General features: G+C 63.8%; 39 protein-coding genes, 2 tRNA genes and 3 rRNA genes (1 of these 44 running past the window's edge). 19 read left to right on the top strand and 25 right to left on the bottom strand.

Translation table 11 applies throughout. The features are described 5' to 3' along the window. Positions 1-1858, bottom strand: partial view of a BTAD domain-containing putative transcriptional regulator gene (locus AYK61_RS00225; protein WP_121872290.1) — the 5' portion only. Its footprint begins 1367 nt before the window's first position; only the first 1858 of its 3225 coding nucleotides appear in the window; its start codon is at positions 1856-1858; the stop codon falls past the left edge of the window. A 185-nt stretch (positions 1859-2043) separates the two neighbouring features. Here AYK61_RS00225 and AYK61_RS00220 point away from each other — a divergent pair, with 185 nt between their 5' ends. The 4 genes from AYK61_RS00220 (at position 2044) to AYK61_RS00200 (ending at position 8600) form a co-directional block, all read left to right on the top strand. Then, a complete protein-coding gene (locus AYK61_RS00220; RefSeq protein WP_121872289.1) occupies positions 2044-2943 on the top strand; it encodes an NAD(P)-dependent oxidoreductase in 900 nt (299 codons plus the stop codon). A gap of 28 nt (positions 2944-2971) precedes the next feature. Continuing rightward, positions 2972-4513, top strand: coding sequence for an MFS transporter (locus tag AYK61_RS00215; RefSeq protein WP_183130107.1), 1542 nt, complete (start codon positions 2972-2974; stop codon positions 4511-4513). Positions 4514-4618: 105 nt separating this feature from the next. Beyond that, on the top strand, positions 4619-6658 hold the full coding sequence (locus AYK61_RS00210; RefSeq protein WP_121869373.1) for an AfsR/SARP family transcriptional regulator: 2040 nt from the start codon (positions 4619-4621) through the stop codon (positions 6656-6658). Positions 6659-7469: 811 nt separating this feature from the next. After that, positions 7470-8600 carry a tyrosine-type recombinase/integrase gene (locus tag AYK61_RS00200; protein WP_183130106.1) on the top strand — a complete coding sequence of 377 codons (1131 nt, stop codon included), beginning with the start codon at positions 7470-7472 and terminating at the stop codon, positions 8598-8600. Between the two features lie 320 nt (positions 8601-8920). Here the strand turns inward: AYK61_RS00200 and AYK61_RS00195 are convergent. Further along, a tRNA-Lys gene (locus tag AYK61_RS00195) sits at positions 8921-8994 on the bottom strand. A gap of 93 nt (positions 8995-9087) precedes the next feature. Continuing rightward, positions 9088-9309, bottom strand: a complete 222-nt coding sequence (locus tag AYK61_RS00190) for a DUF3618 domain-containing protein (protein WP_032375974.1) — start codon at positions 9307-9309, stop codon at positions 9088-9090. 77 nt (positions 9310-9386) lie between these two features. Between AYK61_RS00190 and bcp the strand changes: the two genes are divergently transcribed. Beyond that, entirely contained in the window at positions 9387-9860 is a 474-nt protein-coding gene (gene bcp / locus AYK61_RS00185; protein ID WP_121869371.1) for a thioredoxin-dependent thiol peroxidase, read from the top strand. Positions 9861-9863: 3 nt separating this feature from the next. Here bcp and AYK61_RS00180 read toward each other — a convergent pair whose 3' ends face one another. Beyond that, positions 9864-11228, bottom strand: coding sequence for a dipeptidase (locus AYK61_RS00180; protein ID WP_121869370.1), 1365 nt, complete (start codon positions 11226-11228; stop codon positions 9864-9866). A 74-nt stretch (positions 11229-11302) separates the two neighbouring features. Next, on the bottom strand, positions 11303-12676 hold the full coding sequence (locus AYK61_RS00175; RefSeq protein ID WP_147458282.1) for a hypothetical protein: 1374 nt from the start codon (positions 12674-12676) through the stop codon (positions 11303-11305). Positions 12677-13056: 380 nt separating this feature from the next. Here AYK61_RS00175 and AYK61_RS00170 point away from each other — a divergent pair, with 380 nt between their 5' ends. Then, on the top strand, positions 13057-13695 hold the full coding sequence (locus tag AYK61_RS00170) for a TetR/AcrR family transcriptional regulator (protein ID WP_374700647.1): 639 nt from the start codon (positions 13057-13059) through the stop codon (positions 13693-13695). Positions 13696-13770: 75 nt separating this feature from the next. Here the strand turns inward: AYK61_RS00170 and AYK61_RS00165 are convergent, their stop codons facing one another. Together AYK61_RS00165 and AYK61_RS00160 are read right to left on the bottom strand one after the other, a co-directional pair. Continuing rightward, entirely contained in the window at positions 13771-14163 is a 393-nt protein-coding gene (locus tag AYK61_RS00165; protein ID WP_008715184.1) for a holo-ACP synthase, read from the bottom strand. Next, positions 14163-23465 (bottom strand): type I polyketide synthase, encoded by a 9303-nt coding sequence (locus tag AYK61_RS00160; RefSeq protein ID WP_121869367.1) that lies wholly within the window; start codon positions 23463-23465, stop codon positions 14163-14165. Before AYK61_RS00160 ends, AYK61_RS00165 begins: the two co-directional genes overlap by 1 nt. Before the next feature lie 435 nt (positions 23466-23900). Here AYK61_RS00160 and AYK61_RS00155 point away from each other — a divergent pair, with 435 nt between their 5' ends. Beyond that, positions 23901-24647 (top strand): hypothetical protein, encoded by a 747-nt coding sequence (locus AYK61_RS00155; protein WP_121869366.1) that lies wholly within the window; start codon positions 23901-23903, stop codon positions 24645-24647. Here AYK61_RS00155 and AYK61_RS00150 read toward each other — a convergent pair. Then, on the bottom strand, positions 24599-25405 hold the full coding sequence (locus AYK61_RS00150; RefSeq protein WP_121869365.1) for a TetR/AcrR family transcriptional regulator: 807 nt from the start codon (positions 25403-25405) through the stop codon (positions 24599-24601). The two genes, AYK61_RS00155 and AYK61_RS00150, sit on opposite strands and share 49 nt — an antisense overlap. 103 nt (positions 25406-25508) lie before the next feature. On the opposite strand from AYK61_RS00150, the gene AYK61_RS00145 reads away from it, so the two are divergent. The 4 genes from AYK61_RS00145 to AYK61_RS00130 all read left to right on the top strand — a co-directional run bounded on the left by AYK61_RS00145 (position 25509) and on the right by AYK61_RS00130 (position 27156). Continuing rightward, positions 25509-25590, top strand: a tRNA-Leu gene (locus AYK61_RS00145). A gap of 65 nt (positions 25591-25655) precedes the next feature. Then, positions 25656-26315: a maleylpyruvate isomerase family mycothiol-dependent enzyme gene (locus AYK61_RS00140; protein ID WP_121869364.1), complete on the top strand. Its 660-nt coding sequence runs from the start codon at positions 25656-25658 to the stop codon at positions 26313-26315. A gap of 89 nt (positions 26316-26404) precedes the next feature. Further along, positions 26405-26806 carry a transcriptional regulator gene (locus AYK61_RS00135; protein WP_121869363.1) on the top strand — a complete coding sequence of 134 codons (402 nt, stop codon included), beginning with the start codon at positions 26405-26407 and terminating at the stop codon, positions 26804-26806. Then, the gene (locus AYK61_RS00130; RefSeq protein ID WP_121869362.1) at positions 26803-27156 is read left to right on the top strand and encodes a DUF3817 domain-containing protein; all 354 of its coding nucleotides are present in this window, start codon (positions 26803-26805) and stop codon (positions 27154-27156) included. Before AYK61_RS00135 ends, AYK61_RS00130 begins: the two co-directional genes overlap by 4 nt. A gap of 2 nt (positions 27157-27158) precedes the next feature. Here the strand turns inward: AYK61_RS00130 and AYK61_RS00125 are convergent, their stop codons facing one another. From AYK61_RS00125 to clpS, 8 genes are all read right to left on the bottom strand, one after another. After that, on the bottom strand, positions 27159-27968 hold the full coding sequence (locus AYK61_RS00125) for a triacylglycerol lipase (protein ID WP_121869361.1): 810 nt from the start codon (positions 27966-27968) through the stop codon (positions 27159-27161). Positions 27969-27971: 3 nt separating this feature from the next. After that, the gene (gene rdgB, locus AYK61_RS00120) at positions 27972-28586 is read right to left on the bottom strand and encodes an RdgB/HAM1 family non-canonical purine NTP pyrophosphatase (protein WP_121869360.1); all 615 of its coding nucleotides are present in this window, start codon (positions 28584-28586) and stop codon (positions 27972-27974) included. Beyond that, positions 28579-29364, bottom strand: coding sequence for a ribonuclease PH (gene rph / locus AYK61_RS00115; protein WP_121869359.1), 786 nt, complete (start codon positions 29362-29364; stop codon positions 28579-28581). The genes rdgB and rph overlap by 8 nt, the downstream gene beginning before the upstream one ends. Positions 29365-29385: 21 nt before the next feature. Then, on the bottom strand, positions 29386-30144 hold the full coding sequence (locus AYK61_RS00110; protein WP_183130105.1) for a cyclic nucleotide-degrading phosphodiesterase: 759 nt from the start codon (positions 30142-30144) through the stop codon (positions 29386-29388). Between the two features lie 112 nt (positions 30145-30256). Then, a complete protein-coding gene (locus AYK61_RS00105; RefSeq protein WP_121869358.1) occupies positions 30257-30886 on the bottom strand; it encodes a rhomboid family intramembrane serine protease in 630 nt (209 codons plus the stop codon). Between the two features lie 59 nt (positions 30887-30945). Beyond that, entirely contained in the window at positions 30946-32031 is a 1086-nt protein-coding gene (locus AYK61_RS00100) for a P1 family peptidase (protein ID WP_121869357.1), read from the bottom strand. Between the two features lie 9 nt (positions 32032-32040). Then, positions 32041-32610 (bottom strand): DUF2017 domain-containing protein, encoded by a 570-nt coding sequence (locus tag AYK61_RS00095; RefSeq protein WP_121869356.1) that lies wholly within the window; start codon positions 32608-32610, stop codon positions 32041-32043. A 37-nt stretch (positions 32611-32647) separates the two neighbouring features. Beyond that, positions 32648-33007: an ATP-dependent Clp protease adapter ClpS gene (gene clpS / locus AYK61_RS00090; RefSeq protein WP_179276142.1), complete on the bottom strand. Its 360-nt coding sequence runs from the start codon at positions 33005-33007 to the stop codon at positions 32648-32650. 58 nt (positions 33008-33065) lie between these two features. On the opposite strand from clpS, the gene AYK61_RS00085 reads away from it, so the two are divergent. Together AYK61_RS00085 and AYK61_RS00080 are read left to right on the top strand one after the other, a co-directional pair. After that, on the top strand, positions 33066-34415 hold the full coding sequence (locus AYK61_RS00085; RefSeq protein WP_121869355.1) for a nicotinate phosphoribosyltransferase: 1350 nt from the start codon (positions 33066-33068) through the stop codon (positions 34413-34415). Between the two features lie 50 nt (positions 34416-34465). Next, complete coding sequence (locus AYK61_RS00080; RefSeq protein WP_121869354.1) at positions 34466-36514, top strand: ATP-dependent DNA helicase; 2049 nt, start codon at positions 34466-34468, stop codon at positions 36512-36514. Between the two features lie 6 nt (positions 36515-36520). Here AYK61_RS00080 and glgP read toward each other — a convergent pair whose 3' ends face one another. After that, positions 36521-39049, bottom strand: a complete 2529-nt coding sequence (glgP, locus tag AYK61_RS00075) for an alpha-glucan family phosphorylase (RefSeq protein WP_121869353.1) — start codon at positions 39047-39049, stop codon at positions 36521-36523. 205 nt (positions 39050-39254) lie between these two features. Here glgP and AYK61_RS00070 point away from each other — a divergent pair, with 205 nt between their 5' ends. From AYK61_RS00070 to AYK61_RS00060, 3 genes are read left to right on the top strand one after another with little or no spacing between them, the layout of a single operon-like run. Continuing rightward, positions 39255-41261 carry an alpha-1,4-glucan--maltose-1-phosphate maltosyltransferase gene (locus tag AYK61_RS00070; protein WP_121869352.1) on the top strand — a complete coding sequence of 669 codons (2007 nt, stop codon included), beginning with the start codon at positions 39255-39257 and terminating at the stop codon, positions 41259-41261. A gap of 11 nt (positions 41262-41272) precedes the next feature. Next, positions 41273-43474, top strand: a complete 2202-nt coding sequence (gene glgB / locus AYK61_RS00065; protein WP_121872286.1) for a 1,4-alpha-glucan branching protein GlgB — start codon at positions 41273-41275, stop codon at positions 43472-43474. Continuing rightward, positions 43475-44932, top strand: a complete 1458-nt coding sequence (locus AYK61_RS00060) for a metallopeptidase (RefSeq protein ID WP_121869351.1) — start codon at positions 43475-43477, stop codon at positions 44930-44932. It begins immediately after the preceding gene. Between the two features lie 9 nt (positions 44933-44941). On the opposite strand, the gene AYK61_RS00055 is transcribed toward AYK61_RS00060, so the two are convergent. The 3 genes from AYK61_RS00055 to AYK61_RS00045 all read right to left on the bottom strand — a co-directional run bounded on the left by AYK61_RS00055 (position 44942) and on the right by AYK61_RS00045 (position 47575). Continuing rightward, a complete protein-coding gene (locus AYK61_RS00055) occupies positions 44942-45829 on the bottom strand; it encodes a tetratricopeptide repeat protein (protein ID WP_121872285.1) in 888 nt (295 codons plus the stop codon). Between the two features lie 114 nt (positions 45830-45943). Continuing rightward, positions 45944-46315, bottom strand: a complete 372-nt coding sequence (locus AYK61_RS00050) for a DUF3817 domain-containing protein (protein WP_183130384.1) — start codon at positions 46313-46315, stop codon at positions 45944-45946. 69 nt (positions 46316-46384) lie between these two features. Further along, complete coding sequence (locus AYK61_RS00045) at positions 46385-47575, bottom strand: acetyl-CoA C-acetyltransferase (protein ID WP_121869349.1); 1191 nt, start codon at positions 47573-47575, stop codon at positions 46385-46387. Between the two features lie 105 nt (positions 47576-47680). Between AYK61_RS00045 and mce the strand changes: the two genes are divergently transcribed. Then, positions 47681-48163, top strand: a complete 483-nt coding sequence (gene mce / locus AYK61_RS00040) for a methylmalonyl-CoA epimerase (RefSeq protein ID WP_397484763.1) — start codon at positions 47681-47683, stop codon at positions 48161-48163. A gap of 59 nt (positions 48164-48222) precedes the next feature. Beyond that, positions 48223-49173: a hypothetical protein gene (locus tag AYK61_RS00035; RefSeq protein WP_094611685.1), complete on the top strand. Its 951-nt coding sequence runs from the start codon at positions 48223-48225 to the stop codon at positions 49171-49173. Between the two features lie 30 nt (positions 49174-49203). On the opposite strand, the gene AYK61_RS27690 is transcribed toward AYK61_RS00035, so the two are convergent. Then, on the bottom strand, positions 49204-49521 hold the full coding sequence (locus AYK61_RS27690) for an ATP/GTP-binding protein (RefSeq protein ID WP_121869348.1): 318 nt from the start codon (positions 49519-49521) through the stop codon (positions 49204-49206). Positions 49522-49562: 41 nt separating this feature from the next. Continuing rightward, on the bottom strand, positions 49563-50234 hold the full coding sequence (gene nucS / locus AYK61_RS00025; protein ID WP_121869347.1) for an endonuclease NucS: 672 nt from the start codon (positions 50232-50234) through the stop codon (positions 49563-49565). 43 nt (positions 50235-50277) lie between these two features. Here nucS and AYK61_RS00020 point away from each other — a divergent pair, with 43 nt between their 5' ends. Further along, positions 50278-51867, top strand: a complete 1590-nt coding sequence (locus AYK61_RS00020) for an adenylate/guanylate cyclase domain-containing protein (RefSeq protein ID WP_121872283.1) — start codon at positions 50278-50280, stop codon at positions 51865-51867. Positions 51868-52392: 525 nt separating this feature from the next. On the opposite strand, the gene rrf is transcribed toward AYK61_RS00020, so the two are convergent. From rrf to AYK61_RS00005, 3 genes are all read right to left on the bottom strand, one after another. Then, positions 52393-52509 (bottom strand): 5S ribosomal RNA (gene rrf, locus AYK61_RS00015). A gap of 158 nt (positions 52510-52667) precedes the next feature. Continuing rightward, positions 52668-55822, bottom strand: a 23S ribosomal RNA gene (locus AYK61_RS00010). Positions 55823-56158: 336 nt separating this feature from the next. Beyond that, a 16S ribosomal RNA gene (locus AYK61_RS00005) occupies positions 56159-57670 on the bottom strand. Together the 16S, 23S and 5S rRNA genes form the textbook arrangement of a ribosomal RNA operon. Position 57671: the final 1 nt, after the last annotated feature.

The raw sequence follows: 57671 nt of genomic DNA, 5'->3' as shown, positions 1-57671 counted from the left end.
TTATGCGTATGTCTGGCTCTTCACCGGAATCGCTGAGGCGCTCTTCAGCGTATGCGTGGACAGACTCCAACAATCGGAATCTTCGCACCCCCGCGACATCTATAACACTAACCAAGGAGCGGTCGACCAGACGGGAAATGAGATCGGGTACATCCTGTCGCTCAATCACTCCTCCAGAACAGACATCTTCCGCGGCGGTCAGCAGACACCCGCCGCTGAAGACTGCTAGACGTTCCAGAACAATCTGTTCGTGGTTTGTCAGAAGATCCCACGACCAATCGATCGCTGCACGCAAGGTTTGCTGGCGGACGGGCGCACCGCGTGACCCCATCGTCAACAATGAAAATCGGTGCCCAAGGCGTGCGGCCACCTCATTCACCCCCAGCGTTCGGACGCGGGTGGCCGCTAACTCAAGCGCGAACGGGAGTCCGTCCAGACGTCGGCAGATTTCGGCAACCGAAGTCCGAGTGTGCTCGTCAAGGACGAATCCTGGTGCGACCTCCGAAGTACGGGCTACGAACAATTCGGCTGCGCTGGAACCTTCGATAGATCGCGTGTTGGCTGGGATGGTGAGTGCGGGAACCGTCCATAGTCGTTCACCAGGGACGCCCAGCGGTTCTCGACTCGTTGCCAGGATACGTAAACCAGGCGCAGCCCTCAGCAAGAGGTCACTTACATAGGCCACCTGCTCAACAACGTGTTCACAATTGTCGAAAATCAGCAGGGTATGTTTGGTGCGTAACGACTCGGCCAAACGCTCGACCTGCGTGACCCTCCCTTCTCCCGCAGCCACCCCATCGCGTACGCCCAGTACAGATGCAATCGAATTTGCAACGATCGAGTATCCGCCCAGCTTCGGCTGGTTGCTCAATGTAGATAACTCAACCAGCCAGACACCGTCCGGATAGTCCTCGTCGATGGAGGAACCGACTTCGAGCGCCAGTCGAGTCTTACCTACTCCACCGACGCCATGCAGCGTAACCAAGCGGCTGGCCTCGATGAGGGCCTTTACTTGCACAGTCGCCGAGTCCCGACCAATCAGTGCGCCTACGGATGCAGGCAAGTTCGTGACTTGACGCGCCGCTGTAGTAATTGGGCTGTGACGTGGCGAGAGATCCGGGTCGCGTGACAGGACCGCCTGACGTAACGAGATCAGTTCCGCGCTCGGCTCAAGGCCTAGCTCCTCATCAAGCCGACCACGTAATCCGTCGAAGGCAGCGAGTGCTTCGCTTTGTCTTCCAGACGCGTAAAGAGCCCGTATGTACGCGGCGCACAGCCGCTCTCGAAAGGGATGCCGAGCCAGCAAGTCGCCGAGCTCACCCACCAGGAGCTGATGCTCACCCAAAGAAAGCATCGCGTCTGCCTTGTCTTCGAGGGCCGTGAGGCGCCTCTCCTCGAGCCGTGTGATGATCGGACCCGCAAAGTCTGTGTGGGCGAAGTCAGCCAAAGCCGGACCCCGCCACTCCGCGAGAGCGTCCCCGAGAATCCGCACCTGGAGTCGAACATTATTGCTCGACTGAGCCTTGATTAGTTGCTCCTCAAACCTGCGAAAATCGACATCGCCGTCGTCGACCTCTAGGGAGTAGCCGTGAGAATTAGACAGGATCAAGCTTCCCGCCGTTGGTTCGGCCTCGTCCAGCACCTTCCGCAACTGCCAAATTTTGGTGTGTAGTGCACCGAGCGGGTTGCCAGGAGGAGACTCCCCCCACAGCGTGTCGATGAGCCGATCCGACGAGACCGTACGGCCTTCTCCCGTGAGCATCACCGCCAGCAACATCCGGACCTTCTTCCCCGGCAGCGCCACAGCTTGATCGTCGCGCGTTTGAATTACGAGAGGTCCAAGCACGCCGAATCGCACAAATCTCACCTTATTCTTGGCGACCCAGGTGCGAATCGCATGCACCACTGACTTGAGCCAAGGTGCCGAGAGTGTTTTGAGAGGAGTCCAAGAGGTCTACCGACGAGACTAACAGTGGTAGCAGAAATGTCGGTGGGTCGACAGAACGACCCCTCCGGCGAAACAACGGGATGGAGATTAAGACAATGGGTCAGGAACACCGCGCACCTGTGACGGTTATCGGCTTGGGATCGATGGGTTCAGCGATCGCACAGTCATTTTTGGACAAGGGACATTCGACGACAGTTTGGAACCGTTCGCCCCAACGAGCCGATCAGCTCGTCGCACAAGGTGCCGTTCTTGCCACCACGGTTTCCGAGGCCGTCGCGGCCAGCGATCTGGTCATCATCTGCGTGCTCGACTACCGCGCCATGCACGAGATCCTCAGTTCGACGGGACCAGCATCACCCGGTCGTGCGATCGTCAACTTGACGTCCGGCACACCGGACGAGGCGAGAGAGACTGCCCGCTGGGCCCGGGAACGAGGCAGCGACTACCTCGATGGCGCAATCATGGCAACACCGTCCATGATCGGCTCAGAACACACACTCATTTTCTACGGCGGACCGAAGTCGATCTACGACACTCACGGTGCCACCCTTTCTTCGATCGCAGGTGCGAGCACCTACCTGAGCGAAGACGCTGGCTTGCCGTCGTTGTACGACGTGTCCTTGCTGGGGATGATGTGGACCACCTGGACCGGCTTCATGCACTCGGTTGCCCTGATCGGAACAGAGAATGTAACCGCATCCGCGTTCCTGCCCTACGCAGAGATGTGGTTTGAGCATGTGATCTCACCAGAGGTAGCAAACATTGCACGCCAAGTCGACGAAGGACAGTACACCGACGATGACTCGACCTTGGGCATGCAAATCGCAGCGATCGACCACCTGGTTGATGCGAGCCAGGCGCAGGGTGTGGATAGCGCACTACCTGAGCTCCTTAAGCGTCGTGCGGCCGAAGCCATTGAACGCGGTTACGCAGGTGATGGCTTCACGGCCCTTTACGAGGTGCTTCGGAAACCCACCGCCGATCGGTCGATCTAGAAACCAGCCACCGACCAGAGGAGTAGGAATGGCCGACACAGCTGACCGAGCAGGGATCAAAGAATGGCTCGGACTTGCAGTACTAGCGTTGCCAACGCTGGTACTGGCGATCGACGCGACCGTCCTGTACCTCGCATTACCGCAATTGGGCGCGGACTTGCGCCCCTCGGGTGCCGAGACTCTCTGGATTGTTGACATCTACGGCTTCATGATTGCCGGCTTTCTCATAACGATGGGTAGCGTCGGTGACCGAGTTGGACGACGAAAACTCCTAATGACCGGCGCAGTCGCATTCGGCGCGGCATCAGTCTTGGCTGCCTACGCCAGCGAACCAGCTGTACTCATTGCAGCCCGAGCCCTTCTAGGCATCGCTGGAGCTACTTTGATGCCTTCTACACTGTCGCTCATTAGCAACATGTTCCACGATCCCACGCAACGAGGATTTGCGATCGCCATCTGGGCTTCCTGCTTCTCCGCAGGGGTTGCATTAGGACCATTAATTGGCGGTCTTCTACTGCAATACTTCTGGTGGGGTTCGGTCTTTCTACTTGCGGTTCCTGTGATGCTACTGCTACTGGTGTCCTCGCCGTTCTTATTGCCCGACTCGCGAGATCCGCAGCCTGGCGAGATAGACTTCCTCAGCGTGTTGCTATCCCTAGCGGCCATTCTCCCGATCGTTTTCGGTTTTAAATTGATTGCCGCTGAGGGATTCGGAACCGTCAGTTCGGCCTCTATCATCGGCGGCCTGATATGTGGCGCAGTTTTTATACATCGGCAGCTAACACTCGCGAACCCACTGCTCGATGTCAGACTTTTCAGTCGACCAGCCTTCTTAGGAACTCTGCTTGCCTTACTTATCGGGCTTGCAGCGGTGGGGGTGACCTACATGTTCGTCACCCAGTATTTACAAATGGTCGAGAACAACTCTCCGCTGAGGTCAGGACTATGGCTTCTTCCCTCTGCGGTTGCAATGATCGCATCCTCGATGATTGCCCAGCGCTTGGTCCAAAGATTTGAGGCCGGACAGCTCGTCGCCGGCGCCCTTATCGTATCGGCCGCCGGTTATGCGCTGCTTGGATTCGTAGATGGCCCGGGAGATCTCACGCTCGTCGTCATCAGCCTCGTCGTCGTTTACACCGGCATCGGACCGCTCATGGCTCTAGGCACAAATCTCGTGGTCAGCGCTGCTCCCCCACGACGCGCAGGCTCCGCTGCCGCCATGTCCGAGACTGCAATGGAGTTGGGCCTGGCGCTCGGAATCGCTGTGCTTGGCAGCGTCGGAATGGCTGTCTACAGATCGCAGCTCCCCAGCGGTATACCAGCCGAATCCTCCGCCTCTCTCGCAAACGCCTTGGCAGTATTGGGAGACAACGAAGCGTTACTCCAGGCGTCGAAATATGCGTTCACGTCAGGTCTGAGCATAGTCGGTTGGATAAGCGCAGCCGCTACCGCGGCAATCTCTCTAGCGCTACTTGCACTCTCCCGCCGATCGGGCAGTAGCCCCAATCCTGAATTGAAGGCTGCCATGGACTCCAGTAGCGCAAGAAAGAGCCCCGAGCCATCAAACTGATCTAAAACTTCTGACCTTATTCACACGGGGACGCGCTTTCAATTTTCTTTCGTAGCCAGAAGCACTACCGACTTACAGTCATAATCAAAACTGAGGGAAGTCAAAGTGGAATTTCGACTACTCGGACCATTGGAAGTAATATGCAACGGTCGGCCGATAGCACTAGGCGGAATCAAGCAGCGAGCGACGCTGGGATTCCTTCTGCTGAATGCCAATCAAGTGGTCCCTACCAGCCAGCTGGTGGCAGCGCTATGGCCGACCGAAGACCCCCCTGCTTCGGCCCGAAAGATGCTACAAAACGCTGTCTGGAGTCTAAGACGATCACTAGCGACAATGAAGGAAGGAGACGATATTCAACTAACCACACAAGAACCAGGATACGTGCTGAGAGTGGACCCCGAACTATTGGATCTCACTCAGTTTCAGGACCGAATAGAACGGGCTCGTGCCGCAGACTCGACACCCGAAGTGGCCGCTGGCGAACTCAGAGCCGCGCTTAGATTGTGGCGTGGAAACGCTCTGTCCGATCTGGTAGAAAGCGGAATTTCATGGCCCGAGTTATCAAGTGTCGAAAATCTCAAACTAAGTGCACTCGAAGACTATTTCGATGCTGAACTTGCTTGTGGTCGCCACCAAACAGTGTTGATCGAGCTGTCTTCGCTCGTAGAAGCTGAACCACTGCGAGAGAGATTGTGCAGTCAGTTGATGCTCGCGCTATACAGGAGCGGGCGACATGCGGACGCGTTAGCCGCTTATGGGAGGCTCCGGGTCTCCCTCGTCGACAACCTGGGATTGGAACCGGGACCGGCTTTGCAAGAGCTTCAGCAGTCAATTCTTAACCACGAGCCTACACTGGCCGCCAACAACTTGACATCCGTCAGCGCACTTCACCACACGCTCGAACACGACGCTTTGAACGCTCCGGTTCCGCCTTCGAAACATCCTTCGTCCCGGCGTGCACGTCTGACTATCGCAACTGTTCAAGTCCGTCTACCCACGGGTCCAATCAATGCCGACCCTGCCAAGAAGGACTCAACACTAGCAACGGTGAGCGAAGTGATACAGACTTGCTTCGAAGACTTCGGTGGCACGTTGGCTGCATGTGTTGGCTCAGTTTCCGTGGTGATGTTTCCCGACTGCGACCGCCAGGTCGAAAAGGCAGTGTCCGCCGCACTCACAGTGCGTGACTGGTTTGCCAACGACGTTGACTTGAAGATCTCCCTTGCTCATGGAAGCGTTCTTGTCAAATCTGATTATCGTTCTGTTTTTCCAGTTTTGCACGGCACCTTGATTGACGAGGGTCAAAAAATCTTATCTGAAGCGACAGACAACTCCGTCTTTGTTTCTGCCGGAATACGTGAAATTCTCGGCCAATCCTATAACTTTGCTGCAGACCCCACCGCCGATAGTTACGAAGTCAACAGTATCAACGCGCACATCGAAGCAGAGTATCTCGAGGAATTAAGTCTGATACAGACCCTGATGGATCGAGCCGTGAAATGGAGCAAGCCCCACATCGTTACACTACTGGGCGAGACCGAAAAGTTCGTGGAGACCTTCATTGGATCTGTAACCACCCCTCGAATCATACAAAGCAGGGTTTTGCCAGATGATGACGGCCTGGAACTGTTGGTGAGAACTATTGCCCAGCATTGCAATATTGAACCGGAGATGCTTCTGAATAACAGAGGAACCGTTGATCATTTGGGAAAAGCGAACATCTCTACAACCGATTTGAACGATGCCCTTACCTCTTGGTGCGGATATATCAGAGCAGCCGCTGCTGTTAGGCCGTTAGTTTTGGTATTACGTGACTTACATCTAGCCAAACCTGAGGTGAGGAACGCCGTCCAGTCGCTGGCAGACCCGAACTACCCATTACCATTGGTGGTTGTTGTATCTGCACACCACGACCTGCTACGGTTTAGCCCAAACTGGGGAATCGGCAACCCGCACTCGACGTCAATTAAAATCGACGACACGCCAGAGAATACCAGCAACTACTTGCGCAAAAAGGTTACCTCCACGATATCGGAATACATCAGCGATGTTCCATCAATGGGAGTACATCGTCCGGAACTTCCTCAAAGTAGCTTCTATTCCGATTTTATTGACAACCCTGACTCCATGAACGTGTCGGCCTAGCACGAGAGCGTCGCTCTGTAGGTCGAGATTCTGTTCGACGGTGGAGACCCTGGCGTACCCGTATTTGTGGCCCACGGGGGCTAACCTTGCCAGAACTCATCGTTTCGGGTGGTTTTGGCGCGCCGGGTTTAGCCTACGTGTCTGGCACGGAATTTCAGCTGGTCGAGTTTCGACGCAATGTGGTGGCCGAGGTTGTGCCAGAAACGATCTTGGTCTCAACCGGTCAGCGCATCACCTAGTTCAGCGATTGTCGCTTGCCGGCAAGTGTTTGCCTATTGCAGGCGAGATTTGTTGTCAGGTCGAGATGTTGATCGGTCATGATGGGTCGATGTTGAAACAGGCTCTCGGGTTCGCTTTGTTGGGTGCCCGAGGTGCCTCTGCTTGCTGCCGTACCCGAAGAAGAAAGACACCATCCCAGCCTAGCGATCTCCCAGCGGACGGCTCGGGACCCCGGTGCACCGTAAAGGATCGACGGCCCCCAACCTCACCCACTGGACGCGAGGGCGTGGGGCTGGCTGGGATCGAGGCTGGAGGCGAAGTGGGCGCGCACGGCGTGGCAACGCTGGTCGAGTTCGGCGGCGTTGCCCGCTTCCGCGAGTTCAACTACGCAACGGTTTGTCGAAGAGCGAATCAGCAGAGCACATCGAAACCATGCAAATGGCCTACGAGGATGCGCGCAGGCGGTCGGAGGACCTCTTTCACAAGATGACCGAACTAGGAATGGCGGTCGGAGACGAACTAGATGACTAGGGACCCCTTCAGACTTGGCGAGTGGGGTCGAATCTCGACCACGACGTCGGGTGGCGTCAGCGTGGCGCGCGTTCGCATCAGAGATCAGGACGGTAAGCGACGACTGGTCGAAGCTCGTGGAAAAACCGCAGCCGAAGCGCGGCGGAGGCTTCAGGAAAAAGTTGTCAACCGCGAACCACCCCATCCTTCTCAGCGTGCTGAACTGAGCAAGACGTCCACGATGTCGGAGCTGTTCACCTACTGGATAGCTCAGAAGGCGAAAACTGTTTCGCCGCAGACAATAACGGGCTACAGGCAAGCATGGAACGCCTACTGCGCGGCAGCTGTAGGCGAGATCTTCATCCGTGAGATGACGGCTGGGAAGGTTGACTCTTTGATCAATTCGATCGGAGAGAGGACCATGAGTGGCGCTCGGATGTCGCGGATCGTGATGTCCGGCATGCTCGGTATCGCCGTACGGTTCGACTTCCTCAGCCACAATCCAGTTCGCGATACGCCGAGACCGACCCCAAAGAAGTCCGCTGTCCGCGCGCTGACTCCCGACGAGCTCGACGAATTACGCGAACGCGTGCAGAACTACTCTCGCCACCAGACCGTCGACGAATATGGGGTCGTACGGCCGAAGCTCGGACAACGACCCGGTGCCGATCTCGAGGACATTCTTATGCTCCTGATCGCCACAGGTGCTCGCATCGGTGAGCTCTTGGCTTTGAAGTGGGACCAAGTCGATCTGGACTCGCCGATCCCGACCGTCACATTCAGCGCAACTCTTGTTGTTCCGCGAGCGGCCGGCGAACGCCTCTTCCGTCAGAACTTCCGAAAGGGTGATGCACCTCCGCTTACCGTGGTGCTTCCGCCGTTCGCAGTCACAGCACTCCGACGTAGGCACGCTATGCCAACGTTTCAGAACCCGGAGAACGCGCTGTTCGTGACGGGCACCGGCAATTGGGTGTCGCCGGCGAACGTTCGGAGATCGTGGCGCGCTGCACGCGGCGACGACTTCGACTGGGTTACTCCTCACACCCTCAGAAAGACCGTAGCCACTCTGGTAAAAGAGACTTACGGGGTCGAAGCAGCTCAGATTCAGCTGGGACACGCCAACACGAGGGTCACCGAGGCGCACTATATCCAGCGAGTGACCTTGGCTCCAGACATGAGCGACGCGCTGAACAAGTTTGCGCCCAAGGCTTAGGCATCAATGTCCGGCTGAGCCGGTCGCGTGGACAGTTGGGCCTGGCCCAATCATCGGCAATTCTGGCCAGATCTCGGCAGGCGGGACCGATCGCGCTCGCCGCCACCTGGAACCGATCTGTCCTTGAACTTTCGAGACCATAAACGGACCGCAGGCGCGAAGACGACCTCCATGGGGCGCGCGGAGCTCCTAGCAGGAACGGAGCGAGCAACTCATCACTTTGCCCTCAAAGTGATGAGTAAGTGATGAGTTGGGGCAAAACCCCGCAAAAGCAAAACACCCCGCCTCCAGCTTTACGCTGGTGACGGGGTGTTTCGGTGTGCGCCATCAGGGATTCGAACCCCGGACCCGCTGATTAAGAGTCAGCTGCTCTAACCAACTGAGCTAATGGCGCCGATCCGCACCGCGTGTTCTCTGCGGTGCGGGAGAAACATTAACAGCAGATGCCGCCAGATGTGAAATCGGCTGGTCGGAGCACCTGCATGCGTCAGTTGAAGATCCGGCGAACCACGAGAACTGCCACCACTGCGCCCACTCCGAGGAGGGTGAACTTCACTGCCGGCTCGTTGAGCTTGGCCACCACGGACTGCTTGGTGTTGGCGACGATGTTCTTGGGGCTGGCACGGACGCTCAGCTCGTCCAGGGTGCTGGCGAGCTGATTGCGAGCGGCCTCGATCTCGCGCTCGATTCGGTCGGTGTCCTTGGCCACGTGTCCTCCAACTTGTTGCAAATAGTCTCGGTCGCAGTCGAGCCTAGAGCACGACGATATTTCGATACTCTCGTGCGGTGACCGAATACAGCAAGCTCGAGCCGGGCGACACCGCTCCGGCGTTCACCCTGCCCGATGCCGACGGCAACGACGTCTCTCTCGCCGACTACGCAGGCAAGAAGGTGATCGTGTACTTCTACCCCGCCGCGAGCACCCCGGGCTGCACCAAGCAGGCCTGCGACTTTCGCGACAGTCTCGCCGAACTCAACGGCGAAGGCCTCGAAGTCATCGGCATCTCCCCCGACAAGCCCGCAAAGCTCGCCAAGTTCCGCGACAAGGAAGAGCTGACGTTCCCCCTGCTCGCCGACGAGGAGAAGACGACGTTGCAGGCGTGGGGCGCATTCGGGGAGAAGAAGAACTACGGCAAGGTCTACGAGGGCGTCATCCGCTCCACGTTCCTCGTCGACGAGGAAGGCAAGATCGAGGTGGCGCAGTACAACGTCCGCGCCACCGGCCACGTCGCCAAGCTCCGCCGCGATCTGGCTGTCTGAGGCCTAACCGTCTGACTTGGCCAATCGCTGCAGGAAAAACGCCTCGGCGACGGCCATCTTCTCGATTTCCGTCGGATCCACGCTCTCGTTGGGAGCGTGGATCCGGCACCGAGGTTCCTCGACGCCCATCAGCACGATCTCGGCCTCCGGCAACGCCTGAGCGAGCGCGTTGCACAGCGGTATCGACCCGCCCTGCCCCGCCGTCCCCATGGGATGCCCGAACGCTTCCTCCAGTGCCTCGGACAGCGCCGCGTAACCCGGCCCATCGGTCCTGGCCCGAAACGGCGACCCGATCGCCTCACGCTCGACGGTGACCCGCGCATTCCATGGCGTACGCGCCTCCAGATGAGCCACCAAAGCATCCTGAGCCCGCTGCGGATCCATCCCCGGCGGCACCCGTAAATTCAGCCGTGCCGACGCACGAGGCGAGATCGCAGCAGCCGAACCCACGACCGGTGGGCAGTCGATCCCCAGAATCGTCAGAGCAGGCCGCGCCCACACCGCCTCGGCCACCGAGCCCGAACCCGCCAGCCCGACGCCATCGAGCACGCCGGCATCGGCACGGAACTGCTCGGCGTCGTACTCGACCCCGTCCCAGGCCTGCGTTCCGTCCAGGCCGTCGACCACGGTGTCGCCCTGCTCGTTGCGCAACGTGGAGAGCACCTGCACCAACGCGGCGAGAGCATCCGGCGCGGGCCCACCGTACATGCCCGAGTGCACTTCTCCGGCAAGGGTTTCCACATGCACCACCACGTTCGCGATACCGCGGAGCGTGGTGGTGACCGTCGGCAAGCCGACCTTCGCGTTGCCGGTGTCTGCAATGACCACCATGTCTGCGAAGAACAGTTCGGGGCGCTGCTCGACAAGCGCTTCCAACCCGCCGGTGCCCATCTCTTCCGAACCCTCGCAGACGATGCGCACGCCGACGTCGAGCGACTCCCCCAGCGCCCGTAGCGCCAGCAGATGCATGATCACGTTGCCCTTGCAGTCCGCCGAACCCCGTCCGTACCAACGGCCGTCCCGTTCGGTCAGCTCGAAAGGTTCACTGTCCCAGAGTGTTCGGTCACCGGGAGGTTGAACGTCGTAGTGCGAGTACAGCAGAACGGTCGGCGCTCCCGCGCGAGCCGGCCGCGAACCGACCACCGCCAGTGAACCGTCGACCGTCTCGATCAGTTGGACGTCGGGAATCCCTGCGTCGACGAAGGCCCGTTGCACCCACTGCGCCGCACCGGTGCACTCCTCGACCGGAAACTGCCGGGGATCGTGCACAGAGGTGAACCGGACCAACTCTGCCAACTCCGATTTCGCTCGGGGCATCTGCGATGCGATTGCAGATCGAACGTCGACGGGTCGCGGATCGGCGGGCATGAATCCTCCAAACGAGAAAATGACAGACGGGCCGTAGCCAGTCTGTCATCACTCGACTCGAGAACGATTCACCGTCAGCCGCCGGAGAACTCCTGATGAATCCACTCACCGGTCTGCTGCCAGTGCCGATCCCACGCTTCCTGCTCGAGCTGTTCGGGCGACTTGCCCGGCTCCGGAACGGGAACAGGAACGGTGAACTGCGGAGGGGCCACCGTGGTCGGTGACGGTGCCGGCTGCGGGGCCGCCACAGCCTGACGCGGCGGATCCTGCGTCACCCAAGGCCGAGTGGTCGGTGCAGGCTCGACAACCGTCGATGGGTCCACCGCCGGGGGAATCGTCTCGGGCGGCGGCGCAATCGCCGGCGCAGGCGGAACCACGGCCGCAACCGGGTCGGACGTCGTCGGATCCGCCTGCCGGGTTGCCCCCACCAGATCCGCACCGGAATCGCGCCGATCGACGCTCTGCTCGGCAGTCGACTCGGAATCACCCGGCAACGTCGCAGCGACCGCGACACCTGCGGAGAGCACTCCGGCCAGCAGCACTGCGGCGAACACCAGCTTGCGCCCGGAGCCTCCCGACCGGGCCGGCTTCGTGCCGACAACCGAGGGCGCTGCAGGCACCGGAAGCGGCACTACCACCGTGTCGAGATCCGTATCCTTCGCTACCTCGACGGTCTCCTCGGGCTCGGAGTCGGCAATGTCGGCGTCGGACTGGTCGGACTCGTCGGCTGCCACGACCTCGGTGTCGGCGGCCGCGACCGGCTCCGAGTCATCGGTCGCCGCCTGCGCAGTGGCAACCACAGCCGGCTCGTCCTGGTATGCCAGCAGCGCAGCTCCTCGGGCTGCGACCTGATCCGCGTCACCCACGCGCACGACGGGAACGCCGAGCCCGAGAGACAGGATGTCCACCAGGTCTCGATTGCTCGAAGAATCGCCGAAGAGGGCCACGAACTCTGGCTTCTTTCCGGACTGATCCACCACTTCCCACGCCAGTGGGATGGTGCTGCCGATGCGCTCGGGCGACATCAATTCCAGCGCAGCGGTCTTGGCCGGGGTGATGGAGGCGTGGGCTGCGTCGGCGAGAGAGATGGAGACGCCCGTGTCGCCCATGTAGTACAGAAGGACGGTGTTCGCGTCGGCGAATTCCTTCGACGTCGCGAGCCAGCCGAGGAATGCCTCGGACGCGGACGACAGCACCGCGGGTTCGTCGCCCAGGGCGGCTGCGAACTCGGCGCGCTCGTCCTCGGTTCGATACACCACGCCCACTGCGTCCACGTGTGCGTCGAGCGTCGCCGCCTCGACGCGCATCGTCTCGATCGCCGTGGTGAGAACCGAGGCGGCGTCGGGGTCGAGCGGGGTCGTCCGATCGGCGAGTACCTCGCCTGCGGTCGGCTCGAACAGCACTGTCTGCATCGAGCCGGATTCGATCGCTATACCAATAGTTGCCATGGCAGTCTCCCTGTGCTCAGGGTGGAGGCTCCCGACCATGAACGTCATTCAGCGGTTCCGAATGACGATCACCCTGCACGGAATTTGATTCTGTTACCTAAACCATACCCGTTGACGGTTAAATTGGTCCAGATCGGTCTTGGAGTTTGTCACAGTATGAGGAACCAGCAATTGTCGTCGACCCCAGGTTTCTTCGAAACCTTCGGCTGGAACCCGCGTGTTCGACCCATAAGCGCAGCCTGCGGGAGTGACGTACCGGACCGTTGTGGATAACGAGCACCCGCGCCCGATAGCCTGACCGGGTGGAATCCTCTGCTCGTGCCCAGTCCTCGCGCCGTCTCGACGCCGCGCTCGAGTCGACGGCACAGACGCAGGAGCTCATGCCGCGACGGCGTCCCACCCAGGAACGCAGCCAGCGCAAGTTCGACGCGCTGCTGCAGGCCTCACGCGAGCTGCTCAGTGACGTGGGTTTCGAGTCGTTCACCTGCGAGGAAGTCGCGTCGCGCGCCGAACTTCCGATCGGCACGCTGTATCAGTTCTTCGCCAACAAGTACGTCATCGTCTGCGAACTCAACCGCCAGGACCTGGTGGGAGTGCAACAGGAACTCGCCGAGTTCGACGGCGAAGTCCCGTCCCTGGACTGGGTGCGGTTCCTCAACAACTTCGTCGACCACATGGCCGGAATGTGGATGACCGATCCGTCGCGCCGTGAAGTGTGGCTCGCCATGCAATCGACACCGTCGACGCGCGCAACCGGGGTGATCCACGAGCGGGAGTTCGCCGAGCAGGTCTCGCGCATGCTCGGACCTCTCACTCCGCGCACGCCTCGGCATCGCCGCAACCTCATGGCTCAGGTGTTGGTGCACATCGTCTACTCGATGCTCAACTTCTCCGTGCAGGACGGCCAGAGCCACGAGGACGCCGTCGCCGAGCTCAAACGCATCATGATGGCGTATCTGCTCGTCGCCGAGAAGGAGAGCAGGCGCTCCGGCGGCTCGGCCATCGACAGCGACGCCTGAGTCTCCCGAGACCACACGAAAGAAGGCCCGCCCGATCTTGGGGATCGGACGGGCCTTTCGTCGTTCAGCGCGGAGTCACTCCTCCAGAATTGCCACCGCGGCGGCGATGTCGCCGTCGTGCGTGAGCGACAGGTGAATCTTCACCGTCGGCAGGAACTCCTGCGCCATCCCGTGCAATTTGATGGACGGCCGGCCCCACGCATCGTTGACGACCTCGATCAACGGATACGGGTTGTCACCGATCTGCGGCGGCCGAGCGAATCGCGATGTCGCCCATGCCTTCAGCACTGCTTCCTTGGCGGCCCACCGTGCTGCGTAATGGCGGGTCGGGTCGGAACTCTTCGTTGCGGCATGACGGCGCTCGCCCGCGGTGAAGCTGTCGCGGATCATCGTCGTGCCGACCTTCTCCATCTGCTCGGCGAAATCGGACACCGTCACCAGGTCGAAACCCACTCCCAGGATCGCCATCAGATGGCACCCGGCAGACCGGAGGAGTAGACATCGTCCTCGCCGAGGCGAGCGGACTCGTTGAGCAACACGTGTGCCTCCAGTTCGCGTGACGCCTTGGCCGGCGTCCCGTCATGTCCGAGCCGTCGATCGTCGGGCCGCTCGTAAAGGGAGTCTCCTCCCACCATCGCGGAGATCAGCCTGCGCTGACCGGCGATGCGCCGCTCGTTCGCCTTCGCGATGTATTCGGCACGGCGGTCCGCCGGAACGGCCTCGACGAATGCCTGCGGGTGCACCAGCGCAATGAGTCCGGACACGTGGCCGAATCCGAGGGAGGTGAGCAGACCTGCCTTGAGCGGCACCGAGTCACCGAAGCGCAGCGGCTCCCGAGCCCACACCAGATGCTCGAACGCGGTCATCTTGTCGTCGACGCAGTCGAGGCTGCGGTTCGGCGGGATGACGCCGTTGGCCAGCACCTGGCACAGGCCGATCAGCTGCCAGGCAGCCGCTCCACCCTTCGAGTGCCCGGTGAGGCTCTTCTGCGAGACGACGAACAGCGGAGCGCCGTCCGAACGGCCAATGGCCTTGGCGAGACGGGTGTGCAGTTCCGCCTCGTTAGGGTCGTTGGCTGCAGTGGAGGTGTCGTGCTTGGAGATCACGGCCACATCGTCTGCACTCACGCCCAGTGCGTTGAGCGAGAGCGCGAGCGCCGAATCCTTGCCGCCGCGACCGGCACTGAGCGCGCCGAGTCCCGGAGCCGGGATGGACGTGTGCACTCCGTCGCCGTACGACTGTGCGTAGGCCACCACTCCGAGGACCGGCAGGCCCATCTCGAGCGCCAGGTCTCCGCGAGCGAGCAGAATCGTTCCGCCGCCGTGAGATTCGACGAATCCACCGCGCCTGCGGTCGTTCGCCCGAGAGAACCGTCGATCGCTGATGCCCTTGGCGGTCATCGCTGCCGAGTCCGCGGTGGCCGACATGTCACCGAAGCCGATGATGCCTTCGTTGCTCAGGTCGTCGAAGCCGCCGGCGACCACGAGCTGCGCCTTGCCCAGCTTGATCTTGTCGACGCCTTCCTCGACGGAGACGGCCGCGGTGGCGCAGGCGGCGACGGGGTGAACCATCGCGCCGTAGCTACCGATGTACGACTGGACCACATGCGCGGCAACGACGTTCGGCAGAGCCTCCTGCAGGATGTCGTTCGCACGCGCGTCACCGAGCAGAGTGTCGATGTACAGCGAGCGCATGGACTCCATGCCGCCCATGCCGGTGCCCTGCGTGTTGGCCACCAGCGTGGGGTGCACCCAGCGCATCAGTTCCGACGGGTTGAAGCCCGAGGAGATGAACGCGTCGACCGTGGTGACGATGTTCCACAGTGCGACACGGTCGACCGAGCTGGCCATGTCGGGCGAGATGCCCCACTTGGTGGGATCGAATCCGGTCGGAATCTGCCCACCGACTGTGCGGGTGAGCTTCATCTTGCGCGGAACGCGAATCTCGGTGCCCGCCTTGCGAGTGACCTGCCAGTCGCTCGATTCTGGGACCGGCGTGATCAGCGTGTGCTCGGGATCCGCTGCTGCGAAGGACCGGGCATCGATCTCGGTTCCGACCACGAATGTCAGGTCGTTGTCGAGGAAGACCGAGGTCATCAGCGGAGCGGTGTTGCCGACCATCGCGCCGTCGTCGCCGTAGGTGCGGATACCGCACTTCTCGACCACGATGTCGTGGTATTTGTCGGCGATGTCCTTCTCGGGCACCAGGTCGCCGGACTCGATGTCGTACCAACCCGGCTTAGGATCGTTCTCCCAGGCGATGAGGCCGGTGTTCCATGCGAGTTCGAGTACGCCTGCGGCAGAGAGCTGCTCGTCGACCTCCATCTCGAAGCGGGTACGCGCCGAACCGTACGGTCCGAGCTCACCTGCACCGACGATGACGACCAGATCCTTCGGGTCGACATCGAGTGTCGGCCACGCCGGAGTGGTGGTCGACGTCGACAGACGCGGCGGAGCGGGCAGTGCCGCGATCACCGAATCGCCGGATGCCTCTTCGGTCTTCTCGGCGGCGGCCGCAGCCGCGTCCCGAGCGAGTTCGACGAGGTTGAGCTTGGTGCTGGCCAGGCCGCCGGTGAGATCGGCGACGATCGGCTCCTGAGCGGCCTGACGGCGAGCGGCAGGCGTGCACAGCTGCAGCAACTCGGTTGCCATCTCGTCGGTCGACCAGGTGCGCACACCCTCGGCTTCGACGGCCTCGACGATGGGGTCGTTGCCGCCCATCAGGCCGGTTCCGCGGACCCAACCGATGTGAGCGTGGGCGATGGACACCCGCTCGGCCCAGTTCTTCTCCGAACCCCACTTGGCGACAACCGCATCGAGTGCAGCCTTGGACTCGCCGTAAGCGCCGTCGCCACCGAACATTCCGCGGTTGGGCGATCCCGGCAGCACCACGTGCAGGTGCGTGTCGATGTCGTTGTCGTAGCCGACCTTGGACAGTCCGCCGATCAGGCGCTCGACCGACCAGAGCAGCACGCGCATCTCCATCTCGGCGCGAGCTCCGGCGTCGGACATCTCGCCCATGACCCGAGGTGCGGCGAACGGGAACAGCATCGTCGGTGTGACGCCGGCCTTGACCAGAGTCTTAGCTCCACCGGCAGTGTCGATGAAGTCGCTGCCGATCCACTCGATGAGCGCATCGACGTCGGTGTACGACGCGATGTTCGCCGGAACCACCCAGAGCGACGCTCCGCTGCGTGCGTTGTCGCGGTAGAGGCTGCGGTAGAAGCCGAGTCGCTCGTCGTCGAGCCTGGAGGTGGTGACGAAGACCGTAGCTCCCCCAGCCAGCAGCTTGGCCGTCACCGCGGCTGCGATGGAGCCCTTGCTGCCGCCGGTGACCACTGCGACCTCGTCGGCCCACTGGCCCTTGTCCTCGGATGCGACCGCGATGTCCGCGATGCGTCCGAAGGTCTCGGCCAGCACAGTCTTGTTCTCGTAGTCGGCCTTGGCCTTCCACCACTGTGCTTGCGAAGCAACGGCATTGCCTGCGCCGGCGAAGGACTCGACGGAGATGTCGCCTGCGGTACCGAGCCACAACCGGGCCAGGTCCTCACGGGCGGTGGCCCACCGGTCGTCGATCAGGACGGCGCGTTTGGCGTCGAACGCCGGGGCGACGAGGCGAGGCCAGTCGGATCCCAACTCTGCCGAGACCAGCTCCACCAGAGCGGCGTCGGGATCGTCGGCCAGCAGTGCGTTGGGCGCATCCGCAAGTCCGAGCTGCTCGAGCACCAGCCGGGCAGCGGAGGCAAGGACGCCGTCGCGGCCGGTGATGTGTTCGGTGAACTCACCGAGAGCAGCAGCGTCGACGGTTCCACCGGCCCCGCCGCCTGCCTGCGGCATCGAGACTGCGACGCCGCGGCGTGCGGCCACCGCGGCCACGGCCGCGTCGACGACGTTGTCGACTGCGTTGCCGTCGGCGAGAGAGCCGTCGGCCAGGCCGCCGAGCGCGCCACCACGAACCGAGGCACCGTCACGGGTACCGAGAGCGACCTCGGCGGTCACGTGGTGCGCCCAGCCGTCGCCCAGTTCCCAGGTCTTCTTGACGCGATCGGCGATCGAGGCCGGGCGTCGACCCGAGGGGCCGAAGACCTTGCGGAGGTGGTCGTTGATGGAGTCGCTGAGCACCGGACCGAACGGCTTGTACGTACGAGCCAGCTTGTTCACCGTGCCCGAGAGCGCACCCATGTCGGCATCGGCAGCACCGTCGATGGCACCGAGCGAGAGCTCGGAACCGAGGTCGACGAGCAGCTGGTTACGGCGCGAGGACACACCGTCGCACAGTGCCTCGATGGTGTCGGCGGGCCCGATCTGATCGAGCTGCAGCTTGGTCCACAGACCGATGAGGATCTTGGTCGCATCGGCCGCGACGAACGCGATGTCGTCCGGACGAGGTCCGCCGGACGGTGCTGCTGCCGGAGCGGGCGCGGGAGCCGAAGCGGGAGCTGCAGCTGGCGGAGCAGCGGCCTCCACGGGTGTCGACTCTTCTTCGTCGGCCGGAGCCGGGTCGGTGTCGGTCCCGTAGATGATGGCAGCCTCGCGCTCGAGGTTGAGTACCTCGACCGGGTGGCCGAAGCGGCCCGGCAGCTTGAGGGTCTGCGACGCGAGGTTCGCCACGGTCGGGGTTGCACCGAGGCCGATCTCGACGAAGCGCTCGACGCCCATGCCGCCGTCGGACTCGTCTGCGAACAGCAGGTCCTGGGTCTCGATCCAGCGCACCGGGCTGGCGAACTGCCATGCGAGCAGCTCGGTCAGGATCACGCGGCACAGATCGCGCGGCCGTGCGGCCCACGAATCGAATTCCGCGAGAACGGTGTTCAGCGGCTCGGACGGAACCAGATCGGCGATCTCCTGGACGAACTCGCGCTCGAGCGAGAACGGCTTGGGCACCAGGTTCGGGATGTAGCGACCCACCAGGATTGCCGGATCGATCTGCTCGGGGAGCAGCGTCTGGAGGCGGTTGCGGAAGTCGTCGACTCCGCCGCGCAGCACCGTGGAGTGGAACGGCACGTCGATGCCGGGAACCATGATGTAGGCGGCCTTGCCACCGAACTCGGCACGGCGGATCGCGATCTTCTTCTCCAGCTCGCCGAGGCCGGCAACCGTGCCTGCGATGGCGTACTGCGAACCGCGCAGGTTGAGGTTGACGATCTCGAGGAACTCACCGGATTCTGCTGCGACACCGGCGACGAAACCGTGCACATCCTCGTCGGCCAGGCCGATCTGAGACGGGCGGATCGCTGCCATGCGGTAGTCGCTGCGGCCGCTGGCGTCACGCGGAACAAGAGCATGCATGGCCGAACCACGCTGGAAGACGACCTCGAGGACGGCTTCGAGCGGGAGCACACCGGCAACGGCTGCGAGGGCGTTGTACTCACCGACGGAGTGGCCGGCGAGAATCGAGTTCTCCACGAACGCACCGGATTCACGCAGTTCGGCAACCTGTGCGACGCCGAGAACGGCCATCGCAACCTGGGTGAACTGCGTCAGGTGCAGCACACCGTCGGGGTGCTTGTGCGTGACGCCCCGCGCCTTGAGCGACGTCGGGTTGTCGCGCACCACAGCGAGAATGGAGAAGCCGAGCGCGCTGCGGGTGTGCTTGTCGGCACGCTCCCACACCTCACGTGCAGCCTTCGAGCGTGCCCGAGCGTCCAAGCCCATGCCCGCACGCTGGATGCCCTGGCCCGGGAAGGCGTAGACGGTCTTCGGCGGCGCGGTGCGAGCGGTGGCCACCATGACCAGTTCGCCTGCGACACGGCAGGAGACCTCGATCAGTTCGGCACCCTGGTCGAATCCGGTGCGGTCGACGCGAACGTCGATCTCGGCTCCGGGGCGAACCATGCCGAGGAAGCGGGCGGTCCAGGCGGTGAGGCGACGCGGCGGAGTCTTGGTGTCCGCGTGGTCGACTGCGGTGACCGTCTGCTGGGCAGCGGCCGAGAGCCACATGCCGTGCACGATCGGGCTGCCGAGACCGGCGAGCAGCGCCGCGGCATCCGAGGTGTGAATCGGGTTGTGGTCACCCGAGACCTGAGCGAACGCGGCCATGTTGCGCGGAGCGACGATGGTTGTCTGACGGCGGCGACGACGCGGGGTGTCCTGTGCGTCGGCGCTCACCGAGCCGCCTGCGCGAGCCGGGTCGACGAGCTCGCCCTTGCCGGTGCGTCCACGAATGGCGAAGCGTTCCACCAGAGTTGCGACGGCGGGAGCATCGAGCCCCTCACCGAGCATGGCACCGATCTCGACGGTGACCTCGACGACGCGGCCGAGGTCGGTGTCGAGCACCTCTCCTGCCGCAGCCTTGACCACCAGAATCGAGGTGTCGGTGGGCAATTTGCCGACCAGATTCACACTGTGATCGAGGTGCACCAGATCGAGCATGCCTTCGATGACGTCGATGCCTTCGGCGTTGCGCGTCGCGCCGAGGACGGCGAAGACGGCGGGCCAGCAGGCACCGACCAGGACGTCGGGAACGGCCTTGCCGCTGACGGTGAGCGAGTCCGGCAGTCCGGATCCGGTGACGCCTGCGTGATCGGCGATCAGATCGGGGATCCACGCGATGTTCAGCCGGGCGACGCCGCCCTTGACGGCCGGAAGCTCTTGGCCTGCAGCAACTCCGAGCAGAGCCGACATGGCCTGCTGAGCGTCCTGAGCGGTGACGACGGGAGCGCCGCCGTCGATCGTGGAGGCCGGAACCGTCAGGCGGATGCGAACTTCCTTGCCCGGAGCAAGCGGAACCAGCAGCTCCACGTGCTCGGAATCGAGCACGGTCAGCGACGAGCCGGTCTGCGGGTGCACCGCGACCGTCTCGGAATCCACGGTCCAGTCGGCCGGATCACCCAGGCGCGCAACGGGGTTCTGCGTCATACGCGAGGCCCAGGTGACATCGGGAGCAGCCAGCACGATGCCCAGCAGTCCGGGTGCGATCTCGGCGTGGCGACGGCTCGCGATGGCCGTGGGCTCGACGCCCTCGGCGAGCAGCTGATCTGCGGTGGCCTTCTCGAAGCGATCGAGCAGATCGCCCACGGGCTCGTCGACGCGAGTGATGCCTGCGACGGCGACGGTTCCGGGGATGATGCAGACCTGATCGGCCGAGTAGCGGGCGTCGTGTGCCTGCCACAGCGAGTCACTGCGCCACCAGCGGCGCACGTCACCGTCGACGACGGGGACGAAGTTGACCGGCTTGCCGGGCATACGGCACAGCGAGGTGAAGAAGGTGATGTCGGCCGGGTGCAGCACCACGTCGGCTGCGTCGGGGAACTGTGCGAGCAGCGACTTCAGTGCTGCGCGTGGGCGTTCGAGAACCTCGGCATCGGCGAACAGGGTGGGGATGGGTCCGCGATCGACCGGGTGCAGGCGAGCCTCGGCGCGCTGCAGCATCTCCAGGAAGCGGGTGCGCCAGGTGACGTCGAGCCACACCGATTCGCGTGCCTCGGACACGGCGTCGGTGAACTCGCCGCCGCAATCGAAGTCGCTGCGCGAGTCGGTTCCGATGGCCAGGTCGAGGTAGCGAACGAGCCACTGCTGGTACGTCATCTCGGCGACGTCACCGAAGAAGGGCTTGGCGGTGCCGTCGAGTGCGGCGATGATCTCCTCGCGACGCTCGGCCACGGCGTCGGCGTTGCCGGCGACCTCGTCGAGCAGTCGGCCGCACCGCGATGCCGCATTGTCGATCTCGTGGATGTCGGCACCGAGTTGGCTTCGGCCCGAGGCCATTCCGCCGTTCGCGGTACCGGCCCCGACCCAGTCGGGGGTTCCGGGTGTGTCGACCAGAAGCTGCTTGACCTCGGGAGCCGTCGTGGCCTCGAGGGTTGCCATAGCTGCGGTGCCGACGAGGATGCCGTCGAGCGGCATCTTCGGGTAGCCGTGCACGGCCGACCAGGTCCCGGTGAGGTACTCCGCTGCCCGCTCGGGTGTGCCGATGCCTCCGCCGACGCAGACGACGAGGTTGGGCCGTGACCGCAGCTCCGCGTAGGTGGTCAGCAGCAGGTCGTCGAGGTCCTCCCACGAGTGGTGTCCGCCTGCGCGGCCGCCCTCGATGTGAACGTTGACCTGGTAGGACGGAACCTCGTTGGCGATGCGGATGACGGCGCGAATCTGCGCGACGGTGCCGGGCTTGAACGAGACGTAGCTGATGCCGGCCTCGGACAGCTCTTCGATGAGAGCCACTGCCTCTTCGAGTTCCGGGATGCCTGCGGTGACGACGACGCCGTCGATGGCTGCACCGGCTGCACGAGCGCGCTGCACGATGCGGCGTCCGCCGAGCTGCAACTTCCACAGGTACGGATCGAGGAAGAGCGAGTTGAACTGGATTGCACGGCCGGGCTCGAGGAGGGTGGAGAGCTCGGCGACACGATCGGTGAAGATGTCCTCGGTGACCTGTCCGCCACCGGCGAGCTCGGCCCAGTGGCCTGCGTTGGCAGCTGCGGCGACGATTTTGGCGTCGACCGTGGTCGGCGTCATGCCGGCGAGCAGGATCGGCGAACGTCCGGTCATCTTGGTGAAGGAGGTCTCGACCACGACGCGGCCGTCGGGCAACGTGACCGGGGTGGGGGCATAGGCGGACCATGCGGGCTGGACCTCGGGAGCAGCTCCCGGGGTGAGCAGATTGCGGTGGCCCCCACGCGAGGAGGCGGCAATGATGCCGACGCCCTGTCCACGCAGCGCCGGAGTGGTCATGCGGGTGAGCAGGTCGCCCGGACCGAGATCGAGAATCCAGTCGGCACCGGCGTCGACGACACCGTCGATGGCGTCGACCCAATCCACGGAGTCCACGAGGATCTTCTGTGCGAGGTCGCGGGCGAGCTCGACATCGAGTCCACAACGCTGCGCCCAGGCACTGACGAGTTCGACAGCATCTGCCAGGGCGGGGTGATGGAAGCCGATCTCGACGGGAAGCTGCTCGAAGACCGGGGCGAATACGGCACCGCCGCGCTTCTTGGCGTCGCGGTCACGCTCTTCCTCGGCAGCGATCTGCTCGCACTTCTCCTGCACGCGGGCCAGCTGGGCCGGCGGTCCCGAGAGTACGACGCGACGACGGCCGTTGCGGATGGCGAGAGCGGCGGATCGCTCCGGCGCTCCATCGATCGCGAGGTCGGCGATGATCGCCTGCAGTCGTGCGGGTTCGACGTTGGCAACCGAGACCATCGGCGCGCGGTCTCCGGCACCGATGATGCCGCGGCGGCGGCCGACGAGACCTGCAGCAGCACCCACGAGCTGGGCGATCGCGAGGAAGCTCGCGTCCTGTGCGCCGTCGGCTGCGACGGATTCGGCAGCGATGAGCCCCTGCGAGTGTCCGACGACCTCGACCGGCGGGGTCTGGGCGGGATCGAGTCCCTGCAGCTTCAGTGCGCGCAGTGCTGCGACCTGAGTGAGGAACACTCCGGGAAGCGACACGGCAGCGGAGGTCAGCGCAGCCTCGGACGGGCCGTACGAACCGACGGTGTCGTCGTCGGCGAGGTCCTGTTCGAGCATCCAGCCGATCGGGTCGAAACCGACCGAGCGCACGACCAGCAGCTCGTCGGCAACGGGCGCGAGAGTGACTGCGGCCTCGTTGACGAGATCGGTCAGTTCGGGTTCGAGCGCGGAGTCGCGAGCCAGTTCTTCGAGGGAGCTGAGCCACGGTGCACCCTGGCCACCGAAGGCCAGTGCGTACGGCTCGCCCGCGGCGAAACGATCTGCCAGAGTCCGAGAGCCGCCATTGCTTCTAGGGGATTTGTCTGCGTTGCCGGTGCTTCGCGAGCCTCGTCCGTGTGATGGTGTGCTCTCGTTGATCGTCAAGGCTGAAGATTCCTCTCGTGGACGCCTCGGGGGTCGGGGCGTTCGCTGTGATGAGTGCCCTGGTGCGTCGTGGGCTACAGGGTCGAAGCGGTGAGCCGGTCGTCGTCGACAGGTCTCCTCCGCGCTGTTCAAGGTTGACACAAAATCATGAGGAAAGCCTCAGGTTTGCTCGGACGTCCGAGTGCTACCAGCGAGTACGTCGATCGAAGAGGCTTTACTTTTTGTTTACCCAACTCGTCGGTAACCCGTATCCACGCTGGCGAGAGCATCGAGCGAGACGTCAGAACATGAGGAAAGCCTCGTATTTTTCGTTATCTTTTCGTGATGTGATCTCGAGCATAGATGAGCGGCCTACGACCTTGTCGGTGCGGTCCTCTACCTTGTGCCGACGACCCGCTCATCGGAAGTGCGGTCGACGAAATCCGGGGGGAATTCATGTATTCATCGGTAACGGACATCTGCACCGAGGAAGAACTCGACGCGATGCTTCTGCACATCGAATCGCATGTGCCACAATCCCGTTCGCCACATTGGACACCGGGATGGCGCGCCGAGAGCGAGGTGGCGTTGCTGGATGCGATCTTCTCGGCGCGCGCTCCCTACGGCGGCCCGACCAGCGGGGTCCGCGCAGTGGTCCAGCGATGGAGATCGCATCGCGGCGATAACCGACTCGACGACTTGACAACCCTCGCCCCACTGACCACCACCCCGGATCTACTGGTGGAGATCCTGTCCAACCGTCAGCTGGTTCCGGGAAACAGTCGAACCAAGGCTGCTGCCGCCGCCGTGGCGGCGCAGACCCTGGTGTCGGTGGGGCTGAGCCGTTCGAGCGACTTCGAGCAGCACACCGAGCAACAATTCGATGCATTCTGCGCGATTCCCGGTCTCGGTGAAACCACGTGGGAATGCATGCTCATGCACCTCGGCGTACGCACCGACAAAGCGGCCGAACACCTGCGCTCGTTCGTCGCCGACGCGCTCGAACCGCTCCACCACAACCTCGCTGCCGGGATCGCCGAGGACCGCGCCCCTGTGATCCTGGAAGCCGCGGCGACTGCACTCGGCGCAGATATCGCCTCGGTCGAGCACGCTGTGTGGCGATATCAGCACAAGTCACGTAGGGCGAAGCAGCGTCACTCCGAAACAGGTCGATCCGAGGCGGCACTTCGACCGACGGGCTGACTTCGCGAGATCAGTGCCTCCACGCCGTCGAGAATGCACTCCAACCCGAACCGGTAGGCGTGCACGGGGTCGCTGGCGGCGTCGTAGGACGTCGCCGCGGCTGTCCCGACCCGAGACGACACCGGAAAACGTTCGCGGTCCATCACCCGTTCGAGGATCGGTGCGGTAGCCGCCCACCACTGGGCGTCGGACATGCCCGACTGCTCCTTGACACGCGTCACGCCGGCGAGGGCGCGCGCGGTACCGGAGACGTGAGTGAGAACCAGCGTGAGAACGGAGTCGATCTCGACGTCACCCAGGCCGATGCCGACAAGGGGACGCAACTCGGCCTCGTACTTGTCGTTGGTGTGCGGACCGAGCACGGGGCGTGCACCCTCCGCTTCGAGCAGCCACGAATGCCGTTGGTACAGAGCCCAATTGCGTTCGGCAACGAAGCCCATCGCGGGACGCCATCCGCCGGCGACGGAGGACGGCTCGTCGACGTGTGAGTAGAGGCCTGCAAGTGCTCGATCGATCATCAGATCGGCCAGTTCCTCCCGGCCCGGCACGTGCGTGTAGAGCGACATCGCGCCGACACCGAGATGCTCGGCCACGTTCCGCATCGACACGAACTCGAGACCGTTCGCATCGGCCAGTTCGATCGCAGCGTCGACGATCGCGTCCACGCTCAGTCCGGTGCGACTCGGCTTGGCACCGACTCGCCACAGCAGCCCGAGCGTGCGGGCCGGGCCGAAGGGGATGTCCTTTTTCGATGCCACTCGCCGAGTGTAGCGGCACCGTACGGTGTACACCTGCAACGTTTGCAGCCCGCCTCCCCGTGCCGGTGACAGAAACCATCCAGGTTGTAGACTTCATCGGCACGCGCGAGTGGCGGAATTGGCAGACGCGCTGGATTTAGGTTCCAGTGTCTCAGGACGTGGGGGTTCAAGTCCCCCCTCGCGCACGACGGTCGTTCGGCCCGGCTTTTCTGGAGACTTCTGCAGGTTCCGACGTGTGAAGGCGGCTCGAATGTCCAGCAACCCCGACAACGACGCGATCTTCGCCGAGATTTCCGACGAACGACGCTCTCTCGCAAGAACTCTCGAAACTCTCACACCCGAACAATGGGACACTCCCTCGCTGTGCGAGGCCTGGACGGTCCGCGACGTCGCCGCGCATCTGGTGGTCCCGCTGATCGTCCCACTCTGGCAGTTCGGACTCGTCATGGTGCGCACCCGAGGCAACTTCGACCGCGCCAATCAATTGATGACCACCCGCGTGCGTCGCGAGCACGGCGACGAATTACCCGCCTTGCTCACCGCACACGCAGACAAGAAGTTCACCCCGCCCGGCCACGGTCCGCTGGCCCCCTTGTCCGACGTCATCGTGCACGGACTGGACGTATGCAGGCCGCTGGGAATCGAGCACCACGTTCCCGACCACCGCATGATCACGATGCTCGACTTCCTGGTGCCCGCGACAGGCGCGGCACCGTCCAAAGGCCCCGAGCTTCGACTGCAGTGGCGCGCAACCGATCTGGACTGGAGCCGCGGCGAGGGCCCGGTCATCGAAGGATCGGCCGGCACCCTGGCACTGGTTCTGACCGGGCGCAGCAGCGCTCTCGCGGACGTCACCGGGCCCGGTGCCGAGCAACTCGCCCATGCACGCGCCGACCGTCGTCGGGCGTGAGTCGCATCCGAGCCGTCCATGGTGAGAATCACCGCCGGGCCGCAGCACGCGACTACCTCCAGTAGTAGTACCTCCGGTACCGTCGAGGGGTGACTTCATCCCGCCCGAACCGTCGGCCAGCACTGATCGCGCTGGTCATCGTGTCCGCGGCGGTGTGCCTGGGTCTCGGCTGGTGGCAATGGGAACGCTTCGAGGCAGTCGGCGGCAACGGTCAGAACCTCGGATACGCGTTCCAGTGGCCTCTGTTCGCGGTGTTCGTGGTCTACGCCTACCGCAAGTTCGTACGCCTCGAGGACGAGGACCCAGAGGAAGCGGCTGCGGCTCGTCCCGACGGACCCACCGAGGTGCCCCTCGACCTGCTGCCCCAGCGACACGCCCCGGCGTCCGACGCCACGGACCTCGACGATCCCGAGGCCAGGCAACTACTCGAATACAACAGCTACCTCGCGGAGCTGAACGAATCCCGCGGGACCGACAGGAGCACCACGTGAGTTCGGCACCGGACAAGACGCAGGCGTCTGCGAACAGGACCAAACAGATCGCATCCGCGTTGCTGCGCTATCGCGTTCTGGCCTATGTGACCGGAGTGTGGCTGTTGGTTCTGGTGGCGGAAATGGTCGCGAAGTACATCCTGAAGATCGAGAATCTGCCGACGTGGATTCCCGTCGTGCACGGTTGGGTCTACATCGTCTACCTTGTGCTGACTGTCGATCTCGCGATCAAGGTGCGGTGGCCTGCTGCCCGCACGATCGGCACACTGCTCGCCGGAACTGTCCCGTTCCTGTCGTTCTACATCGAGCACAAGCGCACCAAGCAGGTCAAAGCCGACTTCGCCGTCTGACGTCAGCAGCCGATCGGCTGCGCGTTCTGCGGATCCAATGCGTTCTGCACCAGCCGCTGAGCGAGCGGGTCGTACGAGATTCCCGTGTGCTCGACGGTGTTGGCCGGGCACACGTCCTGCAACACCACGTTCGTGTTTCCCGCGCCGCTGAGCAGGGAGGCCGTGTACGGAACGACGATCTGGTCGTATCGAGTGACGATCGTGGTGTAGTCGATCCCCGAGACGGTGTCGCTGCCTTCGTTCAGTCGCTCGAGTACGTCGTCCTGTACCGGTGGGCCCGCCGTCGGGTAGTTCGGCGGAGACAACGCCACGATCCGCGCCACAGTGTGGTCTCCACCGAGGAAGCGGGCGTAGTAGCGCGGCACGGTGCCGCCCTTCGAGTGGCCGACGATCGACACCTTCTGCGCACCCGTCGCCTCGAGCACGGAATCGACGAACGTCGACAGTTCCGCAGCGCTCTCGGGAATGGGTTCGAGCGCACCGAACGCCTGAACCGGCCCGGTGTTGCCGTAGTCGATCGCAAATACGCAGTATCCGGCGTCGGCCAGCTTCGGCGACAGCGATGCCCAGTTGGCGTAGGAGTTCTCCAGGAATCCGTGCACCAGCACGACCGGTTCGGGATGCTGCGCACTGGGAACACACGAGAAGTCGTTCGAGCCCGGCGGAGTCACTCCCGGGTGCGCGATCGAGTAGGCGAGGGCCTCGGCGAAGGAGCCTGCAGCCGGTGCCGCGGCGGCCGGGGTGCCCAACAGGCACAGTGCGGCGGCGGCGAACACCACCGCAGTCCGCGTCAGCACGGTTCGCGTCGCCACGAGCTACCGTCCCGCCAACTCACCGAGGGCCGGAACGAGCATGCGAAGCGCGCGACCGCGATGCGAGGCGGCATCCTTTTCCTCCGGGCTCAGCTGCGCAGCGCTGCGGCCGTCGCCCTCGGGCACGAAGATGGGGTCGTAGCCGAAGCCGTTCTCCCCCTGCGGCTCTCGGCCCACTACACCGCGCCACTCACCGCGGACCACGGTGTCGGTGCCGCCGGGAATCACCAGGGCGCACGCCGAGACGAATGCAGCTCCGCGACGCTCGTCGGGGGTGTCACTCAGCTGCGCCAGAACCAGTGCGGTATTGGCCTCGTCCTGCCCGTGCGTACCGGACCAACGCGCCGAGAGCACTCCGGGCATCGCGTTCAGGGCATCGATTTCGATTCCCGAATCGTCTGCCACACAAGGTAATCCAGTGGCCTCCGCGCCATCACGTGCCTTGGCGAGCGCATTTTCCTCGAAGGTCGCTTCGGTCTCGGGAGCCTCCGGGAACGGCGGCACCTCGTCCAGGCCCACCAGTTCGATTCCGGCCACTCCGGCGGCGTCGAGCACCCGCCGAAGTTCGCGCAGCTTCTTCGCGTTCCGGCTCGCGACCAGAAGCTTCGAGTCAGGCACCGAACTTCTTCTTCGATTCCGCGACTGCAGGCTCGGGCAGTTCGCCGGGGTACGGCAATGCCAGGGCTTCCTTCTGCACCTCGAACAACTTCTCGATGCCGACGAATGCGGAGTCGAGCAACTTGTCGAGTGTGGTTCGCGGGAAGGTCGCGCCCTCCCCGGTTCCCTGGATTTCCACGAGCGTGCCGGTGTCGGTGGCGACGACGTTCATGTCGACCTCGGCGCGCGAATCTTCTTCGTAGGGGAGATCGAGGCGCACACGGCCGTCGACGACCCCGACGCTGACTGCGGCGATCATGCACGAGATGGGCTGCGGATCGGCCAGTCGTCCCGCTGCTCGCAGGTAGGTGACCGCGTCGTTGAGAGCGACGAACGCGCCGGTCACGGCGGCGGTACGGGTACCACCGTCGGCCTGGAGTACATCGCAGTCGAGGGCGATGGTGTTCTCGCCGATCGCAGCGAGGTCGATGCATGCCCGCAGTGAGCGTCCGACCAATCGAGAGATTTCCTGGGTGCGTCCACCGACCTTGCCCTTGACGGACTCGCGGCCGTTGCGGGTATGGGTGGCAGCGGGGAGCATCGCGTACTCGGCGGTGAGCCAACCGAGACCGGATCCCTTTCGCCAGCGCGGGACGCCCTCCTCGACGCTGGCCGTACACATCACCCTGGTGTTGCCGAACTCGACCAACACCGACCCTGCCGGGTGGCTGGTGAATCCGCGGGTGATCTTGATGGTGCGGAGCTCGTCGTCCGCCCTGCCGTCTTCTCGTCTGGACACGACTCGAAGCCTAGCGCGTCGTCAGACGGTGAAGACGTCCCCTGGCAGAACCGCGTGCACCGGTCCGCTGAACTCTGCCTTCGCCTCGGCGATTACATCCTCCCGCGAGGTCCACGGCGGAATATGGGTCAGCAACAGCTCCCCTACCCCTGCCTCTCGCGCGATTCGGCCCGCCTCGGTTCCGGACAGGTGCACTCCCTCGGGCCGCTCGGGACTGTCGGTCCAGGACGCCTCGCACAGGAACATGTCGGCTCCGTGCGCCAGATCTCGCACCGCCTGGCACATTCCCGTGTCTCCGCTGTACGCGAACGTGCGGCCTTCCGCTGTGGTGACGCGCATGCCGTACGACTCCGGCGGATGGAACACCTGCCGTGCCAGAATCGACAACTTTCCGAACTCGACGGTGCGCCCGTCCACCCAGCGACGCAGGTCGATGGTGTCGGACATGTCGTCGATCTGCCCTCCGCACTCGGCCGAGGCGACGCCGAGGCGGAACGCCGTGTCCTTTGGTCCGTAGACGATCGCTCGCCCCTCCGGCGGAGCGGGATGGTAACGACGCCACACCAGCAGCCCCGGAACGTCGAGGCAGTGATCGGCATGCAGATGCGAGAGCAGAACGCTCACATCTCCCGGATCGGCGTAGCGCTGCAACGCCCCGAGGATTCCGGGACCGAAGTCGAGGACGACCGGCGCGGTCTCCACTTCTTCCAACAAGTAGCCCGACGCGGGTGAATCGGGTCCGGACACACTGCCCGAACATCCCAGGACGGTTATTCGCATGAAAGCCATGCTGCCACGCCGAGCGCATCACTCGAAACGTTCGGGCAGTATTCACAGCGCGAGTCGGCGAAATTCACCACCGAGCACAGGTGTGTCTGCAGTTACCTCGGCGCTACAGAGTGGGCCGATCGAGCGATTTCGCCCGTGCCCGCTCGGCTCGCGCGTCGGCGGACAACAGTCGAGCGGCGACGACTCCGCCCACCGCGCCGAACAGATGCCCCTGCCACGAGACGTTCGGTTCGCTCGGGAGCACTCCCCACAGTGCGCTGCCGTACAGCACGAACACCACGACGCCGATCGCGAGTTGACCGAGTTTTCGGGTGAAGAAGCCGCGCACCAACAGGTAAGCGATGAAGCCGAAGATCAGAATCGAAGCGCCGATCGTGTTCGTGTACGAACCGGCGGTGAGCCAGGTACCGAACCCACCGACCACCCAGATGATCCCGGTGGCAGCCAAACCACGCGCCAGCCCCGAGAGCAACACCAGGAACCCGAGCACGACGATCGGCACGGTGTTCGCGATCAGATGTTGCCAGTCGTCGTGCAGCACGGGCGCGAACAGAATGCCCCACAGCCCCTCGACCGAACGGGCCTGGATCCCGTTGCGTTCGAGCCTCGACCCGCTGGCCACGTCGATGAACTCGATGACCCACAGCAGCACGGTGAATGCTCCCACCAGCATGGCGGCCTGCATCCAGACCGGCCGCTCCCGCTCGGCGGGACGGTTACTGATCTCGCTCATGATCGCCTCCGGATTCGGTCCCTCCACGGTACCGGGCAGAGGTATCGCGCGGGCTGCGCTCAGGCTCCCGATCCACCGAACGCGGACGTGAAGATCTGGCGGTACGTGGGGATGCCGGCCACCGAGGTGGCGTCGAGCAGGGCCGCGACGATGGCTCGCTCGACGACGATCGCCGCGGCCTCGGTGACCGCGGCCAGTACCGGGAGTTCGGCCGAGAATGCGGCGGGCACAGAGGACTCTGCGGTGGCGGGTCTGGTGCCGGTGGACACGGCGAAGATCGTGTCGCCGTCGAGCGGCGAGTGTGCCGGTCGAACAGCCCGCGCCAGACCGTCGTGACCGGCGACGGCAATCCGCTTGCACGACGCCGACGACAGCGCGGCGTCGGTGGCGACAACCCCGATCGTGGTGTTCAGCGCAGTGCCCTTGGGTTCGAGAGCGAGTGCGGCCCACAGCTGGTTCACGTCGGGCTTACGCATACCGAACGCCGCAGGCCCGAGCGTGCCGACACCCCACAGCAGCCCGGTGCGCGGGTCGAACACCGCTCCCACCGGATTGGCGACCATCAGCGCCGCCACGGTGACCCCGTCGGCAGGGCCGCCCTCGATCACCGTGCTGGCGGTGCCGACACCGCCCTTGAGCACTCCGGCTCGGGCACCGACACCCGCACCGACCGACCCCGTCGCGAACTCGGTCGCCGCTGCTGCCGCGGCGAGGTAGCCGAACTCTGCCGTCGGGCGGGAAGTCCAGTCGCCGACCGGAAGATCGAAGATCACCGCGGCCGGCACGATCGGTACGACGTGGTCGGGACTGCCCATCGGAATCCCCTGGCCGTGCTCTTCGAGCCACCGCATGACGCCGTCGGCCGCAGCGAGCCCGTAGGCACTGCCCGCGGTCAAGAGGATCGCGTTGACGTGCTGGACGGAATGGCTGGGATCGAGCAGATCGGTCTCGCGAGTCCCCGGCCCGCCGCCGCGAACATCGACGGCCGCCGTCGCACCTCCCAGTGCGCGAACCACCGTGCAGCCGGTCGCCGAGCCGGAACCCATGGTGGCGTCGTCGTCGCGTTCGTGATGATGACCGACCAGCAGACCTGCCACGTCGGTCAGGGAATCCCGCGGTCCGGGAGTCTGGAAAGCAGCGGTCACGCGTGCGTCCTAGGGAATGAGGACCTGTACGAGTGAATCCTGCATCCAGGTCAGCCAGTGGTACACGTCGAGATGTGGAGCCCGAGGATCGCCTTCGTCCAGGACATCGGGTGTATCCGCGCTGATCCCCAGCGTGGTGCCGAGCGCCAACCTCACGTCGTTGAGGCCAGTCAACCATGCATCCGCCTGCTCCTGGGTGAGCACGATCTTGCCACCGGACTCGGGAAGGGTGGCCAGGATCATCGATCCGGCGGCCATTTTCTCGTCGATGATCTCGGGCTCGTGCAGTCCGCGCAGTGCACCGTTGAGATCTGCCGGGTCCTCCTCGTCGCGGCCGGGGTCGGCGCGGTGGAAGTCCGGCAGCAGCCGCGCCAGTGCGGCATCCTCGGGCGGGCTGTTGTGCCCGGTACGAAGACCGGTCAGCGCCGCGAGTTCGTCGGTGGGGGCAGCGGCGGAACGATCGCGCAGCAATCCGAGAACCGAGCCGACCAGCGATCGGAGCACGGCGGCCTCACGAGCATCGATCTCGGACTTGATCTTGACCCCGGACAGCGAATTCCGTCTCGTCCACGTTCGCACTGTTGCTGATGTCCTGTCTCGGGAAAGGGGTGGACTACTACTTGTCCTGCTGCATGGTGGCCCACAGGCCCGCCGCGTGCAGCCGTCGAACATCGTTCTCCATCGCGTCGCGCTCACCGCTCGACACCACGGCCTTACCTTCGGAGTGCACCTGCATCATCAGCTCGGTCGCCTTGGCCTTGCTGTAGCCGAAGAGCTTCTGGAAGACGTAGGTGACGTAATGCATCAGATTGACCGGGTCGTCCCACACGATGGTGACCCAAGGGGTGTCGTGAGATTCATCGGCCGCAACGGCCTCGGTCTGCGCCGGGACCGCTTGCGGTGACGCGGCGACGACATCCCCTGCCGAGAAGCCGTCCACGGGCAGAAGCGATCCATCCACCGTCAACCAAGGCATGCCCAACAGGGTACGGCGTATCGGGCCAGCGTCCCACGCTCGCCCCTTCGCTCGTAGTGTGGGCGAGGTGAGCAACGACGCGACCACCGATCACGCAAGTTCCAGCGACGGCGTGAGCACTGCACTGCTGACCGATCAATACGAGTACACGATGCTGTCGGCGGCTCTGGCCAGCGGCTACGCCGATCGAATCTGCAGCTTCGAGGTGTTCGCGCGCAGGTTGCCCGGCGGTCGGCGATACGGAGTCCTCGCGGGCACCGGACGCATTCTCGACGCGATCGCGCGCTTCCGGTTCGGGCCGGACGAGCTGCGGATCGTCTCCGAATTCCTCGACGACGCCACCGTCGAGTGGTTGCGCGGCTACCGCTTCACCGGCGACATCGACGGTTACCGCGAGGGTGAGCTGTACTTCCCCGGCTCCCCGGTCATGACGGTCCGCGGCACGTTCGCCGAGTGCGTCGTCCTCGAAACGCTCGTGCTTTCCATCCTCAATCACGACAGTGCGATCGCGTCCGCTGCAGCGCGGATGGTCACGTCCGCCAAATCTCGGCCGATCATCGAGATGGGTTCGCGTCGCACCCACGAGGAAGCCGCCGTTGCCGCCTCCCGCGCGGCGTACCTCGCCGGGTTCACCGCAACATCCAACCTCGAAGCCGTCCGACGCCACGGTGTCCCCGGCGCGGGCACGTCGGCGCACGCCTTCACCCTGCTGCACACCACCGCCGACGGCCCGGACGAACGGTCCGCATTCGCGGCTCAGGTGCGCGCTCTCGGCGTGGGCACCACCCTGCTCGTCGACACCTACGACATCACCCAGGGTGTCGCCAACGCCATCGAGGTCGCCGGGCCCGAACTCGGCGGTGTGCGCATCGACTCGGGCGACCTCGGCGTGCTCGCGCGGCAGGTGCGCGACCAATTGGATGCCCTGGGTGCGCCGAAGACCAGGATCGTCGTCTCGGGTGACCTCGACGAATATGCCATCGCTGCATTGCGCGCCGAGCCGGTCGACTCCTACGGCGTCGGCACCTCACTGGTCACCGGTTCCGGTGCACCGACGGCGGGCATGGTCTACAAGCTGGTCACGGTCGACGGCATTCCCGTCGCCAAGCGCAGCAGTCACAAAGAATCGCGCGGTGGCACCAAGGCGGCGCTGCGTACCGCGCGCCGCACCGGCACCGCGGTCGAGGAGATCGTGCACCCGTTCGACGCTCCCCCGACCGTCGAGGGCGATCTGACGGTGGAGACGTTGACCACGCCGTTGGTCCGCGGCGGAGAACGAGTCGCCGACCTACCGACACTCGCCGACGGCCGTGACCTGCTGGCCCGACGCCTGGTCAGCCTCCCGTGGGAGGGCTTGAAGCTGTCTCAGGGCGAACCGGCGATACCCACCCGCTTCGTAGAGGGGTGACTGCGGTGTCGGTACCGAACCGGGTGGGCGATCGGCAGTAGTCTGCTTCGGTGCCGTCGAAGACCGAATTGCCAACCGTTCCCGCTCTCCTGCAGGTCGCGGTGCACTCGCTCGGCGGCAAGGAACGCAGCAATCAGCTGACGATGGCCTCGGCGGTGGCGCACTCGATCGACACCGGGGAGCATCTCGCGGTGCAGGCAGGCACCGGAACCGGCAAGTCCCTCGCGTACCTCGTTCCGAGCATTCGGCACGCGGTGGAATCGGGCAAGACCGTCATCGTCTCCACGGCCACCATCGCGCTGCAGCGGCAGTTGGTCGACCGCGATCTCCCGCGCCTGTCCGACGCCCTGACCGAGGCCGTCGGCCGTCGCCCCAAGTTCGCAATCCTCAAGGGCCGCAACAACTATCTGTGCATGAACAAGATCCACACCGGCGCTGCGCAAGAGGCACCGGATGCGGAACTGTTCGACCCCTTCGCCGTCTCACGAATGGGACGCGAGGTGGTACGGCTGACCAAGTGGTCGTCCGAGACCGAGACCGGCGACCGCGACGACGTCGTGCCCGGGGTCAGCGATCAGGCCTGGCGTCAGGTCAGCGTCACCGCCCGCGAGTGCCTGGGCAAGTCCCGCTGCCCCGTCGGCGAGGACTGCTTCGCCGAACGCGCCCGCACCGAGGCCGCCCAGGTCGACGTCGTGGTGACCAATCACGCCTTGCTCGCGATCGACGCGATCACCGGAATTCAGATCCTGCCCGAGCACGACGTCGTGGTCGTGGACGAGGCCCACGAACTGGTGGACCGAGTGACCGGTGTGGCCACGGAAGAGCTGTCGGCCGCGACGGTCACCGCCGCGGCGCGGCGTAGCGCCAAGCTCATCGAAGAGGACACGGTCGATCAGCTCGAGGGGGCCGCCGAGAACTGGGCCGCGATCCTGGACGAGCTCCCCCCGAGCCGCTGGCAGTCCCTACCCGACGGCGTCGGCCCCGCGCTCGCCTCGATTCGAGATGCCGCCTGGGCGGTACGCACCGCTATCGGCCCCAACAAGCAGGGTATGGCCGCCAGCGACCCCGAGGCCGCTGCGGCTCGCAGCGCCGCCCTCGTCGCGGTCGACGAGGTCCACGACAGCGCGGTCCGTGTCCTCACGGCGTTCGACGAACCCGATCCGGCCAAACGCAAGGACGTCGTCTGGCATGCCGTCGACGACTTCCGCGGCAACGTCAAACGCACCGTCCGCATCGCACCGCTGTCGGTCGGCGGACTGCTGAGAGCTCGCCTGTTCGCCGAATCCACCGTGGTGCTCACCTCGGCGACCTTGACCGTCGGCGGATCGTTCGACGGGTTGGCCATCAACTGGGGCCTGCCTGCGGAGAAGCCGTCGCGCAGTGACACCGCGATGGCGTCGGGTGTGGAACCGCCGTCCGACGCCGGGTCGATCAGATGGAATTCGCTCGACGTCGGCTCGCCGTTCGACCACGCTCGGGCCGGCATCATGTACATCGCCAAGCATCTGTCGCCGCCCGGACGCGACGGCCTCTCGAAGTCCTATCTCGACGAGATCGAGTCGCTGGTCAGCGCCGCCGGCGGCCGCACGCTCGGACTCTTCTCGTCCATGCGCGCCGCCAAGGCCGCCGCCGAGGAGATGCGGGAGCGCCTCGACACTCCGATCCTGTGCCAGGGCGACGACTCCACCGGCGCACTGGTGCAGAAGTTCGCCGACGACGAGGCCACCTCCCTGTTCGGGACGCTGTCTCTGTGGCAGGGCGTCGACGTCCCCGGCCCGTCCCTGAGCCTGGTGATTCTGGACCGCATTCCGTTCCCGCGGCCCGACGATCCGCTGCTGGTGGCCAGGCAGCAGGCCGTCGAATCGCGGGGCGGCAACGGCTTTCTCGCGGTCGCCGCCAACCACGCGGCCCTGCTGCTGGCGCAGGGCGTCGGCCGACTGCTCCGTAGCGTCGACGACAAAGGTGTTGTCGCCGTTCTCGATTCGCGGCTCGCCACTGCCCGCTACGGCGGCTACCTGCGTGCTTCGCTGCCGCCGTTCTGGGAGACCTCGGATCCGGAGGTGGTCCGCAAGGCCCTCACCCGCCTGGCCGGGAAGTAGCTGCCCCTACGGCGTCGCCACCAACCCGAGCTCGGCATCCGAGGCGAGACCGTGGTGATGCGGTAGCACTCGCACCGTGTATCCCACCGTGCCGCTGTGCGGTAGCCGCGTCTCGCCTGCGTACACGTGCTCGCCGCCGTCGGTTCCCACGTGTGTCATGGCCGTCGTGCGAATGTCGGTGAGGTTCTCCTCCGCGTCGACGCGTCCCACGACCGCCTGCACCACGACGTCCGAGGCGTCCAGTCCACCGAGATCGACGTTGGCGCGCAGCGAGAGCTCGGCACCGATCACCGGAGTGTCGGGCAGACCGTCACTGTCGACGCGGGTGACTTTCACTGCGCCCCAAGCCTGTTCGACGCGGCGGCGGTACGACGCGACGTCCGTGGCACCGCGGTGACCATCGGCCGAGGCCGCGCGACCGGATTCGGCAGCGGGCGCGTAGTAGCCCAACGTGTAGTCCTGAACCATTCTCGACGCCAGCACTTTCGGGCCCAAGTGCTCGAGGGTGTGCCGCACCATTTCGATCCAGCGGCTCGGCACACCATCGTCCCCGCGGTCGTAGAACTTCGGTAGTACCGCCTGCTCGAGCAGTTCGTAGAGCGCAGCGGCTTCGAGATCGTCGCGGCGGTTGTCGTCGGTGACCCCGTCCGCGGTGGGGATGGCCCAGCCGTTCTCCCCGTCGTACATCTCGTCCCACCACCCGTCGCGGATCGACAGGTTCAGGCCGCCGTTGAGCGCCGACTTCATGCCCGAGGTGCCGCACGCTTCCAGCGGTCGCAGCGGATTGTTCAGCCACACATCGCATCCCCAGTACAGGAATCGCGCCATGGACATGTCGTAGTCGGGCAGGAACACGATGCGGTGCCGTACGTCGGCCTGATCGGCGAACCTGACGATCTGCTGAATGAGCGCCTTTCCGCCGTCGTCGGCGGGGTGCGACTTGCCCGCGACCACCAATTGGACCGGACGAACCGGGTCCAGCAACATGGCTCGCAGTCGCTCGGGTTCGCGGAGCATCAGGGTCAGTCGCTTGTACGTCGGTACCCGTCGAGCGAATCCGACGGTGAGTACGTTGGGATCGAAAACGTTTGCTGTCCAGCTGATCTCGGCCTCGGTCGAGCCGCGTTCGAGCGCCGAGCGCCGCACCCGACGCCGCACCTCGTCCACCAATTGCGCTCGCAGGGCGTTGCGCGTTGACCACACCTGGTCCGAGGACATCGGCCCCGACTCCCCCTCCGCCCATTCCCGGGCAGACCACGTCGGCGCATGAACGCCGTTGGTGACCGATCCGATCGGCACCTCGGATGCGTCGAAGCCCTGCCACAGGTCGTTGAACATCTCGCGGCTGACGATGCCGTGCAGCTTCGACACCCCGTTGGCGCGTTGCCCCAGGCGCAGTCCCATGTGCGCCATGTTGAACACCGAGGCGTCGCTCTCGCCGCCGAGGGCGAGGATTCGATCCATCGGCAACCCCGGCAGCAGCGCCGAGTCCGCGCCGCCGTCCGCACTTGCGAAGTAGTGCCGCACCAGATCGGCCGGAAACCGGTCGATCCCGGCGGGGACGGGGGTGTGGGTGGTGAAGACGGTGCCGGCTCGCACCGCCGCCAGCGCCGCGTCGAAGTCCAGGGTTCCCGAGGTGACGAGTTCGCGGATGCGTTCGACGCCGAGGAAGCCGGCATGGCCCTCGTTCATGTGGAACACCTCGGGGTCCGGCAGCCCGTGTGCACGGGTGTAGGCCCGGATCGCTCGAACTCCGCCGATACCGGCGAGTATCTCCTGCTTGATGCGGTGATCCTGGTCGCCGCCGTACAACCGGTCGGTCACCCCGCGCAGCTCTGGATCGTTGTCGGCAATGTCGGAATCGAGCAGCAGCAGCGGGACGCGTCCCACCTGGGCGATCCACACCCGCGCCCGTAGAACCCGAGATCCGGGCATCGACACATGGATCAGCACCGGAGAGTCGCCGTCGTCGGTGAGCAACCGCAGCGGCAGCCCGTGCGGGTCGAGGGACGGATAGCGTTCGGCCTGCCAGCCGTCGGCCGTCAGCGACTGGCGGAAGTAGCCCGAGCGGTAGAGCAACCCCACCCCGATCAACGGCAGGCCCAGGTCGGAGGCAGCCTTGAGGTGGTCGCCGGCCAGGATTCCGAGCCCGCCGGAGTAGTTCGGCAGCACCTCGGTGACACCGAACTCCATCGAGAAATAACCGATGCCCGACGGCAGAGCACGCCCCTCGGCCAGCTCGTTCTGATACCAGAGCGGGCGGGCGAGGTAGTCGTGCAGATCCGCCTCGGCGGCGTCCAGCTCGGCCAGGAAGCGCTCATCGGCCGCGAGTTCCTCGAGACGCGCAGGTGCGACGGCTCCCAGTACGGCCACCGGGTCGCGCTCGAGTTCGGTCCACAACAGTGGATCGATGTGCTCGAACAGATCCTGCGTCGACGAGTGCCACGACCACCTGAGGTTTGTCGAGAGCTCGGCGAGGGCATTCAGGCGGGCGGGAAGGTGGGCTCGGACGGTGAATCGGCGCAAAGCTTTCACAGGGTCGAACCCTACCCACGGACACCTGCGTCGAAGGGCTGCTTGCACGAAATCCGAGCTGCGCAGCTCATCGCGAGCAGGATGCGTCGGCGCACGCGCCATCTGCATTGCTGCACTACGGTTGACAAGTAGAAGCACACCAATATCGGTTCGATCAGAGGTTGCGCCCGCGCAGCCATACCTCTAGCGAAGAATGGAGTGTGAAGTGACAGGTCGACTTGGTATCGACAATGTCCTTCCAGATACGACGACCGGGAAGTACCCCGCGAAAGCGGTGGTGGGCGAGACGTTTCCAGTCTCCGCCGACGTCTGGCGCGAGGGTCACGACGCGGTGGCCGCGACACTGTCGGTGCGCGGACCGGGAGGCAAACTCGAACGCATCCCGATGACACCGGGCCGCGAACCCGACACGTTCGACGCGGTATTCGTCCCCTCTCGGCCGGGTTACTGGATCTGCCGCATCGAAGCGTGGAGCGATCCGATCAGCACCTGGCGCCATGCCGTCGAAGCCAAGCTCGGAGTGGGCCAGAGTGCTCACGAACTGGCGAACGATCTCGAGATCGGGGCGCGGTTGTTCCTGCGGGCTGCCACCGGCGTTCCTGCCGAGAGCAGGCAGATGCTGGCCGATGTCGCCGCCGCGCTTCGCGACACCGACCGCCCGCTGCCTGCCCGGGTCTCCTCGGCGTTCGCGTCGACAGTCGCCGAATTACTGTTCGCTCATCCGCTGCGCGAACTGGTGACTCGATCTCGCGCCGTCAACATCTGGGTCGATCGCAACGTCGCACTCAACGGTGCCTGGTACGAGTTCTTCCCTCGGTCGACCGGTGGGTGGAACGAAGACGGTTCGCCGCGGCACGGCACGTTCGCAACGTCGATCGAGCAGTTGCCCCGCATCGAGCGGATGGGATTCGACATCGTCTACCTGCCGCCGATCCACCCCATCGGCACCATCAACCGCAAGGGCCCGAACAACACCTTGACCCCCGGTCCCGAGGACGTCGGATCGCCCTGGGCCATCGGCTCAGCGGACGGCGGGCACGATGCCATCCATCCCGAACTGGGCACCGAGGACGACTTTCGCGCGTTCGTCGCCGCCGCGCAGGAACACAACCTGGAAGTGGCGCTCGATCTCGCTCTCCAGGCCGCTCCCGATCACCCCTGGGCGGCAACACATTCCGAGTGGTTCACCGTGCTACCGGACGGCACCATCGCCTACGCCGAGAACCCGCCGAAGAAGTACCAGGACATCTACCCGGTCAATTTCGACAACGACCGGCGCGGCATCTACGAAGAGGTGCTCCGCGTGGTCCGGTACTGGATCTCGCTGGGAGTCAAGGTCTTCCGAGTCGACAATCCACACACCAAGCCGCCGGACTTCTGGGAATGGCTCATCGCCGAGGTCAAGAAGACCGACCCGGACGTACTGTTCCTCGCCGAAGCGTTCACTCGACCGGTGCGCATGTACGGGTTGGCGCAGCGCGGCTTCACGCAGTCGTACACCTACTTCACCTGGCGTACCGCCAAGTGGGAGCTGACCGAGTTCGCCGAGGAGCATGCTCGACGCTCAGACGACGCGCGTCCCAACCTGTTCGTCAACACCCCGGACATCCTGCACGAGAGCCTGCAACACGGCGGGCCCGGAATGTTCGCTCTCCGAGCAGCTCTCGCGGCGACGATGTCCCCCACCTGGGGCGTCTACTCCGGCTACGAGCTGTTCGAACACCAGGCCGTGCGAGAGGGCAGCGAGGAGTACCTGGACTCGGAGAAGTACCAGTTGCGTCCGCGCGACTTCGAGGGTGCGCTGGCCCGCGGCGAGTCGCTCGAACCCTGGATCACCACGCTGAACGCCATTCGACGTGCGCATCCGGCGCTGCAGCAGCTCCGCAACATCCACTTCCACACCATCGACAACGAGGCGCTGATCGGGTACTCCAAGTTCGACCCGCAGACCGGTGACTCGATCCTGGTGGTGATCAACCTCAATCCCTTCGGAGCCGAAGAAGGCACGATCCACCTGGACATGCCTGCCCTCGGCCACGACTGGCAGGACACCCTCACGATCAAGGACGAAGTGAGCGGCGTCCACTACGACTGGGGTCACACCAATTTCGTCCGGCTCGAGCCCTGGACGTCGGTGGCGCACATCTTCACGCTCCCCCACATCCCGTACCCGGCACGAATCGAACTGGCCTACCGCGGCAATCGAAAGTGAGTGGATTCAACGTGACCGAGAATCCGACGACGCCCGAAGACACCGTCGCAGCCCCGTCCGACAACGATCTCGAACTCCTCGCGGCAGGGCGGCACTACAACCCGCACTCCGTGCTCGGTGCCCACCCGGTGCCGGGCGGAACCGCGATCCGCGCCCTCAAGCCCGACGCCGAGAAGGTCGTCGCCCGCGTCGGTGGCGTCGACCACGAGCTGACCCACGTCGCGCACGGAGTCTTCTCGGCTCTGCTCCCGTTCGAGGACCTGATCGACTACCGCCTCGTGGTGACGTGGCCCGGTGGACACGTCTCCGAATCCGCCGACGGCTACCGGTTCCTGCCCACTCTCGGCGAACTGGATCTGCACCTGTTCGGCGAGGGCAGGCACGAGCGTCTGTGGGACATTCTCGGCGCGCATCAACAGTCGTACGCGACTCCGGACGGCCCCGTCACCGGCACCTCGTTCGCGGTCTGGGCCCCCGCAGCCCAGGGCGTCACGCTGGTCGGCGATTTCGACGGCTGGACCGGCCGAAGCTGGCCGATGCGCGTATTGGGCTCGACCGGAGTGTGGGAAATCTTCGCTCCCGACATCGCACCGGGCGCGCTGTACAAGTTCCGCGTCCACGGTGCCGACGGCTCGGTCAAGGACAAGGCCGACCCGATGGCCTTCGCCACCGAGATCCCCCCGTCGACGGCCTCGGTCGTCACCGAGTCCTCGTACGCCTGGAACGACGAGTCCTGGCTCGACACCAGGGCCGGCATCGAGCCGACGCAGGCACCGATGAGTGTCTACGAGATCCACCTGGCATCCTGGCGGCCGGGCCTGGGGTACCGCGAGCTCGCCGAGCAGTTGGCCGAGTACATCACCGAAACCGGCTTCACCCACGTGGAGCTGCTCCCGGTCGCCGAGCACCCGTTCGGCGGGTCCTGGGGCTACCAGGTGACCTCGTACTATGCACCGACCTCGCGCTTCGGCAGTCCCGACGATTTCCGCTACTTCGTCGACCACCTCCACAGCGCCGGAATCGGCGTCATCGTCGACTGGGTTCCCGCCCACTTTCCCAAGGACGAATGGGCCCTGGCCCAGTTCGACGGCGGCCCGCTCTACGAGCACGGTGACCCGCAACGCGGCGAGCAACTCGACTGGGGCACTTTGGTGTTCGACTTCGGTCGACGCGAGGTACGCAACTTCCTGGTCGCGAACGCGCTGTACTGGATCGACGAGTTCCACATCGACGGACTGCGCGTCGACGCCGTGGCGTCGATGCTGTACCTGGACTACTCCCGCCCCGAGGGTGGCTGGTCGCCGAACATCTACGGTGGCCGCGAGAACCTCGAGGCTGTCACCTTCCTGCAGGAGATGAACGCGACGGTGCACAAGAAGCACCGCGGCGTCGTCACCGTGGCCGAGGAGTCGACCGCATGGCCCGGCGTCACCCGCCCGACGAACGTCGGCGGACTCGGGTTCAACATGAAGTGGAACATGGGCTGGATGCACGACACCCTGGGATTCCTCGGGCGTGACCCCATCCATCGCAGTTACCACCACCACGAGATCACCTTCTCTCTGGTCTATGCGTGGAGTGAGAACTACCTGCTCCCCATCAGCCACGACGAGGTGGTTCACGGCAAGGGCACGCTGTGGACCCGGATGCCCGGCGACGATTACGCCAAGGCGGCCGGGCTGCGCGGCATGCTCGCCTACATGTGGGCGCACCCCGGCAAGCAGCTGCTGTTCATGGGACAGGAGTTCGGACAGACCCGTGAGTGGTCCGAGGAGCGCGGCCTCGACTGGTACCAGATCGACGAGGAACCGCTGCACAACGGCGTGAAAACCCTTGTGTCCGATCTGAACTCGACGTACAAATCCCATCCGGCACTGTGGACGCTCGATACATCGCCGAGTGGATACTCGTGGATCGACGCCAACGACACCGAGAACAACGTGCTGAGCTTTCTGCGGTACGGATCCGACGGTTCGGTCGTCGCGTGTATTTTCAACTTCTCGGGAAACGAGCACGGCAGCTATCGTGTGGGACTACCGGAACCCGGCCGCTGGATCGAGATCCTCAACACCGATGCAACGGAGTACGGGGGCTCCGGCGTGGGCAACCTGGGTGAAGTGACGGCAACATCGCACTCGTGGCACGGACGACCGGCGTCAGGCCAGGTCGCCCTACCCGCCAACGGGGCGATCTGGATAAAACTGGAGCGATAGATGAGTGGCGGCCGCACACCCCGACTACTGGCCGCGGCCGCCACTGCAGGGCTGCTCCTGCTGACCTCGTGCGCACAGACCGTCAGCGGAAACGCCGTATCGATCTACGAGAACCCGTTCACCGTCGCCGGGCTCCCGGTCACGAGCGGGCCCAGCGGACCCCGTCCCAATGTCCCCGATTCGACGATCACCGTGGAGAACGCCGAGGGCACCGACTCGGACATCCTCGCCACGAACGCGGTCGACGACATCCAGCAGTTCTGGGCCGAGCAGTACCCCAGCTTGTTCAAGGGCTCGTTCACCCCGGTCTCGAAGGTCGTCTCGTGGGCCGCGTCCGAGGACGAGGGATCAGGCATCAGATTCTGCGGAGACCGCACCGGCGGTATTCCCAACGCCGCCTACTGCACTCGCGACGACTCCATCGGGTGGGATCGAACCATCCTGCTCCCGGCTCTCGTCGACGCGTTCGGTCCGATGTCGGTGGTGATGGTGATCGCCCACGAATACGGCCACGCCATTCAGCACCAGTCGGGCCTCGTCGGCGACGACACCCCGACCATCGTTGCCGAGCAGCAGGCCGACTGTTTCGCCGGCGCGTTCATCCGCCACGTCGCCGAAAACGATGCGCCGCACTTCACCATCAACACCTCGGACGGTCTCAACGGCGTTCTCGCTGCGACAGTCGCTGTGCGCGACGTCGACCCCAACGATCCGGAATCGGTACACGGCTCTGCCTTCGAGCGCGTCACCGCGGTGCAGCTCGGCTTCACCGAGGGCGCGGCAGTCTGCACCGGAATCGACGAGGCCGAGATCGATTCGCGTCGAGCATCGTTGCCGCAGAAGTTCAGCGACCCCGACGACTCCGGTGAGCTACCGGTCACCGAGGACACCCTCGGCGCCTTCACTCGATCCTTCGAATCTGTGCTGCCCGTGGCCGATCCACCAGAAATCGACTACTCCGGTTCGGACACCGGGTGCTCGGACGCCGAAGCCACCGCGCCGGTGTCGTACTGCCCGTCGAGCAACACCATCGGTGTCGACGTCGAGGACCTGGCCGAAGTCGGACAGCCCGAGACACCCCGACGCGGAGACATCCTGCCGCTCAACGTTTCCGGCGACTACAGCGCCTACGTGCTGTTCGCCTCGCGCTACACGCTCGCGGTGCAGAAGGAAGCAGGCCAGACGCTCGACGACCCGCAGGCCGCCCTGCGCTCGGCCTGCCTGTCGGGGGTCATCACGTCGGCGCTGAGCGCCGAGAACGCAGAGAACGGTGGGAGGGTTCTCGATATACGGCTCTCCCCCGGCGATCTCGACGAAGCCGTCTCCGGACTGCTCAGCGACGGCCTCGCCGCCAGTGACGTCAACGGTACGACGCTGCCGTCCGGCTTCTCGCGAGTCGACGCGTTCCGTTCGGGAGTTCTCGGCGGCAAGGAACGGTGCGACGCGCGCTACAGCTGAGTGTCGCTGTCAGTACAGGGCCGACGCGAGCTTGCGTCGGGCGGAGACCACCAGCGGATCGGCTGCGTCGAACAACTCGAACAACTCGAGAAGTCGAGTGCGCAACGCGGTCCGGTCGTCGCCGGCACTGATCTTGATTCCGTCGATCAGACGAGCGAAGGCCTGCTCCGGTTGCTGACCGGCCATCTCGGCGTCCGCGGCCTCGATTCGGGCCTGCACATTCGACGCGTCGGCGTCGGCGAGTGCAATCGCGTCCGGTGCCAGGTTCTGCACACGCGCGAGGAACTTGACCTGACGCAGTGCGGCGACGGCCTCGGTGTTCTTCGGTTCGGCGTCGATGATCGCCTGGTAGGCAGCTTCCGCCTTGTCGAAATCGCCCTCGTCGATGGCCTCCTCGGCGGCGACGATCCGCGGATCCTCGATCTCGGGTTCCGGCTCGGCAGCAGCGACTCCGGGTGGGCCACTGAGCTTTCCGGCCGTCGCCTGCTCCACTGCCTGCAGCCACTGACGCAGCTGCTCGTCCGACTGGGTGCCCTCGAAGTCGGCCAGCGGCTGACCGGCTGCAACGGCAACCACCGTCGGAATGGCTTTCACACCGAACGCCTGCGCGATCTGCGGATTGGAGTCCACGTCGACCCGCGCGAGCACCCACGTACCCGCGGCCTCCACGGCCAACTGTCCGAGCTGACGCGTCAGCGCCTGGGATTGCGGCGAACGAGCGGAACCCAGGTCGACGATCACCGGTACCTGGGTGGACCGCTGCAGCACCTCGGCCTCGAACGTAGCCGCGGTCACGTCCACGATCGGTGCCAGTCCTCCCGCGTCGCCCGCGGATTCGGCCGCGGGTGCAGGTGCCGGACGGTCCTTGAGAACGGACAGGTCGACGGCACCGGCAATGGATGCGGGTACGACAGCTGACGGGCGGGCGGGAGGACGGGAACCGGGTCGAGTCACGCCCTACAGTTTGTCACTAACGCGATGGGTCATCCACTGGCGGGCGGTGCCGGTCGGTCAGGACAGAACCTTGGCATCGGCTGCGGGCCGGCCGGTGCTCAGCTCGGCGAGACGGCCGGTGCGCGCGGCCCAGATCTCGAAGATGACGGTGCCGAACGGGGGGAACGCCGCGACGAGAGCGAGCAAGGTCGCCTTGACGTCCCACTTGAGCTTCACTGCCGTCAACACGGCGACGGCCAGGTACACCACGAACACCCCACCGTGAATCGGTCCGAAGATCTTCACTCCGATTTCGTTGCCGTCGGCGGGGATGTATTTGAAGGCCATTCCGATCAGCAGTCCGAGCCAGGTGAACGCTTCGAGCACAGCGATGAAGCGGAATCGTTTTGCGGTGCTGCTCAGGTCGAAGAAGTTGGTCATGCCCGCTATTGTGCCCGGTTTGCTACGACAGAACGTAGTGGCTCTGGTCTCAGTTCTTCTCCAGAGCCACTACGAGTCCTACTGCTTCGGCACTCGAACGATGAGGGCGTCGCCCTGTCCACCGCCGCCGCACAACGCGGCCGCGCCGACGCCACCGCCGCGTCGCTGCAGCTCGAGAGCCAGATGCAAGGCAATGCGAGCTCCAGACATGCCGAGCGGATGCCCGATCGAGATCGCTCCGCCGTTGACGTTCACGATCTCGGGATCGATGCCCAGCTCACGCGTCGACGCGATTCCGACCGCTGCGAACGCCTCGTTGATCTCGACGACGTCGAGGTCCTTCGGATCGATGCCGTCCTTCTCGCATGCCTTGGCGATCGCGCGAGCAGGCTGCGACTGCAGTGTGGAGTCGGGACCGGCCACCACTCCGTGGGCACCGATCTCGGCGAGCCAGGTCAGACCGAGCGACTCCGCCTTCTCCTTGCTCATCACCACGACGGCGGCGGCACCGTCGGAAATCTGCGACGCCGATCCGGCTGTGACGGTGCCTGCCTTGTCGAAGGCGGGGCGAAGCTTGCCGAGGGAGTCGACGGTGGTGTCGGCGCGAATGCCTTCGTCCGCGGTGAACTGGATCGGCTCGCCCTTGCGCTGCGGAATCGACACCGGGACCACTTCGTCGTCGAAGACGCCGTTCTTCCAGGCCGCAGCAGCTTTCTGATGCGACTCGGCGGCGAAGGTGTCCTGCTCCTCGCGAGTGATGACCTCGGTGCTCTGGTTGCGCTGCTCGGTCAGTGCACCCATGGCCTGATCGGTGAAAATGTCGTACAGGCCGTCGTAGGCGAGGTGATCACGCATGGTGACATCGCCGTACTTGAATCCGGCACGCGACTTCTCGAGCATGTGCGGTGCCTGGGTCATCGACTCCTGGCCACCGGCGACGACGATCTCGAATTCGCCGGCGCGGATCAGCTGGTCGGCCAGTGCGATGGCGTCGACTCCGGACAGGCACACCTTGTTGATCGTCAGGGCGGGCACGGTCATCGGAATGCCCGCGGCAACCGCAGCCTGACGGGCCGGAATCTGGCCGGCACCAGCGGTGAGAACCTGGCCCATGATGACGTAGTCGACCTGATCCGGCGCGACACCGGCCTTCTCGAGTGCACCCTTGATGGCGATCCCGCCGAGGTCCGATCCCGAGAAGTCCTTGAGTGCGCCCGAAAAACGTCCCACGGGTGTGCGAGCGCCGGCGACGATGACTGTTGTGGTCACGATTTCCTCCGAAAGTATGAAGACGGCCTTGTCGAGATCAACGCTCCGACGCCCCCTACCGATACCGGCCGGGCGGAGCACCGAAACGCAGCTGGCGCTAACGTCATGGCCATGACCTCCAGCACGCAGTCTTACACGGGAGCCCCGCTGCGCTCCGATCTGGTGACGGCTATCGATCATGTGGGTGTCGCGGTGCCCGATCTCGACGCTGCCATCACCTGGTACACAGACCACCTCGGAATGGTTGCAGTGCACGAGGAGATCAACGAGGAACAGGGCGTTCGCGAGGCGATGCTCTCCTTCCCCGGGGCCACGGAGAAGTCCGCTGCGCTGCAGTTGCTCGCGCCGATCGACGAGTCGTCCACCATCGCCAAGTTCATCGGCCGCAACGGCCCGGGACTGCAGCAATTGGCGTACCGCGTCACCGATATCGAAGAGATCTCGACCGAGCTGCGCGCTCGCGGCGTTCGGTTGCTGTACGACGCCCCGCGCCGCGGGACCGCCGATTCTCGAATCAACTTCGTCCACCCCAAAGACGCCGGTGGAGTGCTCATCGAACTGGTCGAACCGAACCCCGACGGGCACTGAACGAACTCCGGGAACCAACCGTATGGCTCTCTACTTGACTCACCGGTAAATTGACGGCCATGGCCATCGATCATGAGCGCACTTCCACGGTGCAACTTCCCTTTTCCATCGTCCGGAAGGGGTTCGATCGCGACGAAGTCACCAACTACTTCGAGCGATTCGACGCCGAACTACGTCTGACGACCGCGGATCGTGATGCGGCCGCCGCGCAGGCTCGTGATCTGGCCAAGCAGCTCGACGACGCTCGCGACGAGATCGACGAACTCCGCAAGGACATCGATCGCCTGTCGGTTCCGCCCACCACAGCGGAGGGCATGAGCGATCGAATCTCACGCATGCTGCGGCTGGCCTCGGACGAGGCATCGGAAGTACGGGCCAAGGCGCACTCGGAGTCCGAGGAAATGATCTCCGTTGCGCAGCAAGAGAGTGCCCGACTCCGCGGACGGCACGAGTCACTGGTGGCCGAGCTCGAAGAGCGTCGAACGGCACTCGAAGCCGAACACCAGCAGACCATGGCTCAGGCGCGCACCGAGGCAGCCCGAGTGGTCGAGGCCGCGCAGGCCGAGCGCGACAAGTTGGCTGCAGAATCCGAGGCCAAGCGAGCCAAGGTGCAGGAAGATTTCGAGATCACGATGGCCGAGCGCCGCACCAAGGTGCTCACCGCTCTCGAGGAACTCGAAGCGTCCAGCAAGGCCGATGCTGCCCGCCGCATCGAGGAGGCGACCACCGAGTCTGCTCGACGCCTCCAGTCCGCGAGTGAGCAGGCCGAGCGACGCATCGCGCACTCGAAGGAACTGGCCGAGGAGCTGCGTGTGCTTCGTAGTCGAGTGCTGGCACAGCTGCTCGGAATTCGAGGCCAGCTCGATTCGGTTCCGGCGATGCTCGCCTCGGTCAATCGCGAGAGCGAACTGCTCGACAATCCTGACCCGACGGCCATCTTGAAGAAGGAAGAAGAGAAGGCAGCCGCTAAGGCCGAGGACGAGAAGGAATCGGCTGACTCCTCGTCCTGATTCGGCTCGTCCTGCGCCTGGCCTCCCCCGCTACGACCATCTGCGGGTGAGGCCTCGCGTGTTTCGGCCGGACCAACATCCGGTGTGCCAATGTCTGCGATTGTCGGCACCACCGAAATCGTCCGACGGCCACGCGACGATATGTGCGACGCCAGGCCGCACCTCGTGGTCACAGCCGGGGCATCGATAGGTCTTCACGGCCTTGGCGCCCGGGACCATCCGCGTCGTATAGGTGTCACCGTCCGGACCGACCTCGACCCGGTTGCCGCCCAGCACGGAGTCGGTTGGCGGGCCGAGATCACTCGGGCCGCTCCGATTCGTTCGGCGGGGTTGGTTACGACGAGGCACCCGTCCAGTGTAGAGAACCGGCCGGTAGATACCGACAGTCGTCAGAAAAGCCGAAACTCGGTACTGTCGGTTCCCCGCAGGACGTCGTAGTCGAGTGTGAGACAACGAATGCCGCGATCGGTGGCCAGCGTCTTCGCCTGCGGCTTGATGACCTGCGCAGCAAACACTCCACTGACCGGGGCCAGCAGCGGATCGCGATTGAGCAGCTCGAGATACCGAGTCAGCTGTTCGACGCCGTCGATCTCACCACGTCGCTTGATCTCCACAGCCACTGTTCCGCCATCGGCGTTGCGGCACAACAGATCCACCGGTCCGATGGCCGTCATGTACTCGCGTCGCACGAGCGTGTAGCCGTCACCCAAGGTGCTGACGTGCTCGGCCAACAACTCCTGAAGGTGAGCCTCCACACCGTCTTTCACCAACCCGGGATCGATACCCAACTCGTGACTGGAGTCGAGTTCGACGTCGTCGATGATGATACGAAGTTCCTCGCCGGCCTTGTTGGTGACGACCCACTTGATCGTCTCGTCCTCGGTGGTCTCGACCATCCAGCAGGGCGGCGACATCCAGTTGAGCGGCTTGTAGGCCCGGTCGTCCGCGTGCACGCTGACCGATCCGTCGGACTTGACGAGAAGCAGGCGGCGAGCGGACGGGAGGTGTGCGGTGAGACGGCCGACATAGTCGACTTGGCAACGAGCAATAACTAGACGCACTCGACCACCTTAAGGCAGGAGCCCCCGTTAGTCTGTGACGACCATGCCGCAATTGAGACGATCTGCCGCTCCCCTGGGTTCCCGACTGCTCGGCGACACCTCCGAGTCGCCACGTCGACGACGGATCCGAATTCAGCTGCTGTTGACCGTCTTCTTGGTCCTGTCGAACCTGATCGGCGCAGTCATCGTGGGCGTTCTGATCAGCGTCGTCGTTCCGGGCCCCAACGTCCTCGACCCCGAGAAGTACTGGTGGGTCAATTTCATCGTCGTCCCGGTGTACGTCTTTCTCGCCTTCGTGGTCGGCGTCGTCTGGGGCACCACAAGCGCGCTGAGCAGTCTGCGATGGGGCATCGAGGATCGCCAGCCCACACGGTCCGAACAGGTCGCGACTCTCGCAATGCCCTGGCGCCTGACGCGCATCCAGATAGCGCTGTGGATCGGCGCATTGATCCTGTTGACCACCATCGACGGCATCATCGATCCGCAGGCGATCCCCAAGGTTGCCTTTACGATCGCCGCGGGCGGCACAGTCGTCTGCGCATTCAGCTACCTGCTCAGTGAGTTCGCCCTCCGCCCCATCGCGGCTCGGGCGCTCGAGGCAGGTGACCCACGACGGATCCGCATCGCCGGTGTCATGGGTCGTTCCATTCTGTCGTGGTTGCTGGGAACCGGTGTTCCGGTCTCCGGGCTGATGATGATCGCGGTTTTCCGCTTCCTCAGACCCGAGACGACGTCTGCCCAGCTGGCTGTGTCGATCCTCGCGCTCGGCGGAATCACCATCGTGTTCGGACTCGCACTGACTGTCCTCGGCGGATTTGCGACGACCTCCCCCATCAACAACGTACGAGCGGGGATGGCCGAGGTGGAGAAGGGCAACATGGACGTCCGACTCGCGGTGTACGACGGCACCGAGCTCGGCGAGCTGCAGAGCGGATTCAATCGAATGGCCGACGGAGTGCGCGATCGGGAGAAGATTCGCGACCTGTTCGGTAGACACGTCGGCCATGAGGTCGCCGAAAAAGCACTGCAGTCCGACAGCGAACTCGGCGGGCACGAACGCGATATTGCGGTGTTCTTCATCGACCTCGTGGGTTCGACCGAGTTGGCAGCATCGCGGCCGCCCACCGAGGTCGTGCATCTGCTCAACCGGTTCTTCGCAGTAGTCGTCGACGAGGTCGACGAACACGGCGGTTTCATCAACAAATTCGAGGGCGACGCGGCGCTGGCAATCTTCGGGGCCCCCAACGAAATTGCCGATCACTGCGGCTCCGCGTTGGCCGCAGCCCGAGCAATAGCCCGACGGCTGGTGGTCGAAGTCCCCGAATGCAGTGCCGCTGTGGGTGTCGCGGCGGGACGCGCAGTGGCCGGCAACGTCGGTGCGAAGTCGCGATTCGAGTACACCGTCATCGGAGACCCGGTGAACGAGGCCGCTCGCCTCTCCGAACTGGCGAAGAACGCTCCAGGGGCGATCCTGGCTTCCAAAACGGCAGTCGACGGTGCCGCAGATGACGAAGCCCATCGTTGGGAATTCGGTGATTCGGTAACCCTCCGTGGACGCTCTGCGCAAACAGTCCTCGCGAATCCGAAAGATGTGAAAGTCACCGCCGACAAGCCTGTTGCCGTGCACGCCTGACCCGCATTTCCGGTCATCGCAGTTGCTGCGACCTGCGCGTCGGCATTGGTTTTCGCAAACGCGCGCGCGTGTGTGAGGTGCGCGGGGAACGGTCAGTGGTCGGGGTGCGATTCTGCTCGCGAGTGCGCGCGCGTTTGCCCTAGCGCGTCGTAGTCCGCACCCGCCTCGCGCGCCGGCAGCCGTCCTGTGACCCCTTGTATCCGCGAATGCGCGCGCGTTCGTCAGGTGCGCGGGAATTGGTGAGCGGTCGGGGTGCGATTCTGCGCGCGGGTGGCGAATGCGCGTGCGTTTGCCCGCAGTCCGCGGGCGCGTCGCGCGCCGGCACCCGGGTCCAGCCGCGGTGTTCGCGAATGCGCGCGCGTTCGTCAGGTGCGCGGGAATTGGTGAGCGGTCGGGGTGCGATTGTGCGCGCGCGGATGGCGGATGCGTGCGCGTTCGTCCGCGAGAGGGTGGTGTGGGTGTGGGTGGTTTCGAAATGCAGAATGGCCCCGGACCTGGTGGTCGGGGGCCATTCTGGAATGTTGTGTTCGGCGGTGTCCTACTCTCCCACACCCTGTCGAGTGCAGTACCATCGGCGCTGGAGGGCTTAGCTTCCGGGTTCGGAATGGGACCGGGCGTTTCCCCTCCGCTATGGCCGCCGTAACTCTGCGAAACAGAGATCACGAGCGGTCTCAGTCGGAGAACACAACCCCCACATGCAGTCTGGGGTGGTGTTTCGTTCTTGGACCTGTATTCGATTGTGCTTGCTGAATCAACTCGTGTGTTGTTTCAGATATTGCACAGTGGACGCGTAGCTTCTTTGTGGTAAGTCCTCGGCCTATTAGTACCAGTCACCTGCACCCATTGCTGGGCTTCCAGTTCTGGCCTATCAACCCGGTGGTCTGCCGGGGGCCTTACCCCCTCGAGGGGGTGAGAAACCTCATCTTGGAACAGGCTTCCCGCTTAGATGCTTTCAGCGGTTATCCCTTCCGAACGTAGCCAACCAGCGGTGCTCCTGGTGGAACAACTGGCACACCAGAGGTTCGTCCGTCCCGGTCCTCTCGTACTAGGGACAGCCTTCCTCAAGTTTCTTACGCGCGCGGCGGATAGAGACCGAACTGTCTCACGACGTTCTAAACCCAGCTCGCGTGCCGCTTTAATGGGCGAACAGCCCAACCCTTGGGACCTACTCCAGCCCCAGGATGCGACGAGCCGACATCGAGGTGCCAAACCATCCCGTCGATATGGACTCTTGGGGAAGATCAGCCTGTTATCCCCGGGGTACCTTTTATCCGTTGAGCGACACCGCTTCCACTTGCCGGTGCCGGATCACTAGTCCCGACTTTCGTCCCTGCTCGACTTGTCAGTCTCACAGTCAAGCTCCCTTGTGCACTTGCACTCGACACCTGATTGCCAACCAGGCTGAGGGAACCTTTGGGCGCCTCCGTTACATTTTAGGAGGCAACCGCCCCAGTTAAACTACCCACCAGGCACTGTCCCTGAACCAGATCATGGTCCGAGGTTGAGGTATCCAATACGATCAGAGTGGTATTTCAACAACGACTCCACAGTAACTGGCGTCACCGCTTCACAGTCTCCCACCTATCCTACACAAACCGAACCGAACACCAATACCAAGCTGTAGTGAAGGTCCCGGGGTCTTTTCGTCCTGCCGCGCGTAACGAGCATCTTTACTCGTAATGCAATTTCGCCGAGTCTATGGTTGAGACAGCTGAGAAGTCGTTACGCCATTCGTGCAGGTCGGAACTTACCCGACAAGGAATTTCGCTACCTTAGGATGGTTATAGTTACCACCGCCGTTTACTGGGGCTTAAATTCTCAGCTTCGCCATTGCTGGCTAACCGGTCCTCTTAACCTTCCAGCACCGGGCAGGCGTCAGTCCGTATACATCGTCTTACGACTTCGCACGGACCTGTGTTTTTAGTAAACAGTCGCTTCTCACTGGTCTCTGCGGCCCCACCCAGCTCACACTGCAAGAGTGATCACCGGACAGGGCCCCCCTTCTCCCGAAGTTACGGGGGCATTTTGCCGAGTTCCTTAACCATAGTTATCTCGATCGCCTTAGTATTCTCTACCTGACCACCTGTGTCGGTTTGGGGTACGGGCCGTGTAACAACTCACTAGAGGCTTTTCTCGGCAGCATAGGATCACTGAATTCGCCTCAATCGGCTACGCATCACCTCTCAGGCTTGATGAACGGCGGATTTGCCTACCGTTCGCCCTACAGGCTTACACCAGTACAACCACTGACTGGCCCAGCTACCTTCCTGCGTCACCCCATCGCTTGGCTACTACCAGATCAGGTCCCACGCATCCACCACACGCCTCACTCTCGAAAGAGATCAGTCACGTGGATTCAGGGTGGTTAGTGTCACTGATTCACCATGGGCGCGGTTACACGGGTACGGGAATATCAACCCGTTGTCCATCGGCTACGCCTGTCGGCCTCGTCTTAGGTCCCGACTCACCCTGGGCGGATTAACCTGGCCCAGGAACCCTTGGTCATTCGGCGGACGAGTTTCTCACTCGTCTTTCGCTACTCATGCCTGCATTCTCACTCGCGCAGCCTCCACACCTGGATCACTCCGATGCTTCCATGGCTGCACGACGCTCCCCTACCCACCCACACACCTGCACACAAATCCGCAGACTTGCATGGGGCTGTTGTGTGAGTGCCGCAGCTTCGGTGGTGTACTTGAGCCCCGCTACATTGTCGGCGCAGGATCACTTGACCAGTGAGCTATTACGCACTCTTTCAAGGGTGGCTGCTTCTAAGCCAACCTCCTGGTTGTCTTCGCGACCCCACATCCTTTTCCACTTAGTACACGCTTAGGGACCTTAGCTGGCGATCTGGGCTGTTTCCCTCTCGACTACGAACCTTATCGCCCGCAGTCTCACTGCCACGCTCTCACTCACCGGCATTCGGAGTTTGGCTGATTTCGGTAAGCTTGTAGGCCCCCTAGACCATCCAGTAGCTCTACCTCCGGCGAGAAACACGTGACGCTGCACCTAAATGCATTTCGGGGAGAACCAGCTATCACGGAGTTTGATTGGCCTTTCACCCCTACCCACAACTCATCCCCTCAGTTTTCAACCTAAGTGGGTTCGGTCCTCCACGACGTCTTACCGTCGCTTCAACCTGGCCATGGGTAGATCACTCCGCTTCGGGTCTAGAACACGCCACTACACCACACAAGGTGGATACGCCCTATTCGGACTCGCTTTCGCTACGGCTACCCCACACGGGTTAACCTCGCGACATGCCACTAACTCGCAGGCTCATTCTTCAAAAGGCACGCCATCACCAGCAACAGTAAACTGTTCACCAGCTTTGACGGATTGTAAGCGCACGGTTTCAGGTACTATTTCACTCCCCTCCCGGGGTACTTTTCACCTTTCCCTCACGGTACTAGTCCGCTATCGGTCACCAGGGAGTATTCAGGCTTATCGGGTGGTCCCGACAGATTCACAGCAGATTTCACGGGCCCGCTGCTACTTGGGTATCCACAACGACAGTTGCAATGTTTTCGTCTACGGGACTCTCACCCTCTACGACAGGCCGTTCCAGACCACTTCGACTAACACCACAATTTCTCACTGTCGGCCGATCCGGCAGAATCGACAATGCAAACCCCACAACCCTCCATACGCAACCCCTGCCGGGTATCACACGCACAAAGTTTGGCCTCATCCGCTTTCGCTCGCCACTACTCACGGAATCACTATTGTTTTCTCTTCCTGTGGGTACTGAGATGTTTCACTTCCCCACGTTCCCTCCACACACCCTATATATTCAGGTGCAGGTAACACGACATCACTCGTGCTGGGTTTCCCCATTCGGACACCCTCGGATCACAGCTCGGTTGACAGCTCCCCGAGGCTTATCGCAGCCTCCTACGTCCTTCATCGGCTCCTGGTGCCAAGGCATCCACCGTACGCTCTTCATTACTTACAACAAAGATGCTCGCGTCCACTGTGCAATTCTCAAACAACACACACAACCCGGACTCACAGCAGCACCAGCCACTCCCCAAAGGAAGCACGGTATGACCACCATCCGAATTCTGTATATGTCTTGCCTTGAAAGAAACACTCGCGTGTTCTCTCAGGACCCAACAGTGCATCGATATAGTTCCTGCCGGCGAAACATGGTTTCGCGTTCTGCAGGATCTGATTGTCAGTGTTCCACCCGTGAGCTCCCGCCGTTCCACGTGTGGGAACGAAACGGGCTCTGCCAGACCATCATCCGAGCACCTGTGTGCTGGTACATGTCCTGGAGAATGCTCCTTAGAAAGGAGGTGATCCAGCCGCACCTTCCGGTACGGCTACCTTGTTACGACTTCGTCCCAATCGCCGATCCCACCTTCGACGGCTCCCTCCCACAAGGGGTTAGGCCACCGGCTTCGGGTGTTACCGACTTTCATGACGTGACGGGCGGTGTGTACAAGGCCCGGGAACGTATTCACCGCAGCGTTGCTGATCTGCGATTACTAGCGACTCCGACTTCACGGGGTCGAGTTGCAGACCCCGATCCGAACTGAGACCAGCTTTAAGGGATTCGCTCCACCTCACGGTCTCGCAGCCCTCTGTACTGGCCATTGTAGCATGTGTGAAGCCCTGGACATAAGGGGCATGATGACTTGACGTCGTCCCCACCTTCCTCCGAGTTGACCCCGGCAGTCTCTTACGAGTCCCCGCCATAACGCGCTGGCAACATAAGACAAGGGTTGCGCTCGTTGCGGGACTTAACCCAACATCTCACGACACGAGCTGACGACAGCCATGCACCACCTGTACACCGACCACAAGGGGGACCGTATCTCTACGGTTTTCCGGTGTATGTCAAACCCAGGTAAGGTTCTTCGCGTTGCATCGAATTAATCCACATGCTCCGCCGCTTGTGCGGGCCCCCGTCAATTCCTTTGAGTTTTAGCCTTGCGGCCGTACTCCCCAGGCGGGGCGCTTAATGCGTTAGCTACGGCACAGATTCCGTGGAAGGAACCCACACCTAGCGCCCACCGTTTACGGCGTGGACTACCAGGGTATCTAATCCTGTTTGCTACCCACGCTTTCGTTCCTCAGCGTCAGTTGTTTCCCAGAGACCCGCCTTCGCCACCGGTGTTCCTCCTGATATCTGCGCATTTCACCGCTACACCAGGAATTCCAGTCTCCCCTGAAACACTCAAGTCTGCCCGTATCGCCTGCAAGCCCGAAGTTGAGCCCCGGGTTTTCACAAACGACGCGACAAACCGCCTACGAACTCTTTACGCCCAGTAATTCCGGACAACGCTCGCACCCTACGTATTACCGCGGCTGCTGGCACGTAGTTAGCCGGTGCTTCTTCTGCAGGTACCGTCACTCACGCTTCGTCCCTGCTGAAAGAGGTTTACAACCCGAAGGCCTTCATCCCTCACGCGGCGTCGCTGCATCAGGCTTCCGCCCATTGTGCAATATTCCCCACTGCTGCCTCCCGTAGGAGTCTGGGCCGTGTCTCAGTCCCAGTGTGGCCGGTCACCTCTCAGGTCGGCTACCCGTCGTCGCCTTGGTAGGCCATTACCCACCAACAAGCTGATAGGCCGCGGGCCCATCCTGCACCGATAAATCTTTCCACCACACACCATGCGGCATGCAGTTCATACCGGTATTAGACCAGTTTCCCAAGCTTATCCCAGAGTGCAGGGCAGATCACCACGTGTTACTCACCGTTCGCGCTCGTGTACCCCGAAAGGCCTTACCGCTCGACTTGCATGTGTTAAGCACGCCGCCAGCGTTCGTCCTGAGCCAGGATCAAACTCTCCGTAAAA

This window comes from Rhodococcus sp. SBT000017 (genome assembly GCF_003688915.1).
Lineage (GTDB): Bacteria > Actinomycetota > Actinomycetes > Mycobacteriales > Mycobacteriaceae > Rhodococcoides.
The sequence above is the reverse complement of the archived record's forward strand: the minus strand, read 5'-3'. Positions and strand labels throughout refer to the sequence as shown.

Excerpts from the sequence above, each read along its gene's own strand:
- AYK61_RS00220 (WP_121872289.1), top strand. The coding sequence starts at position 2,044 with ATGGGTCAGGAACACCGCGCACCTGTGACGGTTATCGGCTTGGGATCG.
- AYK61_RS00215 (WP_183130107.1), top strand. The coding sequence starts at position 2,972 with ATGGCCGACACAGCTGACCGAGCAGGGATCAAAGAATGGCTCGGACTT.
- AYK61_RS00180 (WP_121869370.1), bottom strand. The coding sequence starts at position 11,228 with ATGCCCGCCGATCCGCGACCCGTCGACGTTCGATCTGCAATCGCATCG.
- AYK61_RS00175 (WP_147458282.1), bottom strand. The coding sequence starts at position 12,676 with ATGGCAACTATTGGTATAGCGATCGAATCCGGCTCGATGCAGACAGTG.
- AYK61_RS00170 (WP_374700647.1), top strand. The coding sequence starts at position 13,057 with ATGCCGCGACGGCGTCCCACCCAGGAACGCAGCCAGCGCAAGTTCGAC.
- AYK61_RS00165 (WP_008715184.1), bottom strand. The coding sequence starts at position 14,163 with ATGGCGATCCTGGGAGTGGGTTTCGACCTGGTGACGGTGTCCGATTTC.
- AYK61_RS00155 (WP_121869366.1), top strand. The coding sequence starts at position 23,901 with ATGTATTCATCGGTAACGGACATCTGCACCGAGGAAGAACTCGACGCG.
- AYK61_RS00140 (WP_121869364.1), top strand. The coding sequence starts at position 25,656 with ATGTCCAGCAACCCCGACAACGACGCGATCTTCGCCGAGATTTCCGAC.
- AYK61_RS00110 (WP_183130105.1), bottom strand. The coding sequence starts at position 30,144 with ATGCGAATAACCGTCCTGGGATGTTCGGGCAGTGTGTCCGGACCCGAT.
- AYK61_RS00105 (WP_121869358.1), bottom strand. The coding sequence starts at position 30,886 with ATGAGCGAGATCAGTAACCGTCCCGCCGAGCGGGAGCGGCCGGTCTGG.
- clpS (WP_179276142.1), bottom strand. The coding sequence starts at position 33,007 with ATGCCTTGGTTGACGGTGGATGGATCGCTTCTGCCCGTGGACGGCTTC.
- AYK61_RS00060 (WP_121869351.1), top strand. The coding sequence starts at position 43,475 with ATGAGTGGCGGCCGCACACCCCGACTACTGGCCGCGGCCGCCACTGCA.
- mce (WP_397484763.1), top strand. The coding sequence starts at position 47,681 with ATGGCCATGACCTCCAGCACGCAGTCTTACACGGGAGCCCCGCTGCGC.
- AYK61_RS00035 (WP_094611685.1), top strand. The coding sequence starts at position 48,223 with ATGGCCATCGATCATGAGCGCACTTCCACGGTGCAACTTCCCTTTTCC.
- AYK61_RS00020 (WP_121872283.1), top strand. The coding sequence starts at position 50,278 with ATGCCGCAATTGAGACGATCTGCCGCTCCCCTGGGTTCCCGACTGCTC.